The organism is Streptomyces sp. NPDC005393 (assembly GCF_040606675.1).
Classification (GTDB): domain Bacteria; phylum Actinomycetota; class Actinomycetes; order Streptomycetales; family Streptomycetaceae; genus Streptomyces.
The window spans coordinates 57,672-113,340 of record NZ_JBEXFG010000019.1 but is presented as its reverse complement, the minus strand read 5'-3'; the positions used below and the strand labels follow the sequence as shown (position 1 = coordinate 113,340).

At 72.0% G+C, this 55,669-nt stretch carries 55 protein-coding genes, 4 pseudogenes and 1 riboswitch (1 of these 60 running past the window's edge); of the genes and pseudogenes, 32 read left to right on the top strand and 27 right to left on the bottom strand.

What is annotated here, in order from left to right; all coding sequences use genetic code 11:
- The first annotated feature begins 484 nt into the window (after nt 1-484).
- A complete protein-coding gene (locus ABZS71_RS18270) occupies nt 485-2,029 on the top strand; it encodes a S8 family serine peptidase (RefSeq protein WP_355847390.1) in 1,545 nt (514 codons plus the stop codon).
- Here ABZS71_RS18270 and ABZS71_RS18265 read toward each other — a convergent pair.
- The gene (locus ABZS71_RS18265; protein WP_355847387.1) at nt 1,984-2,700 is read right to left on the bottom strand and encodes a lysoplasmalogenase; all 717 of its coding nucleotides are present in this window, start codon (nt 2,698-2,700) and stop codon (nt 1,984-1,986) included. The genes ABZS71_RS18270 and ABZS71_RS18265 overlap by 46 nt on opposite strands.
- Entirely contained in the window at nt 2,697-3,587 is an 891-nt protein-coding gene (locus tag ABZS71_RS18260; RefSeq protein WP_355847384.1) for a sterol desaturase family protein, read from the bottom strand. The genes ABZS71_RS18265 and ABZS71_RS18260 overlap by 4 nt, the downstream gene beginning before the upstream one ends.
- Nucleotides 3,588-3,770: 183 nt before the next feature.
- On the opposite strand from ABZS71_RS18260, the gene ABZS71_RS18255 reads away from it, so the two are divergent.
- From ABZS71_RS18255 to ABZS71_RS18235, 5 genes are all read left to right on the top strand, one after another.
- Complete coding sequence (locus ABZS71_RS18255) at nt 3,771-4,766, top strand: DEDDh family exonuclease (RefSeq protein WP_356211220.1); 996 nt, start codon at nt 3,771-3,773, stop codon at nt 4,764-4,766.
- 63 nt (nt 4,767-4,829) lie between these two features.
- A complete protein-coding gene (locus ABZS71_RS18250) occupies nt 4,830-5,063 on the top strand; it encodes a hypothetical protein (protein WP_355847378.1) in 234 nt (77 codons plus the stop codon).
- A gap of 70 nt (nt 5,064-5,133) precedes the next feature.
- A complete protein-coding gene (locus ABZS71_RS18245) occupies nt 5,134-5,940 on the top strand; it encodes an SURF1 family protein (RefSeq protein WP_355847375.1) in 807 nt (268 codons plus the stop codon).
- A 29-nt stretch (nt 5,941-5,969) separates the two neighbouring features.
- Nucleotides 5,970-7,754, top strand: a complete 1,785-nt coding sequence (locus ABZS71_RS18240) for a glycoside hydrolase family 15 protein (protein WP_356211218.1) — start codon at nt 5,970-5,972, stop codon at nt 7,752-7,754.
- Between the two features lie 4 nt (nt 7,755-7,758).
- The gene (locus ABZS71_RS18235; protein ID WP_355847369.1) at nt 7,759-8,514 is read left to right on the top strand and encodes an SDR family oxidoreductase; all 756 of its coding nucleotides are present in this window, start codon (nt 7,759-7,761) and stop codon (nt 8,512-8,514) included.
- Between the two features lie 765 nt (nt 8,515-9,279).
- Here ABZS71_RS18235 and amaP read toward each other — a convergent pair.
- The 5 genes from amaP to ABZS71_RS18210 all read right to left on the bottom strand — a co-directional run bounded on the left by amaP (nt 9,280) and on the right by ABZS71_RS18210 (nt 11,600).
- Complete coding sequence (gene amaP, locus ABZS71_RS18230) at nt 9,280-9,834, bottom strand: alkaline shock response membrane anchor protein AmaP (RefSeq protein ID WP_356211216.1); 555 nt, start codon at nt 9,832-9,834, stop codon at nt 9,280-9,282.
- A gap of 7 nt (nt 9,835-9,841) precedes the next feature.
- A complete protein-coding gene (locus tag ABZS71_RS18225) occupies nt 9,842-10,495 on the bottom strand; it encodes a DUF6286 domain-containing protein (RefSeq protein ID WP_356211213.1) in 654 nt (217 codons plus the stop codon).
- The gene (locus ABZS71_RS18220) at nt 10,492-10,824 is read right to left on the bottom strand and encodes a hypothetical protein (protein WP_355847360.1); all 333 of its coding nucleotides are present in this window, start codon (nt 10,822-10,824) and stop codon (nt 10,492-10,494) included. Before ABZS71_RS18220 ends, ABZS71_RS18225 begins: the two co-directional genes overlap by 4 nt.
- Nucleotides 10,825-10,830: 6 nt before the next feature.
- On the bottom strand, nt 10,831-11,022 hold the full coding sequence (locus ABZS71_RS18215; protein WP_355847357.1) for a hypothetical protein: 192 nt from the start codon (nt 11,020-11,022) through the stop codon (nt 10,831-10,833).
- A gap of 71 nt (nt 11,023-11,093) precedes the next feature.
- Nucleotides 11,094-11,600 carry an Asp23/Gls24 family envelope stress response protein gene (locus tag ABZS71_RS18210; protein WP_355847354.1) on the bottom strand — a complete coding sequence of 169 codons (507 nt, stop codon included), beginning with the start codon at nt 11,598-11,600 and terminating at the stop codon, nt 11,094-11,096.
- A gap of 160 nt (nt 11,601-11,760) precedes the next feature.
- Here ABZS71_RS18210 and ABZS71_RS18205 point away from each other — a divergent pair, with 160 nt between their 5' ends.
- Nucleotides 11,761-12,519 carry a hypothetical protein gene (locus ABZS71_RS18205; protein WP_355847351.1) on the top strand — a complete coding sequence of 253 codons (759 nt, stop codon included), beginning with the start codon at nt 11,761-11,763 and terminating at the stop codon, nt 12,517-12,519.
- 26 nt (nt 12,520-12,545) lie between these two features.
- Here ABZS71_RS18205 and ABZS71_RS18200 read toward each other — a convergent pair whose 3' ends face one another.
- Nucleotides 12,546-12,818, bottom strand: coding sequence for a hypothetical protein (locus ABZS71_RS18200; protein WP_355847438.1), 273 nt, complete (start codon nt 12,816-12,818; stop codon nt 12,546-12,548).
- Here ABZS71_RS18200 and ABZS71_RS18195 point away from each other — a divergent pair.
- Nucleotides 12,784-13,053, top strand: a pseudogene (locus tag ABZS71_RS18195) (SpoIIE family protein phosphatase); the annotation flags it as partial. The gene ABZS71_RS18200 and the pseudogene ABZS71_RS18195 overlap by 35 nt on opposite strands.
- Before the next feature lie 17 nt (nt 13,054-13,070).
- Here the strand turns inward: ABZS71_RS18195 and ABZS71_RS18190 are convergent.
- From ABZS71_RS18190 to ABZS71_RS18165, 6 genes are all read right to left on the bottom strand, one after another.
- The gene (locus ABZS71_RS18190; RefSeq protein WP_355847348.1) at nt 13,071-13,850 is read right to left on the bottom strand and encodes an enoyl-CoA hydratase/isomerase family protein; all 780 of its coding nucleotides are present in this window, start codon (nt 13,848-13,850) and stop codon (nt 13,071-13,073) included.
- A 119-nt stretch (nt 13,851-13,969) separates the two neighbouring features.
- The gene (locus ABZS71_RS18185; RefSeq protein WP_009718933.1) at nt 13,970-14,191 is read right to left on the bottom strand and encodes a helix-turn-helix domain-containing protein; all 222 of its coding nucleotides are present in this window, start codon (nt 14,189-14,191) and stop codon (nt 13,970-13,972) included.
- 395 nt (nt 14,192-14,586) lie between these two features.
- Nucleotides 14,587-16,185 carry an ABC-F family ATP-binding cassette domain-containing protein gene (locus tag ABZS71_RS18180; protein ID WP_355847343.1) on the bottom strand — a complete coding sequence of 533 codons (1,599 nt, stop codon included), beginning with the start codon at nt 16,183-16,185 and terminating at the stop codon, nt 14,587-14,589.
- A gap of 151 nt (nt 16,186-16,336) precedes the next feature.
- Nucleotides 16,337-17,773, bottom strand: coding sequence for a hypothetical protein (locus ABZS71_RS18175; protein ID WP_356211209.1), 1,437 nt, complete (start codon nt 17,771-17,773; stop codon nt 16,337-16,339).
- Nucleotides 17,774-17,884: 111 nt separating this feature from the next.
- On the bottom strand, nt 17,885-19,012 hold the full coding sequence (locus ABZS71_RS18170; protein ID WP_355847337.1) for an alpha/beta fold hydrolase: 1,128 nt from the start codon (nt 19,010-19,012) through the stop codon (nt 17,885-17,887).
- A 79-nt stretch (nt 19,013-19,091) separates the two neighbouring features.
- Complete coding sequence (locus ABZS71_RS18165; RefSeq protein ID WP_355847334.1) at nt 19,092-19,772, bottom strand: class II aldolase/adducin family protein; 681 nt, start codon at nt 19,770-19,772, stop codon at nt 19,092-19,094.
- A gap of 250 nt (nt 19,773-20,022) precedes the next feature.
- Between ABZS71_RS18165 and ABZS71_RS18160 the strand changes: the two genes are divergently transcribed.
- The 10 genes and pseudogenes from ABZS71_RS18160 (at nt 20,023) to cobC (ending at nt 31,544) form a co-directional block, all read left to right on the top strand.
- Nucleotides 20,023-21,318, top strand: a complete 1,296-nt coding sequence (locus ABZS71_RS18160; protein ID WP_355847331.1) for an inorganic phosphate transporter — start codon at nt 20,023-20,025, stop codon at nt 21,316-21,318.
- A 14-nt stretch (nt 21,319-21,332) separates the two neighbouring features.
- Entirely contained in the window at nt 21,333-21,584 is a 252-nt protein-coding gene (locus ABZS71_RS18155) for a hypothetical protein (protein WP_356211207.1), read from the top strand.
- Nucleotides 21,585-21,756: 172 nt separating this feature from the next.
- Nucleotides 21,757-21,909: riboswitch (cobalamin riboswitch) on the top strand.
- 129 nt (nt 21,910-22,038) lie between these two features.
- On the top strand, nt 22,039-23,082 hold the full coding sequence (locus ABZS71_RS18150) for a cobalamin biosynthesis protein (RefSeq protein ID WP_355847325.1): 1,044 nt from the start codon (nt 22,039-22,041) through the stop codon (nt 23,080-23,082).
- On the top strand, nt 23,079-24,770 hold the full coding sequence (locus tag ABZS71_RS18145) for a cobyric acid synthase (protein ID WP_356211205.1): 1,692 nt from the start codon (nt 23,079-23,081) through the stop codon (nt 24,768-24,770). The genes ABZS71_RS18150 and ABZS71_RS18145 overlap by 4 nt, the downstream gene beginning before the upstream one ends.
- On the top strand, nt 24,770-26,932 hold the full coding sequence (locus ABZS71_RS18140; protein ID WP_356211203.1) for a putative cobaltochelatase: 2,163 nt from the start codon (nt 24,770-24,772) through the stop codon (nt 26,930-26,932). The genes ABZS71_RS18145 and ABZS71_RS18140 overlap by 1 nt, the downstream gene beginning before the upstream one ends.
- Nucleotides 26,932-27,528, top strand: coding sequence for a cob(I)yrinic acid a,c-diamide adenosyltransferase (gene cobO / locus ABZS71_RS18135; protein WP_355847316.1), 597 nt, complete (start codon nt 26,932-26,934; stop codon nt 27,526-27,528). Before ABZS71_RS18140 ends, cobO begins: the two co-directional genes overlap by 1 nt.
- Nucleotides 27,522-28,952 carry a cobyrinate a,c-diamide synthase gene (locus ABZS71_RS18130; RefSeq protein ID WP_355847313.1) on the top strand — a complete coding sequence of 477 codons (1,431 nt, stop codon included), beginning with the start codon at nt 27,522-27,524 and terminating at the stop codon, nt 28,950-28,952. The genes cobO and ABZS71_RS18130 overlap by 7 nt, the downstream gene beginning before the upstream one ends.
- A gap of 82 nt (nt 28,953-29,034) precedes the next feature.
- Nucleotides 29,035-29,430: pseudogene (locus ABZS71_RS18125) on the top strand (cobalamin biosynthesis protein); the annotation flags it as partial.
- Between the two features lie 136 nt (nt 29,431-29,566).
- Nucleotides 29,567-30,403 carry a sirohydrochlorin chelatase gene (locus tag ABZS71_RS18120; RefSeq protein WP_355847310.1) on the top strand — a complete coding sequence of 279 codons (837 nt, stop codon included), beginning with the start codon at nt 29,567-29,569 and terminating at the stop codon, nt 30,401-30,403.
- Complete coding sequence (gene cobC / locus ABZS71_RS18115; RefSeq protein ID WP_356211200.1) at nt 30,393-31,544, top strand: Rv2231c family pyridoxal phosphate-dependent protein CobC; 1,152 nt, start codon at nt 30,393-30,395, stop codon at nt 31,542-31,544. Before ABZS71_RS18120 ends, cobC begins: the two co-directional genes overlap by 11 nt.
- A gap of 103 nt (nt 31,545-31,647) precedes the next feature.
- Here cobC and ABZS71_RS18110 read toward each other — a convergent pair whose 3' ends face one another.
- Together ABZS71_RS18110 and ABZS71_RS18105 are read right to left on the bottom strand one after the other, a co-directional pair.
- On the bottom strand, nt 31,648-32,541 hold the full coding sequence (locus ABZS71_RS18110; protein WP_355847304.1) for an SCO1860 family LAETG-anchored protein: 894 nt from the start codon (nt 32,539-32,541) through the stop codon (nt 31,648-31,650).
- A gap of 272 nt (nt 32,542-32,813) precedes the next feature.
- Nucleotides 32,814-33,923, bottom strand: a complete 1,110-nt coding sequence (locus ABZS71_RS18105) for an amidohydrolase family protein (RefSeq protein ID WP_356211197.1) — start codon at nt 33,921-33,923, stop codon at nt 32,814-32,816.
- Between the two features lie 386 nt (nt 33,924-34,309).
- On the opposite strand from ABZS71_RS18105, the gene ABZS71_RS18100 reads away from it, so the two are divergent.
- From ABZS71_RS18100 to thpD, 6 genes are all read left to right on the top strand, one after another.
- Nucleotides 34,310-34,963, top strand: a complete 654-nt coding sequence (locus ABZS71_RS18100) for a hypothetical protein (RefSeq protein ID WP_356211194.1) — start codon at nt 34,310-34,312, stop codon at nt 34,961-34,963.
- Complete coding sequence (locus ABZS71_RS18095; RefSeq protein ID WP_356211192.1) at nt 34,960-35,175, top strand: hypothetical protein; 216 nt, start codon at nt 34,960-34,962, stop codon at nt 35,173-35,175. The genes ABZS71_RS18100 and ABZS71_RS18095 overlap by 4 nt, the downstream gene beginning before the upstream one ends.
- Nucleotides 35,176-35,502: 327 nt before the next feature.
- Entirely contained in the window at nt 35,503-36,045 is a 543-nt protein-coding gene (gene ectA / locus ABZS71_RS18090) for a diaminobutyrate acetyltransferase (protein WP_356211190.1), read from the top strand.
- A 75-nt stretch (nt 36,046-36,120) separates the two neighbouring features.
- The gene (gene ectB / locus ABZS71_RS18085; protein WP_356211188.1) at nt 36,121-37,383 is read left to right on the top strand and encodes a diaminobutyrate--2-oxoglutarate transaminase; all 1,263 of its coding nucleotides are present in this window, start codon (nt 36,121-36,123) and stop codon (nt 37,381-37,383) included.
- A gap of 42 nt (nt 37,384-37,425) precedes the next feature.
- Nucleotides 37,426-37,830 (top strand): ectoine synthase, encoded by a 405-nt coding sequence (locus ABZS71_RS18080; RefSeq protein WP_355847286.1) that lies wholly within the window; start codon nt 37,426-37,428, stop codon nt 37,828-37,830.
- Nucleotides 37,831-37,834: 4 nt separating this feature from the next.
- Nucleotides 37,835-38,722, top strand: a complete 888-nt coding sequence (thpD, locus tag ABZS71_RS18075) for an ectoine hydroxylase (protein WP_356211186.1) — start codon at nt 37,835-37,837, stop codon at nt 38,720-38,722.
- 115 nt (nt 38,723-38,837) lie between these two features.
- Here the strand turns inward: thpD and ABZS71_RS18070 are convergent, their stop codons facing one another.
- Entirely contained in the window at nt 38,838-39,884 is a 1,047-nt protein-coding gene (locus ABZS71_RS18070) for an aminotransferase class V-fold PLP-dependent enzyme (RefSeq protein WP_356211183.1), read from the bottom strand.
- Nucleotides 39,885-40,090: 206 nt separating this feature from the next.
- Complete coding sequence (locus ABZS71_RS18065; RefSeq protein WP_356211181.1) at nt 40,091-41,626, bottom strand: aldehyde dehydrogenase (NADP(+)); 1,536 nt, start codon at nt 41,624-41,626, stop codon at nt 40,091-40,093.
- 134 nt (nt 41,627-41,760) lie between these two features.
- On the opposite strand from ABZS71_RS18065, the gene ABZS71_RS18060 reads away from it, so the two are divergent.
- The 3 genes and pseudogenes from ABZS71_RS18060 (at nt 41,761) to ABZS71_RS18050 (ending at nt 43,951) form a co-directional block, all read left to right on the top strand.
- Nucleotides 41,761-42,531: an IclR family transcriptional regulator gene (locus ABZS71_RS18060; protein WP_356211179.1), complete on the top strand. Its 771-nt coding sequence runs from the start codon at nt 41,761-41,763 to the stop codon at nt 42,529-42,531.
- A 56-nt stretch (nt 42,532-42,587) separates the two neighbouring features.
- Nucleotides 42,588-42,917: pseudogene (locus ABZS71_RS18055) on the top strand (response regulator transcription factor); the annotation flags it as partial.
- A gap of 53 nt (nt 42,918-42,970) precedes the next feature.
- Nucleotides 42,971-43,951, top strand: coding sequence for an aldo/keto reductase (locus ABZS71_RS18050; RefSeq protein ID WP_355847273.1), 981 nt, complete (start codon nt 42,971-42,973; stop codon nt 43,949-43,951).
- A gap of 78 nt (nt 43,952-44,029) precedes the next feature.
- Here ABZS71_RS18050 and ABZS71_RS18045 read toward each other — a convergent pair whose 3' ends face one another.
- From ABZS71_RS18045 to ABZS71_RS18030, 4 genes are all read right to left on the bottom strand, one after another.
- Nucleotides 44,030-45,475, bottom strand: a complete 1,446-nt coding sequence (locus ABZS71_RS18045; protein ID WP_356211176.1) for an NCS2 family permease — start codon at nt 45,473-45,475, stop codon at nt 44,030-44,032.
- Nucleotides 45,476-45,552: 77 nt separating this feature from the next.
- Nucleotides 45,553-45,834, bottom strand: coding sequence for a hypothetical protein (locus ABZS71_RS18040; protein ID WP_356211174.1), 282 nt, complete (start codon nt 45,832-45,834; stop codon nt 45,553-45,555).
- A 68-nt stretch (nt 45,835-45,902) separates the two neighbouring features.
- Nucleotides 45,903-47,123, bottom strand: coding sequence for a right-handed parallel beta-helix repeat-containing protein (locus ABZS71_RS18035; protein WP_356211171.1), 1,221 nt, complete (start codon nt 47,121-47,123; stop codon nt 45,903-45,905).
- Between the two features lie 207 nt (nt 47,124-47,330).
- Complete coding sequence (locus ABZS71_RS18030) at nt 47,331-47,906, bottom strand: dihydrofolate reductase family protein (RefSeq protein WP_356211169.1); 576 nt, start codon at nt 47,904-47,906, stop codon at nt 47,331-47,333.
- A gap of 110 nt (nt 47,907-48,016) precedes the next feature.
- Here ABZS71_RS18030 and ABZS71_RS18025 point away from each other — a divergent pair, with 110 nt between their 5' ends.
- Complete coding sequence (locus ABZS71_RS18025; RefSeq protein ID WP_356211166.1) at nt 48,017-48,592, top strand: TetR family transcriptional regulator; 576 nt, start codon at nt 48,017-48,019, stop codon at nt 48,590-48,592.
- 44 nt (nt 48,593-48,636) lie between these two features.
- Here ABZS71_RS18025 and ABZS71_RS18020 read toward each other — a convergent pair whose 3' ends face one another.
- The gene (locus ABZS71_RS18020) at nt 48,637-49,425 is read right to left on the bottom strand and encodes a polysaccharide deacetylase family protein (protein WP_356211163.1); all 789 of its coding nucleotides are present in this window, start codon (nt 49,423-49,425) and stop codon (nt 48,637-48,639) included.
- A 462-nt stretch (nt 49,426-49,887) separates the two neighbouring features.
- Between ABZS71_RS18020 and ABZS71_RS18015 the strand changes: the two genes are divergently transcribed.
- Together ABZS71_RS18015 and ABZS71_RS18010 are read left to right on the top strand one after the other, a co-directional pair.
- Complete coding sequence (locus ABZS71_RS18015) at nt 49,888-50,697, top strand: NAD(P)-dependent oxidoreductase (protein WP_356211160.1); 810 nt, start codon at nt 49,888-49,890, stop codon at nt 50,695-50,697.
- Nucleotides 50,698-51,182: 485 nt separating this feature from the next.
- Entirely contained in the window at nt 51,183-52,418 is a 1,236-nt protein-coding gene (locus ABZS71_RS18010) for a glycosyltransferase (RefSeq protein ID WP_356211157.1), read from the top strand.
- Between the two features lie 204 nt (nt 52,419-52,622).
- On the opposite strand, the gene ABZS71_RS18005 is transcribed toward ABZS71_RS18010, so the two are convergent.
- Nucleotides 52,623-52,874, bottom strand: coding sequence for a DUF397 domain-containing protein (locus tag ABZS71_RS18005; RefSeq protein ID WP_356211154.1), 252 nt, complete (start codon nt 52,872-52,874; stop codon nt 52,623-52,625).
- Nucleotides 52,871-53,071: pseudogene (locus ABZS71_RS18000) on the bottom strand (Scr1 family TA system antitoxin-like transcriptional regulator); the annotation flags it as partial. The gene ABZS71_RS18005 and the pseudogene ABZS71_RS18000, both read right to left, overlap by 4 nt.
- Before the next feature lie 2 nt (nt 53,072-53,073).
- Between ABZS71_RS18000 and ABZS71_RS17995 the strand changes: the two are divergent.
- Nucleotides 53,074-53,316, top strand: coding sequence for a hypothetical protein (locus ABZS71_RS17995; RefSeq protein ID WP_356211151.1), 243 nt, complete (start codon nt 53,074-53,076; stop codon nt 53,314-53,316).
- Here ABZS71_RS17995 and ABZS71_RS17990 read toward each other — a convergent pair.
- Entirely contained in the window at nt 53,291-53,878 is a 588-nt protein-coding gene (locus tag ABZS71_RS17990; RefSeq protein WP_356211148.1) for a TetR/AcrR family transcriptional regulator, read from the bottom strand. The genes ABZS71_RS17995 and ABZS71_RS17990 overlap by 26 nt on opposite strands.
- A gap of 107 nt (nt 53,879-53,985) precedes the next feature.
- Here ABZS71_RS17990 and ABZS71_RS17985 point away from each other — a divergent pair, with 107 nt between their 5' ends.
- Nucleotides 53,986-54,996 (top strand): DMT family transporter, encoded by a 1,011-nt coding sequence (locus ABZS71_RS17985; RefSeq protein WP_356211145.1) that lies wholly within the window; start codon nt 53,986-53,988, stop codon nt 54,994-54,996.
- Here the strand turns inward: ABZS71_RS17985 and ABZS71_RS17980 are convergent.
- Nucleotides 54,914-55,669: the 3' portion of an alpha/beta hydrolase gene (locus ABZS71_RS17980; protein ID WP_356211142.1), read on the bottom strand. 84 nt of this gene lie beyond the right edge of the window; only the last 756 of its 840 coding nucleotides appear in the window; its start codon lies beyond the right edge, outside the window — the gene reads right to left on this strand; its stop codon occupies nt 54,914-54,916. The two genes, ABZS71_RS17985 and ABZS71_RS17980, sit on opposite strands and share 83 nt — an antisense overlap.

Sequence of the window (55,669 nt, the reverse complement as noted above, 5' to 3'; positions counted from 1 at the left end):
TACGGCGGCGATAGTGATCCGGATCACGCATGGTAGGGCGCTGCCGGGGCTTCCGACAGGGGCCGGTGATTGAAAGACGGAGAAGAAGCCAAAGGAGCGTTTGACTCCGGGTACTGTGGCGGGATTTCTTCCGGAATGCATTGATGCCCGCCCTTGATCAGCGATAGCTTCCTTCGTCATGTACCCGCCCACGTGCAAGCGCAGGCGGTCCGTACGGATGAAGTGGAGACCCCATGGCTCATCTGAGATCGGCTCCTTCAAGACCCGGACAGCGGGCCGCTGACGGCCCGTCCCCGTCGTACGACGGCATCACCGTCCCCTGCGGCCTCGTCCCCCGGCCCCGCGGCGTCCCGGGACGGCGAGCGGACGTCCCCCGGATGACGCGCTGAGCGCGCGCCCCTACCCCGGGACCGGAACGCTGTCGAACCAGCCCCGGTCCGCCCGCCCCGACCGTCCGCACCCCCTCAAGAGAACCGGAGTACCCATGACGCCGCGCCGCACCTCCCTGCCGCTGCGCACCGCCGCGATACCCGCCGCCATGGCGCTCACCACCGCGCTGGCCTTCCTGCCCACCACCGCCACCGCCCTGGGGCAGGACGGCCACGCCACCGCCGCCGCGACCACCGCCGCGGCCGACGGCCCGTCGCTGAGCTATGTCGTCAACACCCGCCCGGGGCACCAGGACTCGTCCCGTATCCGGAAGGCCATCGCCCAGGCCGGCGGCACGGTCGTGGTCGCGTACGACCGGATCGGCGTCATCGTCGTCCACTCCGCCAACCCCGACTTCGCCAAGACCCTCCGTACGGTCCGCGGCGTCGCCTCCGCCGGTGCCACCCGCACCGCACCGCTGCCCGCCCAGTCCACCGACGACGTCGGCACGCCGCAGCTGCTGACCGACCGGGAGCAGAAGGCCGCAGCGGCCAAGGCCGAGGCCGGTCAGGACCCGCTGGAGCCGCTCCAGTGGGACCTGCCCGCCATCAAGGCGGACAAGGCGCACGAGAAGAGCCTGGGCAGCCGTGATGTCACCGTCGGGGTCATCGACACCGGTGTGGACGACACCCACCCCGACCTCGCCCCGAACTTCGACCGCAAGGCGTCCGTCAACTGCGTGTCGGGCAAGCCGGACACGGCCGACGGCGCATGGCGGCCGACCGCCGCGGAGAGCCCGCACGGCACGCATGTCGCGGGCGAGATCGCCGCCGCGAAGAACGGCGTCGGCGTCACCGGTGTGGCCCCGGGCGTCAAGGTCTCCGGCATCAAGGTGGGCACGACCGCCGGGTTCTTCTACACCGAGGCCGTGGTCTGCGGCTTCGTCTGGGCGGCCGAGCACGGGGTGGACGTCACCAACAACAGCTATTACACCGACCCGTGGTACTTCAACTGCACCACCGACCCGGACCAGAAGGCCCTGGTCGACGCGGTGCGCCGGGCCTCGTCGTACGCGGAGCACAAGGGCGTGGTGAACGTCGCCGCGGCGGGCAACGAGAACTACGACCTCACGTCGGACACCATCACCGACCCCTCCAGCCCCAACGACACCACCCCCGGTGACCGGGACGTGGACCCGAGCGTCTGCCTGGACATCCCGACCCAGCTGCCGGGCGTCGTCACCGTCGCCGCGACCGGCGCCAAGGGGCTCAAGTCGTCGTTCTCCAACTACGGCCTCGGGGTCATCGACATCGCGGCCCCCGGCGGCGACAGCACCGCCTACCAGAAGCCGGAGCCCCCGGCCACCAGCGGTCTCATCTACAACACGCTGCCCGGCGGCAAGTACGGCTATATGGCGGGCACCTCGATGGCCTCCCCGCATGTCGCGGGCGTCGCGGCGCTCATCAAGAGCACCCATCCGCACGCCTCGCCCGGGCAGGTGAAGGCGCTACTCAAGGCCGAGGCCGATGACACCGCCTGCCCGACCGACTACGACATCGACGGGGACGGCACGGTCGACGCGGTGTGCGAGGGCGGCAAGCGGTACAACGGCTTCTACGGCGCCGGGCTCACGGACGCCCTGGACGCCGTCGAGAAGTGATCGACTGATCCCGTGCGCGGGCCGTCGGGCGGGGATGACCCGCCCGGCGACCCGTCGCGGAGCACCCCGGCGGTCAGCAGATACTGGGCCGCCACATAGGTGACCATGACCCAGAACTGCGGTACGGGCGGTCGTGGCCAGTGCGCGAGACCGGCGGCGATCAGGGTGTCGGAGAGCAGGAACAGCGCCCCGCCGAGCCCGGTCCACGGGCCCGCCCGCAGCGCGCCGAGCGCCATGGCCGTCAGCAGCAGGCTGTAGCCCGCGACGGGGACCCGCAGATCCGCGTCGAGGCCGGGCCACAGGAGGACGACGGTGCCGAGCCACGCGGCCCCGTATCCGGCGGCGACCCAGGGCACCGTACGGCGTCGCGCGCGGACGAACAGCGCCATATAGCAGACATGTCCGGCGGCGAAGCACCCCATTCCGGCCAGGAACCTGGTGTCGCCGCCGATCTGCAGCAGCACATCGCCGCCGCAGCCGCACAGCAGCGCGGCGGCGAGCCACCGGGACCCGCCGCGCACGAGGGCGTACCCGGCGAGGACGGGCATCAGGGCGGGCTTGGTGGCATGGACGACCGGGGTGGCGTCCGCGAGCAGCGCGCCCAGATGGACGGCGGCCAGCAGCGCGAAGAGCCCCAGCGGGGCGCGCGCCCCGCGCCCCGCGGCGGTCATGCCACGCTCTCGGTGACGGGCTTTCCGGCGGCCTCGGGCTGTCCGTCCTCGGGTGCGGGCGCCGGCTGCCAGCCCGGCCCCCGGAAGACCCGGCCCGCCCGCTCGCGCCAGCCGCGCGCCGCCGCGAGGTCGCGGGCGATGGCCGCGTACTCATGGGTGGCCACGCGCAGCGGGTTATAGGTGTCGATGTTCTTCGTGAGCCCGTAGACCGGCCGCTGTGTCTCCGGAACGAAGGACCGGAAAAGCCGGTCCCACACGATGAGGATGCCGCCGAAGTTACGGTCCAGATAGCCCCCCTGGGAGGCGTGGTGGACGCGATGGTGCGACGGCGTGTTGAAGAGGAACTCGATGGGGCGCGGCAGGGTGCCGATCCGCTCGGTATGGATCCAGAACTGGTAGACCAGGCTCACCGATGAGCAGAACGCGACCGCGGCGGGATGCACCCCGAGCGCGATCATCGGTACGTAGAACGGCCAGACGGTCCAGGTGGTCCACGGCTGCCGCAGTGCGGTGGTGAGGTTGAACTTGCGGCTGGAGTGGTGCACCACATGGCATGCCCACAGGATGCGGATGACATGGTGCCCGCGGTGCGACCAGTAGTAGAAGAAGTCCTGCGCGAGCAGCATCAGCGGCAGCGTCCACCACTCCACGGGGACACGCAGCGGAGTGAGTTCATAGACGGCGGCATAGACCGCCACAATCGGGATCTTCCATGCCAGATCGAAGACGAGGCTCCCGAGCCCCATGGCAACGCTGGTCGCGGCGTCCTTGGCCGCGTACCCGTCGGCGTCGTCGTCGGGGTGGAGCCGGTAGCTCACCATCTCCACGACGGCGAGCAGGACAAAGGCCGGGATGGACCACAGCACGGCATTGGGCAGGTGCGGCATGTCCCGCAACATAGAACCGGCCACAGGGCCTTCGCTAGAGGTAGTTACCAACAAGTATGGTAGATGATCTGTCAGCAATGGTGCCCGCCGTGTCCCCCTGACGCCGGCGGGCGACGATGACTTCCCCTCACACACCGAACCGGCGGTCCGAGTTGTCGGCGGCGGCCCGTATCCTCGTGAACCATGCTCGAAGACCCCACGGCAGCCGCACCGCAGCTCGCATCGCCGTCCTCGTGGCCGACCGCCTATCCCCAGGGGTACGCGGTCGTCGACGTGGAGACCACCGGCCTCGCCCGCGACGACCGGATCGTGTCGGCGGCGGTCTATCAGCTCGACGCCCGGGGCACGGTGCAGGACCACTGGTACACCCTGGTCAATCCGCAGCGCGATCCGGGCCCGGTGTGGATCCACGGGCTCACCCGGGAGATGCTCGCCGACGCCCCGCTCTTCCCGGAGATCGCCGGTGAGCTCGCCGAGCGCCTCGCCGACCGCGTCCTGGTCGCGCACAACGCCGTCTTCGACTGGTCGATGCTCGCCCGCGAGTACGCCCGCGCCAAGAGCGCCGCGCCCGTACGGCAGCGGCTGTGCACCATCGCCCTCTCCAAGGAGCTGGGCCTGCCGCTGCCCAACCACAAGCTGGAGACGCTCGCCGCGCACTACGGGGTGGTCCAGCGTCGCGCCCACCACGCGCTGGACGACGCGCGGGTGCTCGCCGAGACGTTCCGGCCGAGCCTCCATCTGGCCGCCGAGGCCGGGGTAAGCCTCCCGCTGCTGGCCTGTCAGCCGCTCACCGAGTGGTCCGACGGCCCGGCGCGCGCAATCGGTCAGCAGCGGTCGTACCGGCAGCCGAGCTGGCGCCCCAGCCGTAAGCGCCCCGCCTGCCCCTACCCCAACCCGGGGCGCTACGAGCCGGGCAGGCAGCTCGTCCAGGGCATGCGGGTGGCGTTCTCCGGGGACACCTCGGTCGACCGCGAGCTGCTGGAGGACCGGGCGGTCGAGGCCGGGCTCCATGTGGCCACCAGCGTCTCCCGGCTCACCAGCGTGCTGGTCACCAACGATCCCGTGTCGCCCACGTCCAAGACCACCAAGGCCCGCTCCTTCGGCACACCGGTCATCGACGAGGCCGCTTTTATGCAGCTCCTCCAGGACGTCACCCCCGCACCGCCGACAAACAGGTGAAGTCGGCGCGACGCGCCCGCCCGCCGCTCGCCCACCACCACGCGGGCCCGCACGCTGTGGCCTATGGCACGTTGTGAGGTCTGTGGAAACGACTACGGGATGACATTCGAGGTGCACGCGCAGGACAGCGTGCATGTCTTCGACTGTTTCCAGTGCGCCATCCATCGCATGGCGCCCATCTGCGAGCACTGCCGGTGCCAGATCATCGGCCAGGGCGTGGAGGCGGACGGCCACTTCTACTGCGGCGCGCACTGCGCCCGCGCGGAAGGGAAGGTGGGCATCGTCGATCACGTCTGATCCGGCCGTGGATTGTCCCCCGGTGGCCCCACCGGCCGGGGGACAATCCACGCCGAGTAGGGTCAAGGGCGTGTACCGCTTCCTGTTGACCCGGCAGTGGGTGATCCTCACACTCGTAGGCCTCGCCCTGATCCCCACCATGATCAGGCTGGGTTTCTGGCAGCTCCACCGCCATGAGCACCGGGTCGCACAGAACCAGCTGATCGGGGACAACCTCGACGCCCGGCCCCTGGCCGTCGACAAGCTCACCTCCCCCGGCCGTACCGTCCCCCGCGACGACACCTGGCGCACCGTGACCGCCACCGGCACCTACGACACGGCCCACGAGGTCGTCGTCCGCCAGCGCACCGGCTCCGACGAGCAGTCCATCGGCTACTTCGTCCTCACTCCGCTGCTGCTCCCGGACGGCCGGGCGGCCCTCGTCAACCGCGGCTGGATCCCGGCCGGCCCGGATCTCACCAAGTTCCCGAAGGTCCCCGCCGCCCCCGCCGGCAAGGTCACCGTCACCGGCCGGCTCAAGGCCGACGAGACCACTGGCAACAGCGGCATCAAGGACAAGAAGGGGCTGCCGCCGCGCCAGGTCACGCTCATCAACAGCGAGCAGCAGGCGAAGGCCCTGTCCCGGCCCGTTCTCGGCGGCTATATCGAGCTCACCGCCTCCTCCCCCAAGGGCACCAAGCAGCCCCAGCCGGTCCCGGCACCCAACCACAGCGACATCGGCCCCCATATGGCGTACGCGGTCCAGTGGTGGCTGTTCTCCGCCGGTGTGCCCGTGGGCTGGGTCGTCCTGGTCCGCCGCGAGCGCCGGGACCGCGCCGCCGAGGCCGCCGCCCCCGCCACCCCCGGGAAAGTCCCCGCCACCGCGGCTGCCGACTAGGTTCCCACTTCCCGGGAAGATTCCTCGGTGTGGCTCAGCGCATCGACGACTACGCACTCATCGGGGACCATCAGACAGCTGCTCTGATCAGCCGTGAAGGCTCCATCGACTGGTTGTGCCTGCCCCGCTTCGACTCGGCGGCGTGCTTCGCCGCGCTCCTCGGCGACTCCGACAACGGCCACTGGCGGCTCGCCCCCAAGGGCGCGGGCGCCTGCACCCGCCGCGACTATCTCGACGACTCCCTCGTCCTGGAGTCCGTCTGGGAGACCGAGTCGGGCACCGTCAAGGTCATCGACTTCATGCCGCAGCGCGACCGCGCCCCCGACCTCATCCGCATCGTGGAAGGCGTCTCCGGCAGCGTCGAGATGCAGGGCGTCCTGCGGCTGCGCTTCGACTACGGCAACGTCATCCCCTGGGTGCGCCGCGACGACGGCCACCGGATCGCGGTCGCCGGGCCCGACTCCGTATGGCTGCGCTCCGAGCCCGAGGTGCACACCTACGGCAAGGACTTCAGCACCCGCTCCGAGTTCACCGTCTCGGCCGGGGAGCAGGTGGCCTTCGTCCTCACCTGGCACCCCTCCCACGAGCCCCGGCCGCGCCTCGTCGACCCCTACACCTCCCTCCGCTCCAGCCTCGCCGACTGGCGCGCCTGGGCCGCCCGCTGCCGCTACGAGGGCCCGTACCGGGACGCCGTCGTACGCTCCCTGATCACCCTCAAGGCGCTCACCTACGCCCCGACCGGCGGCATTGTCGCGGCCCCCACCACCTCACTGCCCGAGCTGCTCGGCGGCGTCCGCAACTGGGACTACCGCTACTGCTGGCTGCGCGACTCCACCCTCACCCTGAACGCACTGCTCTGCGCCGGCTACCGCGAGGAGGCGAGCGCCTGGCGCGACTGGCTGCTGCGCGCGATCGCCGGCGACCCCGCCGAGCTGCAGATCATGTACGGCCTCGGGGGCGAGCGCCGGCTCCCTGAGCAGGAGCTCTCCTGGCTCGAAGGCTACGAGCACTCGGCGCCCGTCCGGATCGGCAACGGCGCGGTCAGCCAGCACCAGCTCGACGTCTACGGCGAGGTCCTCGACTCCTTCCACCTCGCCCGCGCCTCCGGCCTCGCCTGCCCGCCGCACGCCTGGAGGCTCCAGAGCGCGCTCATGGACTTCCTGGAGTCCGCCTGGCGCGACCCCGACGAGGGCCTGTGGGAGGTCCGCGGGCCCCGCCGCCACTTCGTCCACTCCAAGGTCATGGCCTGGGTCGCCGCCGACCGCGCCGTCCGCACCATCGAGGCCCACCCCGAGCTGAGCGGGGACGTGGACCGCTGGCGCGCCATGCGGGACGCGGTCCACCGCGAGGTCTGCGAGAAGGGCTACGACCCCGCGCGCTCCACCTTCACCCAGTCCTACGGCTCCACCGAACTGGACGCCGCCACCCTCCTCATCCCCCGCGTCGGCTTCCTCCCCGCCACCGACCCCCGCGTCATCGGCACCATCGACGCGGTCCGCCGCGAACTCAGCGAGGACGGCCTCATCCGCCGCTACACCACCGACAGCAGCAACGTGGACGGCCTCCCCGGCTCCGAAGGCGCCTTCCTCGCCTGCTCCTTCTGGCTCGCCGACGCGCTCCAGCTCACCGGCCGCCACAAGGACGCCCGAGCCCTCTTCGAACGCCTCCTGTCCCTCCGCAACGACGTCGGCCTCCTCGCCGAGGAGTACGACCCGGCGAGCGGCCGCCAGCTCGGCAACTTCCCCCAGGCCTTCAGCCATATCGGGCTGGTCGGGACCGCCCTTACCCTCGCTGAGGGGGCCACGGCAGACTGACCCCATGGATCTTGGACTCAAAGACCGGGTGTACATCGTCACCGGAGCCACCCGCGGGCTCGGGCTCGCCGCCGCCCGTGAGCTCGTCGCCGACGGCGCCAAGGTGATCATCACCGGCCGCGGCGCCGACGCCGCGGCCGCCACCGCCGCCTCCCTCGGACCGGGCGCCGTCGGTGTCGCCGCCGACAACGCCGACCCCGCCGTCGCCGACCGCCTCATCACCACCGCCCGCGACCACTTCGGCGGCTTCGACGGCATCCTCATCAGCGTCGGCGGCCCGCCGGCCGGGCCGACCGCCGACATCACCGACGCCCAGTGGCAGACGGCCTTCGAATCCGTCTTCCTCGGCGCCGTCCGGCTGGCCCGCACGGCCGCCTCGGAACTCTCCCCCGGCGGCGTGATCGGCTTCGTCCTCTCCGGCTCCGTCCACGAACCCATACCCGGCCTCACCATCTCCAACGGCCTCCGCCCCGGCCTCGCCGGCTTCGCCAAGTCCCTCTCCGTCGAGCTCGGCCCCCGCGGCGTCCGCGTCGTCGGCCTGCTCCCGTCCCGCATCGACACGGATCGCGTGCGCGAGCTGGACGGGCTCTCCGGTGACGCGGATGCGGCGCGCGAGCGGAACTGCGCGACGATCCCGCTGCGGCGATACGGCACCCCCGAGGAATTCGGCAAGGCCGCCGCCTTCTTGCTCTCCCCGGCGGCCTCGTATCTCACGGGCCTGATGCTGCCGGTGGACGGCGGGGCGCTGCACGGCTTCTAACGACGCCGCGGGGGCTCCACCCCCGCACCCCCGGCTCCTCAAACGCCCTGGGTGTTGGAGTTCCGCCCGGAATCCGGGCACACCCTCCGGGCGTGTCCTCAAACGCCGGACAGGCTGGATCACGGGCCGACCGCCAACCGCACAGGCAACCGGTCCCCCGAGGCCTGGAGCGAGGGGGCTGGATGGCCGGACGAGGCTGGGCCTCGGGCGAACCCCCGACCGGACAGGACCCCGGGCCACGGACGCCAGCGCACGGCAGCGGCGAGGCGGGCCACCGGGCCTGGGGTCGGCGACGAGCGGGGCGCTCCCACCCCCACCGAGCCGACTACCGACCGGGCAGGGGCCAGGCCACCAGGCCGGAGGCCGGGCCACCAGCCCAGAGGCCGACAACGAGACGGAAGGGGACGGGGGCACCCCCACCACCAGGCGGACCGCCGACCGGGCCGGAGGCCGGGCCACCAGGCCAGAGGTCAGCAACGAGACGGAAGGGGACGGGGGTGCAGGGGTGGGGGTCCTGGACGCTGACGTGTATTTGTGGCGCCAATCTCCGGCCAACCCAACGCCTCCGAGCACCGGCGCCGTAAATATACGGTCCAGGGCCCCCGTCCCGGAGGCCCCGCACCCGGCACCCACCACCCACGCAACCCGCACCCGCACCCGCACCCACCCCGGAACCCGCACCCACCACCCACGCAACCCGCACCCGCACCCACCACCCCGCGCACCCGCCCCGGAACCCGCACCCGCCCCGGAACCCGCACCCGGCTACCGCGCCCGCTCCGCCCGATGCCGCTCCGTCCTCAGCCGTACCTCCGCCGGCAGCCGCTCCAGCCCCGCCGAGCCCCGCGCATGCTCCAGCGCCTCCGCCCGCAGCCCCTCCAGCGTCCGCACCGGCTCCGCCCGCGCCTCCAGCACCAGCCCTACCTGCGCCTCCGGCGCGGTCCGTCGGCCCCGCAGCCGTACGTGCGCCTGCTCCACTCCGCCCAGCGACTCCGCCTCCGCCGTCAGCGCCGCCTCCAGCGCATGCCCCCGCAGCAGCGCCCCTTCCCCATCCCCGGTCTCCACCAGCACCTCCGCCAGTCGGCCCCGCCGCAACTGGGCGAGCGCCCACCACACCGCGAGCAACACCACCAGCCCCAGCGCCGCGATGACCCCGGGCCACCACCACCCGGCATCGCGCCACCGCATCCGGTCGGCACGGCTCAGCAGGACGTCATCGCGCCCGTCGAACGGCGGCCAGCCGGCCAGGACCACCGCGCCGAAACCCAACAGCAGCAGACCCACCACACCCAGCAGCACCCGGTTGACGATCCGCAGCATCGTCCGCTCACCTCTTCGATGGTCGCCGTACGTGCACGGAAAGAGCGGGCGGCCGGGCCAGGCCCAACTGTCGGATGCCCTCGTCGAGGGCGGCGTCCAGATCCGCCCGTACCGCGTCCAGGTCGCGGAAGTGGGCCTGCGCCCGGGCCCTCACGCGCCGACGGCCGACGTCGACGCGTACCGACCGCACCCCGGGCACCTCCATCGCCCGGTCGCGCAGCACCAGCCTCGCGGCGGCCCGGTCGATCCCGGCCCGGACGTCACCCGCCGCGCGCATCGGCAGCAGGCCCCGCAGCCCCGGGGTGAGCGCCAGCACGATCATCCAGATCCCCAGGACCACCAGCAGGGCGGCCCCGCCCACGACCCATCCGTCGTCGAGCGGCCGCGAGGAGAGCTGTTCGGCGAGCCAGACCCGCCACCGCATCGCGGACCGGCCGGCCCGCACGGCGGCCACGTCGTACAGCAGGAGTCCGGCGCCGGCGACGAGGGCCAGTGCGACGAGCCCGGCGGGGATCCGTCGCTCGGACCAGAAGCGGCCGACGTACGGGGACGGATCGCCGGACCCCGACCCGGCGTCGTACGCCGCCGAGGACGCGGACTGCCGCAACTTCTCGCCCGCATTCACCGCACCGCCCCCATCCACCGCACCGCCCGCGTTCATCGCACCCTCCCCCGATCCGCCCGCTCCAGCAGCGGTGAGTGCAGTCGCTCGACCGTCACCGCCACCTCGGGCACCTCAATACCCGCCAACTCACCTACCCGTTCGACGACATGACGACGCACCGCCCCGCACTGCGCCCCGATGTCGGACGGATAGCCGAGCTCGACGCCGACCCGCACCCGCGCGACGCGCTCGCGCACCACCACGGCCGCGTGCGGCAGCGCGAAGGCGCCGTCGGCCGGCAGCGCCTCCCACGCCGCCTGCGAGGCGATCTTCGCGATGACGCGGTCCGCGATCCGCGTCGCACCCCGCTCACCCGGTTCGACCACGGCGCGTCACCGTCGCCGCTCGTCACGGCCACGGGAGCGGAAGAATTCGCCCGGTTCCAGATCACCGTCCAGGAACCGGCCCGCGATGAATCCGACGGCGCCCAACGCCGCCACCAGCAGAAAGGCGCCGAAACCACCGAAGTAACCGGCGAAAGCGAGCGCCATCCCCGCGATCATGCCGACCACGGCCATGCTCATCGTGTGCTCCCCTACTGGAGCCAACCGAAGCCGCTACCGGGCCACGGAAGCCCGAGCTACTGGAACCCGGGCTACTGGAGCCGCGGCTCCGGCGATTCCTCTTCTTCATCCGGCAACTTCACATCGCTGACCGCGATATTGACCTCGACCGTCTCAAGGCCGGTCATCCGCTCGACCGCCGCGATCACGTTCTCCCGCACGGCCCGGGCGACATCGGCGATGGAGACGCCGTAGTCCACCACGATCTCCAGGTCGAGGGCCGTCTGCACCTCGCCCACCTCGGCCTTCACCCCGCGGGTGACCGACCTGCCCCCGGGCACCCGGTCCCGTACGACCCCGAAGGTGCGCGCGAAACCACTGCCCATCGCATGCACCCCGAGCACATCGCGGGCCGCCATACCGGCGATCTTCTCGACGACGCCGTCGGCGATGGTGGTACGCCCTCGGGAGGCGGGGTCGCCCCCGCCGCGCCGGGTCGGAGCGGCCGTAGCGGCGTCGCCCCCGAGGGTCTTCGGCGTATCGGCCGCGGGCTCCGTGGCGGGGTTCTCGGGCCGGTTCCGTGGTGCTGTCTCGGACATCACCGATCGTCCCTTCCAAGGCGAGAGCTTTCCAGAGCCTTCCGCTCGCTCTACTAGCCACACTAAAGCCGCTTTCCCCGAACCGCTTCGCAGATGCGGCACTCGCACGATGGATACGGCAGGCTGAACCCAGCACATACAGCGCAAAGGGGTGACGGCGGTGGTCACGGATTGGCTCGCGGAGGCGGTACGGCAGCAGCTACGGCTCGGCCGGCTGCTGCCCCTGGGCGGCGCGGCGGACGGCTCGTGGCTGACCGAGCTCGCGGCGGACACCGTGCTCGAAGGAGCGGCCGACAAGGTACCCGGCGTACGCCTCGGCACGCTCCGTATCGGGCTGGCCGACCCCGACACCGCGGGGACGCCCGCGGTTCCGCCCCCGCCGAGCGCGCTGCCGCCGGGTCCGCTGCGGATCGAGGCGGAGTGCGCGGCGACGGTGGATCAGCCGCTGCCGGTGGCGGCGGACCGGCTGCGCGACGCCCTGTTCCAGGCGGCGGTGGACCGGCTGGGCCTGGAGGTCGAGGCGGTGGATCTACGGGTGACGGAGGTACTGGAGGCGCCGGAGACACGGGCCGCACCCACGCCCCCGCGACGGCGGCCCCCACGGCAGAAAGCGCAACACCCACCGGCGACCGACGACTCCGACCCGGCCCTCACGGCCGCGGCCACCGCCGCCGTCTCCGTCCCCGGCGTGACCCGGCTCGCGCCCGTACTGGGCTCCTCCCGCGCCGTGCATATCGAGGATGCGCACATCCGGATCGAACTGGCCGTCGCGGCGGACCACCGCGCCCTGGATGTGGCACGGGCGGTACGGACGGCGGTGGCGGCCGCCGCCCCGGAGCCCGTGACGGTGGCGGTCCTGGTCACCGCCGTAGAACCTGCCGAGGAACCTGCCGTAGAACCTGCCGAGGAACCGCCGTAGAAACCGCCGTGGAACCAGACCGCGGCTCAGCCGCCGCCCTCGCGCAGCCCCTCAACGGTGCGCTCCAGCTCGGCGATGCGGTCGGCCAGCTCCTCGGCCTCGGCGTCTTCGGCGGCGCGCAGCAGTACCCCGGTGCGCGCCAGCTGCTCGGCGACCTTCCCCAGCCGGTCCTCCGAGGGGGGCCGGTCGCCGGCCAGCCGCTGCCGTAGCTGCTCGGCCTGGGCCTCGAGCTGGCGGTTCTTACGGTGCAGCTCCAGGAAGACCGTCACCGACGGGGTCACCGAGCGGCGGAACGGCACCCATCAGCTGGACGACGACGACGGCCTCTCCGACATCCTCCGCGGCTGCGTCGGGCTCGGCGCCAAGGCCGTCGCGGAGCGGGTGCGGCGCGCCGCGCACGACTTCAGCACCGAGCCGATCGACGACGACCTCGCGGTGCTGGTGCTGGAGGCGGTGCCGACGGTGGCGACGGCGCTGCGAGCGCCTGACCTTCGGGGCCAGGGGGCTGAGCCCCTGCGGGGGCCAGGGGGCTGAGCCCCCCGGAACAACGTCTAGTCGGCCAGGCCCGCGAGGTCGCGCAGGCGGCGGGCCTGGGCGGCGCGCTCGGCGGCACGCTGCTCCTCGTACGTACGGTCCACGGCCCCCCGCAGCAGCGCCTTGGTCTCGATGACCGCGTCCCGGGGCGCGGCGAGGAGGGCCGCGGCCAGGTCCTGGGCCGCGGCGTCCAGCTCGGCGGCGGGGACTACGAGATTGGCCAGGCCCGTCCGCTCGGCCTCATCGGCGTGGACGATGCGCCCGGTCGCGCAGATCTCCAGCGCTCGGGCGTACCCCACGAGCCCGACCAGCGGATGCGTGCCGGTGAGGTCGGGCACCAGACCAAGGCTGGTCTCGCGCATCGCGAACTGGGCGTCGTTCGCGCACACCCGCAGATCGCAGGCGAGCGCGAGCTGGAAGCCGGCGCCGATGGCATGGCCCTGGACCGCGGCGATCGACACGATGTCGTTCCGCCGCCACCAGGTGAACGCCTCCTGGTACTCGGCGATGGCGGCGTCCAGCTCACTGTCGGAGCCGCGCGCCAGATCGATGAAGGACGGCTCGCCGTCGAACCCCTCGGGCGTGAACGCCTGCCGGTCAAGGCCTGCCGAAAAGGACTTGCCCTCGGCGCGCAGCACCACGACGCGCACGCCACCGGTCACCAGCCGCCCGGCCTCGGCCAGCGCCCGCCACAGCGCGGGCGACTGGGCGTTGCGCTTCGCCGGGTTGGCCAGGGTCACCGTGGCGACCGCGTCATCCACGGTGAGCTGAACGCCGTCCTTGTCGAGCAGGGTCACAGGAGCCTCCGCTAGGCTGCAGTCAGTACAAGTGACTGCACAGTAACCACCCGGCCGAGTCGACGATCAGCCGGGTGGCACCGTCCCTGCCTGCCGATGACGACGGAGCGAGCGGGCGATCAGGCCGATGCGGCCTTCTTGCCTCGCGTCGCGCCACCGCGACCACGTAGGGAAACTCCCGATTCGCTGAGCATCCGGTGAACGAATCCATAGGAACGGCCGGTCTCCTCGGCCAGCGCCCGGATGCTCGCACCGGAGTCGTACTTCTTCTTCAGGTCTGCCGCGAGCTTTTCGCGCGCGGCGCCGGTCACCCGGCTGCCCTTCTTCAGAGTCTCGGCCACCCGTGCCTCCTCATGGGAAGTGCGCTCTGGACTCTCATGATCACCCCTACACGCCGTCCTGGCCACCCATTCGGCAAGGTCTGTGGATGAAGGATTCCCTGAAATTGCGGCGCGACGACCTTCGGAAGCCAGGATTCCGGTGCTGTTCGCCCTGAAACTCTTTCGTGTTTACCGACGAAGAGGCAGGTCAGGGCATACGTGACCAGGCCCGGCCCACCCCGGACCGGCGCACGGCACGCTCCGTGCGCCGGTCGCCCGCGACGCGCCGCGATACCAGCCGTTCTCACTCAGATGATGGATCACGCCTAGGCCGAATGATCTACAGGAAGTGGATCAGACGGGAAGAATCGGACGTCAGGCGCTCCGAGGGGGCGGACCGAAGCCCGCCCCGGACGTCAGGCGAGCGCGACGAGATCCGCGTAGTCCTGGCCCCACAGATCCTCGACCCCGTCCGGCAGCAGGATGATGCGCTCCGGCTGCAGGGCGTCGACCGCGCCCTCGTCGTGGGTCACCAGCACCACCGCCCCGGTGAAGGTGCGCAGCGCGCCGAGGATCTCCTCGCGGCTGGCCGGGTCGAGGTTGTTGGTGGGCTCGTCGAGAAGCAGCACATTGGCCGAGGAGACGACCAGGGTGGCCAGCGCGAGCCGGGTCTTCTCGCCGCCGGAGAGCACTCCGGCCGGCTTGTCCACGTCGTCGCCGGAGAACAGGAAGGACCCGAGCGTCTTACGGATGGCGACGAGGTCGAGGTCCGGGGCGGCGGAGCGCATGTTCTCCAGGACGGTGCGGTCCGGGTCGAGCGTCTCGTGCTCCTGCGCGTAGTAGCCGAGCTTCAGCCCGTGGCCGGGGGTCACCTGGCCGGTGTCCGGCTTCTCGACCCCGGCCAGCAGCCGCAGCAGCGTCGTCTTGCCGGCGCCGTTCAGGCCGAGGATGACGACGCGCGAACCCTTGTCGACGGCCAGACTGACATCGGTGAAGATCTCCAGCGAGCCGTACGACTTCGACAGGCCCTCGGCGGTCAGCGGGGTCTTGCCGCACGGGGCCGGGTCCGGGAAGCGGAGCTTGGCGACCTTGTCGGACTGCCGTACGCCCTCGAGGCCGGACAGCAGCTTCTCGGCGCGGCGGGCCATGTTCTGCGCGGCCACGGTCTTGGTGGCCTTGGCGCGCATCTTGTCGGCCTGGGAGTTGAGGGCGGCGGCCTTCTTCTCGGCGTTGGCGCGCTCGCGCTTGCGGCGCTTCTCATCGGCCTCGCGCTGGGCCTGGTAGAGCTTCCAGCCCATGTTGTAGATGTCGATGACCGAGCGGTTGGCGTCCAGGTAGAAGACCTTGTTGACGACCGTCTCGACGAGGTCGACATCGTGGGAGATGACGATGAAGCCGCCGCTGTAGGTCTTCAGGTAGTCGCGCAGCCAGGTGATCGAGTCGGCGTCGAGGTGGTTCGTCGGCTCGTCAAGCAGCAGGATGTCGGAGTCCGAGAAGAGGATCCGGGCCAGCTCGACCCGGCGCCGCTGACCGCCGGAGAGCGTATGGAGCGCCTGGCCCAGCACCCGGTCGGGCAGGCCGAGGCTGGCGGCGATGGTCGCGGCCTCCGCCTCGGCGGCGTATCCGCCCTTGGTGAGGAACTCGGTCTCCAGGCGCTCGTACTTCTTCATCGCGCGCTCGCGGGTGGCGCCCTTGCCGTTGGCCATACGGTCCTCGTTCTCACGCATCTTGCGGAGCACGGAGTCGAGGTCGCGGGCGGACAGGATGCGGTCGCGGGCGAGGACGTCGAGATCGCCGGTGCGCGGGTCCTGCGGAAGGTAGCCGACCTGGCCGGAGCGGGTGATGCTGCCGCCGGCCGGGATGCCCTCGCCGGCCAGGCACTTGGTGAGCGTGGTCTTGCCCGCGCCATTACGGCCGACGAGGCCGATGCGGTCGCCCTTGGCGATGCGGAAGGAAGCGGACTCGATGAGGACACGGGCGCCGGCACGCAACTCGACGCCGGAGGCGGTGATCAAGGAAATTACTCCTGGGCAGGGTGGGACGGCGGACGGGACGGGCGAGGTTGGGCCGACGCCGTCTAATGCACGAGGAGAATTGCCATGCGGATAGTTTAGCGGGGCGGGGCAAGTCGTTTTCCCCCGGTCTCGGACCCCCCTTCTCCCGCTGTCAGACCCCGCCGGTGTGCACCTGGAAGGCCGCGCGGCGGACCGCCTTGGCGAGGGCCGGATCGGGGTGGGCGGCGGCCAGCGCCACCAGGACCTGCACGGTGCGGGGGTGGCCCACGGCCCGTACCTCCCGCAGCAGCGCGGGCACGGTGCCCTGGACGGCGGACTCCAGATGGCGGACGAGCAGCGGGCTCTCGCCGTGGTCGGAGATGGCCGCGGCGGTGTCCACCCACAGCCAGGTGGCCTCCTCGCGGGTGAGCGCGTCCAGCGCCTCCTCCGGGTCGGCGCCCTCGTGCTCCGCGAGCCAGATGAGGGCGTACGGGCGCAGGCACGATTCCTCGACGACGGCCCGTACGGAGGGCTCGGCCGGCGCCCCGACGACGCGCAGCGCCTCGAAGGCGAGCCCGCGCAGCAGCGCGTCGTCGCCGCGCGCCGCGCCGATGAGCTCGGTGACGGCGCTGCCGACGGGGCGGGCGGCCAGCCAGGCCCGGTACTCGGCGCGGGCGGGGCCCGGCGTCAGGCCCGCGCAGCCGCGCAGCATGTCGGCGGCGGGGTGCTCGATGTTCCCGGCGGGGCTCTGGGCGGCGACACAGATCTGCTCCAGCTTGACCCACACCGCCCAGTTGCCGAGCGCGGTGAGCACGGCCTCGCGCTGACCGCTCGCCACGCCCTCGGGCCCGTCCTCGGTGCTGTCCCGTACGGTGAGCGCCCCCACGGAGGCGAGCGCGTCCAGGCCCCAGCCCAGGAGCCCCTCCAGGGCCTCGTCCGCGTCCTCGGCGGCCTGGGGGGCGGCCAGGGCGCCCTCGTCGGGCTCCAGGACCTCCGCGACCCCCTGGGGGATCTCACAGCGCTCGGTGCGCAGCTCCGCCACGCGCTGCCGCAACATGTCCAGCAGCACGGGGATCTGGACCGGGCCCGCCGACAGTTGAAGCAGCGAGAGCAGCTGTGGTACGGCCTCCACGACCTCGGCGACCGCCGAGGGCTCGGCCGTTTCCGGGGCGGGGCAGGCCAGGGACCACGCGTCGAGCAGCGCGACCCAGCCGCGCAGCACCGCGCTGTCGTCGCGGTCCCACGCCTGGAGCCGCCAGCCGGCGCGGGAGGTGCCGGCGTGGTGTTCCACGAGGCCGACGAGGCGGGCCCGGTCCCAGTCGGCCCGCACCTCCTCCGGGCTCAGCCCCAGCGCGGCGGCGGCCCGCGCGGCGGCCTCGTCGGAGAGCGCGCCGGGCGCGCCGTGCTCGGCCGCGGCCCAGTGGGCGATCTCCACGGCACCGGCGAGTCCCGATCGGGCCTGCCGGGCCAGCTCCGCGGGGGGTGGGGTGCCCTCGGGCGGACGGGGCGCCGGTCTGGAGCCGCGGTTCGCCGCGGGCCGGCGGGCGGTGGCCAGCGGCCGGTTGCTGACGAGTCGGAGCCGGGAGTCGCGCGGAGTACGGGACGTCACGGGAGCAGTCTCGCCGCTGACGGCCCGAAAGCCCAATCGGCACCCGTCCGGCGGTCGCCGCCGGCGGATCCCGGTCGCTACACGAGCGCCGCGCGGGCGCTGCCGGTGGCGCTACAGGAGCGGCGTCAGAAAGCGCCGCAGAACCTCTTCGTAGCCCTGCGGATCCGCGTTCCACATGGCGGCGTGCGGGGCCTGCCGGACCGTGTGAAGGCTGACCATTTCGGACCGGCGTGCGACGAGTTCGCGCGAGAGGTCCCACGGGGCGAGGGTGTCGTCGGGGCCGTGGACGAGGAGCGTCGGCACGGCCAGCCGCTCGGGGTCGGACGCCTCCGCGAGCGCGCTCTCGCCGAGTCCGGCGCGCCCCTCGGCGGCGCGTATCACGAGCGGCAGCAGCGCGGCGGGCGTGCCGCGGGCCATGGCGAGGGCGCGCAGGGTGGCCTGCCAGTCGAGCACCGGGGAGTCCAGCACGATGCCGTTGACGCGGTGCCGCAGCGCGGAGTTGGCGGCGGCGTGCAGGGCCATCGTGGCGCCGGTGGACCAGCCGTACAGGACGATGTCCTGGGCCCCGTACCGCACCGCGTAGCGGATGGCCGCGTCCAGGTCGCGCCACTCGATGTCGCCGAGGTGGCCTATGCCGTCCTCGGGGCGGGGGGCGCCGGGGTCGCCGCGGTACGCGATGTCGAGCACCGGGACCCGCAGCCGCCTCAGGAAGGGCATGACGACCATAGGGTGTTCACGGGTCGTGCCGAGGCCATGGGTGGTGATCACCCAGGTGGTGCGTTCGCCGGGGAGGAACCACGCGGGCAGCGGCCCGAGTTCGCCGGGCACGTCGACGTCGGCGTGCTCGATGCCGAGGGCGTCCCGCGGATTGCCGATGTGCACCTGCGGGGTGAGCCGGACCCGGGTCCCGGGGTCGAGGGTGCCGTGGGTGATCCGCTCCAGGCGGCGCACGACGCAGTCGGCGGGGTGCGGGGCGTCCTCGATGACGGGGCCGACGACGGCGTGGCAGGCGCGGCCCGCGAGGCCGTAGGTGCCGGGGCGCAGCGAGGCGAGCGAGCGGGTGAGGGTGATCTGGCCGTCCGTGGTCCCGTGCACGGTGAGCGGGGGTTCGTTCGGCAGCGGACGGTCGGGGGCCGGTTTGAGCGCAGCGTCGGTGGCGTACCGTCCGCCCGCCACCGCGGTCGCGCCGACACTGAGGATAGTGGTGGCGGCCGCAACCGCCGTTGTCCGCAGACGCATCCCTCCCAGTGTGAGCGGGAAGCCGCCTGCCGGCCAGACGGGCGCGTCCGGTCGTGCGGTCCGGCCCCGGCGGGGCGGCTCAGCGGGGCCGGCCGTAGCCGCGCAGCTTCTCGGCGGCGCGGGCCAGCTCGTCCGGCGGGATCAGGGCGGGGGTGCGGCCCGGGACGGCGGCGGCGGTGAGCCAGACCCGGCACATCCATTCGAGCTGGGCGGTGCGGTCGTACGCCTGGTCCAGGGTCGCGCCGTGGACGACGGTGCCGTGGTTGCGCAGCAGAGCGCCGCTGCGGTCGCGCAGCGCCTCGAGCATGGCGTCGGCCAGCTCGTCGGTGCCGTAGAGCGCGTATCCCGCGACCCGGACCGGCCCGCCGAGCGAGCCGGTCATGTAGTGGATCGCGGGGACCTCGTCGACCAGGGTGGAGACGGCCGTGGCGTGGACGGCGTGGGTGTGGACGACGGCCGCGGCGTCCGTGTTCCGGTAGACGGCCAGGTGCATCGGAAGCTCACTGGTGGGCGTGAGCGTCCCGAGGACCTGCCGGCCGTCGAGATCCACGCCGACCGCGTCGCGCGGGCCGAGCCGGTCGTAGGGGAGGCCGCTCGGGGTCACCAGGACGGTGTCGCCGACCCGCGCCGAGACATTGCCCGAAGTGCCGACGACGAGGCCGTCGGCCGTGGTTCTGCGGGCCGTCCGGACCACCTGGGCCCACGCCTGCCGCAGGGGCCGGGTCAGCCGCGGCCGCTGTGGGGATCGCGACTCCGTCACGCCCTCACCTCCGGGGTCCGATCCTGCCAGGCGGCCGGGGCCGAGGACATGGCGGGGCGGGGTCCTTATCGGCCCTTCGGGTACGCCCCTCAAACCCCGTATGACGTACGGAAGTACGGCGAGAGTCGGACCGGCGCCGCACTCTCGCCCGCGCGTCACCATGACGCCCGCCTCAGTTCACCTTCCGTTCATCCAGTTTCCTTACGTTCACCGTGCTGATACCGAACCTTCGAACTGATTGACCGGGTGTATGGAACACATCACGCTTCTCATCGGGATCGTGATCATCACGGCCTTGGTGTTCGACTTTACGAACGGCTTCCACGACACCGCCAACGCCATGGCCACCACCATCTCCACGGGAGCACTCGGTCCCCGGGTGGCGGTGGCGATGTCGGCGGTCCTCAATCTCGTCGGCGCGTTCCTGTCCGTGGAGGTCGCCAAGACCATCTCCGGAGGGATCGTCGACGAGAATTCCGGCATCCGACCCGAAGTGATCTTCGCGGGTCTGGTCGGCGCGATCCTCTGGAATCTGGTGACCTGGCTCGCCGGGCTCCCCTCCAGCTCCTCGCACGCTCTCTTCGGCGGCCTCATCGGCGCCACGGTGGCCTCCGTCGGCCTGCAGGGGGTCAACGGCGACGCGATCGTCATGAAGGTCCTGATCCCCGCCGTCGCCGCGCCGATCGTGGCCGGAATCGCCACGTTGGCCGCCACCCGGCTCACCTACCGGCTGGGCCGCGACCGCTCCCCCGAGGACACCGCGAAGGGCTACCGCGCCGGCCAGATCGCCTCGGCCGCCCTGGTCTCCCTCGCCCACGGCACCAACGACGCCCAGAAGACGATGGGTGTGATCACCCTGGCGCTGGTCACCGGCGGCGTCGTCGCGCCCGACTCCGACCCGCCGCTGTGGGTCATCGTCTCCGCGGGCCTGGCCATCGCGCTCGGCACCTACCTGGGCGGCTGGCGCATCATCCGCACCATGGGCAAGGGCATCACCGACATCCAGCCGCCGCAGGGCTTCGCCGCCCAGACCGGTGCCGCGACCGTCATCCTCGCCTCCTCCCACATCGGCTTCGCGCTGTCCACCACCCAGGTCTGCTCCGGCGCCGTGATGGGCGCGGGGGTCGGCCGCAAGGGCGCGGTGATGCACTGGTCGACCGCGGGCCGCATGGTCATCGCATGGGTGCTGACCCTGCCGGCCGCGGGTCTCGTCGCGGGCGGCGCGGCGCTGCTGGCCGACCAGGGGAGCTGGGGAGTCACGGCGGTCGCCGTGCTGGCCGTCCTGGCCTGCGGGGCGATCTGGGCGCTGTCGCGCCGCAAGCCCGTGGACCACACCAACGTCAACGAGGTCGGAGTGCCGTCCGCCGAGCCGGTGGGCGCCGTCACCGCCGCCCTGCGGTCCGTCGCCCCGCCGCCCGCGGGTGCCGCGACCACTACCGAGACCACCGCGGACACCACCGCGGAGAGCGTCCCGGAGCCCACCGCGGCGCCCGCCACGGAGACCACCCCCACCCCCGCCGCCGCGGCGACCAGCACCACCAGCTAAAGGGAGCTACGTAGATGAGCATCGACTGGGCGGCACTCGGCCAGGTCTTCGGCATCAGCCTCGCGGTGACGGTCGGCATGGTGGGCGTCTTCACCCTGGGGATCGTCGGAACGTCCCGGAGTGACCAGCCGCAGCCGCACGACGGCGCGGTCGGCACGGCGGTGGTGGCGGGCGGCGCCTCCGCGGCCGCCCGCACCGCCGCGTACGCCTGCTTCGGGCTGTGCGCCGCGGTCGTGGCGTACGGCATCTATCTGATCGTCGCCTGAGGACCGCACGTCCTCATCGACCCCACCGACCGCCGGGCGGCGGCGCTGACCAGCGTCGACCGACCGGCGGTCGGTCCATGTGGGCCTCGGCACACTCACGCATCGCGGGTCATATGCGAGTTGACGGCCATTCGCGGCCCATGGTGGACTTCCGGAGCCAAACGGCGGCAGGAGAGGAAGCCGGTGAGAATCCGGCGCGGTCCCGCCACTGTCACCGGGGAGCGCTCTCCCATCGCCTGTATGGGGTCACGGCTCATCCATATGGTTCGTCCGTATGCGGAGCTGGAAGGCCGGGAGAACCGCGGATCCGGGAGCCAGGAGACTCTCACCGCCGGTCACGTCGAGCCAGGGCGCGGACCCTGAGTGAGGACATACCGCCATGCCCGGCCCCGAAACGCCGCCAGCCCCACCTGTCCGCACGCCGCCGCGCCGAGGCGCGACGGCGGGCTGACGGATGCGTGCCGACCACGCCTCGTACGCGTGCGGCGCCGCCCTCGGCTTCCTCGGCGACCTCGCCATGGGCGATCCGCGCCGCGGTCATCCGGTGGCCGCGTTCGGGCGCGCCGCCGCGGCCGCCGAGCGGCGGCTGTGGCGCGACCACCGCGGCCACGGGGCCCTGCACACCGCGCTGTGCGCGGGCGGCGCGGCCGCCGGTGCCGCGCTGCTGACGCGTACCGTACGGGCCCTTGCCGGGCCCCGTACGACGGACATCGCGCTGACCGCCGCCGCCACCTGGGCCGTGCTGGGCGGTACGACGCTCCGGCGTGAGGCGCGGGCCGTCGGCGACGCGCTGGCCGCCGGGGACCTCGCCACCGCCAGGGAGCGGCTGCCGCATCTGTGCGGACGCGATCCGCAGGCGCTGGACGGACAGCAGATGGCCCGCGCGGTCGTCGAATCGGTCGCCGAGAACACCTCCGATGCCGTGGTGGGCGCGCTGGTGTGGGGCGCCGTGGGCGGAGTGCCGGGGCTCATCGGCTTCCGCGCCGTCAACACCCTGGACGCCATGGTGGGCCACAAGTCGCCGCGCTACCGGCGGTTCGGCTGGGCGGCGGCCCGTCTGGACGACGCCGCCGGCTGGCCCGGTGCGCGCCTTACGGCGGCCCTGGCCACCCTCGCGGGCGCCGACCCGCGCGGCGCGTGGCGCGCCTGGCGGCGGGACGGACGGCGCCATCCGAGCCCCAACGCGGGCCCGGTGGAGGCGTCCTTCGCGGGCGCGCTCGGCGTACGGCTGGGCGGCACCCTCGCGTACGGCGGCCGGGTCGAGCACCGGCCGGTGCTCAACTCCGGCGGGCGCGCCGTGGAGATCACGGACATCGACCGCGCGGTGCGGCTGTCGCGCCGCGTCGGCGCCCTGGCGCTGCTGACGTCGATCGCGGCGAGAGCCGTTGTGGGCCGCCGTTCCTCCCCCGGCTACCGCTGGGAGGTTCCCTCTGGGCGGGACGGGTGGGCACAACCCACCCACCGGCCCGCACCCGACAACGAAAGGGCACGCCGATGACCGGGCCTGGCCACGGCCTGCTGGTCGCGGGGACGACCTCGGACGCGGGCAAGAGCGTGGTCACGGCGGGTATCTGCCGGTGGCTGGCGCGCAAGGGCGTCCGCGTGGCGCCCTTCAAGGCGCAGAACATGTCGCTCAACTCCTTCGTCACCCGGGACGGGGCGGAGATCGGGCGCGCCCAGGCCATGCAGGCCGCCGCCGCGCGCGTCGAGCCCAGCGCCCTGATGAACCCCGTACTGCTGAAGCCGGGAAGCGACAGCAGCAGCCAAGTGGTGCTGCTGGGCAAGCCGGTGGGCGAGCTGAGCGCCCGCGGCTACCACAGCGAGCGGCGCGAGGCGCTGCTCGGAACTGTCACGGAGTGCCTGGCGGAGCTGCGCCGCACCCATGACGCGGTGATCTGTGAGGGCGCGGGCAGCCCGGCCGAGATCAATCTGCGCCGTACCGACATCGTCAACATGGGGCTCGCACGGGCCGCCGGGCTGCCGGTCGTGGTGGTCGGCGATATCGACCGCGGGGGCGTCTTCGCGTCCTTCTTCGGCACGACCGCGCTGCTGTCGGCACAGGACCAGCGGCATATCGCCGCCTATATGGTCAACAAGTTCCGCGGCGATGTGACGCTCCTGGAGCCCGGTCTGGAGATGCTGCGCGGCCTGACCGGGCGGCCGACCGTCGGCGTGCTCCCGTTCGCCCATGGGCTGGGCATCGACGAGGAGGACGGGCTGCGGGTATCGCTGCGCGGCGCGGTGCGCGAGAGCGTCGTCGCGCCCCCGTACGGTGCGAATGTGCTGCGGGTCGCGGTCGCCGCCGTTCCGCTGATGTCCAACTTCACGGATGTGGACGCGCTGGCCGCCGAGCCGGGTGTGATCGTGCGGTTCGTGGACCGGCCGGAGGAGCTGGCCGACGCCGATCTGGTGGTGCTGCCGGGCACCCGCGGGACGGTACGGGCGCTGGAGTGGCTGCGCGAGCGCGGGCTCGCCGACGCGATCGCGCGCCGGGCCGCCGAGGGGCGGCCGGTGCTGGGCATCTGCGGCGGCTTCCAGGTGCTCGGCGAGCGCATCGAGGACAAGGTCGAGTCGAAGGCCGGGACGGTCGCGGGACTCGGGCTGCTGCCGGTGCGGGTGCGGTTCGCGGCGGAGAAGACCCTGGCCCGGCCGGTGGGCGAGGCGCTCGGCGAGCGGGTGGAGGGCTACGAGATCCACCACGGGGTCGCCGAACGGCTGGACGGGGCCGACGAACCCTTCCTGGACGGCTGCCGGGTGGGCTCGGTGTGGGGCACGCACTGGCACGGCTCGCTGGAGAGCGACGGCTTCCGGCGCGCCTTTCTGCGGCGGGTGGCCGACGCGGCGGGCCGGGCGTTCGTACCGGCGCCGGACACCCGCTTCGGGGAGCTGCGCGAGGAGCAACTCGACCGGCTGGGCGATCTGATCGAGGAGCACGCGGACACGGACGCGCTGCTGCGGCTCATCGAGGACGGTGTGCCGGACGGACTGCCCTTTGTGCCGCCGGGGGCGCCCCCGACCCCCGGGAAGACCTCCGCTGACGCGGAGACGGCAGAGCACGAACCGCCGTGCTGTTCGCAGTGCCCGGGACACCCCTGGGACAGCGGGGACAACGCTGACACCGCCGCACGAAACGCTGACGACGGCATCCCACGCCGAAGCGACTCACTCGAAAGGGGCACAAGCTGATGGCTTCAGCCATTTACCCGTTCACCGCGGTGGTCGGAATGGACGACATGCGGCTCGGCTTGCTGCTCAACGCGGTGTCACCGTCGATCGGCGGGGTGCTGGTACGTGGCGAGAAGGGGACAGCCAAGAGCACGGCCGTCAGGGGGATCGCCTCACTCCTGCCGGAGATCGAGGCCGTCGCCGGGTGCCGGTTCTCCTGCGACCCGGCCGCGCCCGACCCGTCCTGCCCGGACGGGCCGCATGAGCCGGACACGGGGGCCGTGCGCCCCGCGCGGATGGTCGAACTGCCCGTCGGCGCCTCCGAGGACCGGCTGGTCGGGGCGCTCGACATCGAGCGGGCGCTGTCGGACGGGGTCAAGGCGTTCGAGCCGGGGCTGCTGGCGGACGCGCACCGGGGCGTGCTGTACGTCGACGAGGTCAATCTGCTGCACGACCATCTGATCGACCTGCTGCTCGACGCGGCCGCCATGGGCGCCTCCTATGTGGAGCGCGAGGGCGTCTCGGTGCGCCACGCGGCGCGCTTTCTGCTCGTGGGCACCATGAACCCCGAAGAGGGCGAGCTGCGCCCGCAGTTGCTGGACCGCTTCGGGCTGACCGTTGAGGTCTCCGCCTCTCGGGACACCGATGAGCGGGTCGAGGTGGTGCGGCGGCGGCTGGCGTACGACGAGGACCCGGCCGGATTCGCGGGGCGCTGGGCGGCGGACGAGGGCGCGCTGCGGGAGCGCATCGCGGCGGCGCGCGCCCTGCTGCCCGAGGTGCGGCTGGGCGACCGCGCGCTGCGGCAGATCGCGGCGGTGTGCGCGGGGTTCGAGGTGGACGGGATGCGCGCGGACATCGTGACGGCCCGTACGACGACGGCGCTGGCCGCGTGGGCAGGGCGTCGCGAGGTGCGGACCGAGGACGTACGGGCGGCGGCGCTGCTGTCGCTCCCCCACCGGCGGCGACGGTCTCCGTTCGACGCGCCGGGGCTGGACGAGGACAAGCTGGACGAGATCCTGCGGCAGTTCGAGGAGGACGAGCCCGACCCCGAGCCGGGCCCGGACTCCGGCTCCGGCTCCGGCGACCCTGACGACGATCCGGACGGGCCGGGCGGACCCGGGGGCCCCGACGGACCGGGCGGACCGGGCGGGGGCCGGCCGCGGGAGGGCGGACAGGACCAGGCGCCTCCCCCGGCGCCCGAGCCGTCCGTCCCCGAGCAGCGCTCCGGCGAGGAGACGCGCGGCGAGCCCGAGACCGCGGAGGCCCCCCAGGAGTCCGAGGTGACCCAGGAAGCGGGCGCCGGGACGGGCGGAGGCGGCGGCGAGCGGGCGGCCGTGGGCGCCGCCGAGCCGTTCCGTGCGCGCCGGCTCGACGTTCCGGGGCTGGGCGAGGGGGCGGCCGGACGCCGCTCGCGCGCCCGCACCGCGCACGGCCGTACCACGGGCGCGCGCCGCCCTCGGGGGACGCTCTCCTCACTGCATCTGACGGCGACCGTACGGGCCGCGGCCCCGCATCAGCACGCGCGCGGACGGCGCGGCCCCGGCCTGCTGGTGCGCCGCGACGATCTGCGCGAGGCGGTGCGCGAGGGCCGGGAGGGCAATCTCGTGCTGTTCGTCGTGGACGCGTCGGGGTCGATGGCCGCCCGGCAGCGGATGAGCGCGGTCAAGGGAGCGGTGCTCTCCCTGCTGCTGGACGCCTACCAGCGGCGCGACAAGGTCGGTCTGATCACCTTCCGGGGCTCGGGCGCGGAACTGGCGCTGCCGCCCACGTCGTCGGTGGACGCGGCCGCCACGCGGCTGGAGAAGCTGCCGACCGGCGGGCGTACGCCGCTGGCGGCCGGACTGCTGAAGGCCCGTGAGGTGCTGCGGGTGGAGCGGCTGCGGGACCCGTCGCGCCGCCCGCTGCTGGTCGTGGTGACCGACGGGCGGGCCACGGAGGCGAAGAAGACCGGCGGATCCACACCGGTCGCACGGGCCGGACTCGCGGCACGGATGCTCGCGGGCGACGGGATCGCCTCGGTGGTCGTCGACTGCGAGTCGGGGCCGGTGCGGCTGGGGCTGGCGGGCGCGCTCGCCCGCGAGCTGCGGGGCACCCCGGTGACGCTCGACGAGCTGCGGGCGGACAGCGTGACCGCGCTCGTCCGCGAAGTACGGACCGTATCGAACACACGGAGGGCCGCCTGATGCCGCAAGGACAACCGACCGTCGTCCCCGACGACGGGCTGACCACCCGCCAGCGCCGCAACCGTCCGCTGGTGCTCGTCCACACCGGGGTGGGGAAGGGCAAGTCGACGGCCGCGTTCGGGCTGGCGCTGCGGGCGTGGAACCAGAACTGGCCCGTCGGTGTATTTCAGTTTGTAAAGTCCGCGAAATGGCGGGTCGGCGAGGAGCGTGCGCTGCGCGTCCTCGGCGACTCGGGCGAAGGGGGGACCGTCGCATGGCACAAGATGGGCGAGGGCTGGTCGTGGGTCCAGCGCGACATCGCTTCCAGCGAGGAGGCGGCGCGCGAGGGATGGGAGCAGGTCAAGCGCGATCTCGCGGCGGAGACATACCGGCTGTATGTGCTGGACGAGTTCGCGTATCCGATGCACTGGGGATGGGTGGACCCGGACGAGGTGGTGTCGGTGCTGCGGGACCGGCCGGGGACGCAGCACGTCGTCATCACGGGGCGTAACGCGCCCGCGCAACTGCTGGACTTCGCCGATCTGGTCACCGACATGTCCAAGGTCAAGCACCCGATGGACGCCGGTCAGAAGGGCCAGCGAGGCATCGAGTGGTGAATGTCCCGCGCCTGGTCGTCGCCGCGCCCGCCTCCGGCAGCGGCAAGACGACCGTCGCCGCGGGGCTGATGGCCGCCTTCGCGGAGCGCGGTCTGGAGGTGTCCCCGCACAAGGTGGGGCCGGACTACATCGATCCTGGCTATCACGCGCTCGCCGTCGCGTCCTCGCGTGGTGGCCGGGGCGGGCGCGCCCGTCCCGGCCGCAATCTGGACGCCTATCTCTGCGGTCCGGACCGGATCGCCCCGCTGTTCCTGCATGGGGCGGCCGGCTGCGATCTGGCCCTGGTCGAGGGCGTGATGGGGCTGTTCGACGGGGCGGCCGGGCAGGGCGAGCTGGCGTCGACGGCGCATGTGGCCAAGCTGCTGCGCGCCCCGGTGGTGCTCGTCGTGGACGCGTCGTCGCAGTCGCGGTCGGTGGCGGCGCTGGTGCACGGCTTCGCGTCCTGGGACCCCCAGGTGCGGGTCGCGGGGGTGATCCTCAACAAGGTCGGCTCGGACCGCCACGAGACGATGCTGCGCGAGGCGCTGGAGGGGGCGGGGGTGCCGGTGTTCGGCGTGCTGCGCCGGACCGGGGCCGTGCGGGCCCCGAGCCGTCATCTGGGTCTGGTGCCGGTGGCCGAGCGCCATGCGGAGGCGGTCGATTCGGTGGCCACGCTGGCGGCTCGGGTGCGCGAGGGATGCGATCTCGACGGTCTGCTGGCGCTGGCCCGCAGCGCGCCGCCGCTGCCGGATGCGGCCTGGGATCCGGAGGAGGAGGTGCGCCGGGCGGCGGGCCCGGCGCCGACCACCGGCTCACACCGGGGCGGGGACGGGGCCCGGCCGGTGGTCGCCCTGGCGGGCGGGGCCGCGTTCACCTTCTCGTACGCGGAGCACACCGAGCTGCTGACCGCCGCCGGTGCGCGGGTCGTCCCCTTCGATCCGCTGCGGGACGAGCGCCTCCCGGAGGGCACCGGCGGTCTGGTGATCGGCGGCGGTTTCCCGGAGGTGTACGCGCCCGAGCTGTCCGCGAACGAGCCGCTGCGCGCGGCGGTCGCCCGGCTCGCGGCGGCGGGCACGCCCATCGCCGCCGAATGCGCCGGCCTGCTGTATCTGGCGCGCTCGCTCGACGGGCAGCCGATGTGCGGGGTGTTGGACGCCACGGCACATATGTCGGAGCGTCTGACGCTCGGCTACCGTGAGGCCGTGGCCGTCTCCGACACCTCCCTCGCCGCCGCGGGGACGCGGGTGCGCGGCCATGAGTTCCACCGCACCACCATCGAGCCGGGCGCGGGGCCGGAGCCCGCCTGGGGGCTCGTCCACCCGGAGCGTCGCGTCGAAGGGTTCGCACAGGGAGATCTGCATGCCTCGTATCTGCATGTGCACTGGGCCGCGGTCCCGGAGGCGGCGGTCCGGTTCGTCGGCAGATGCGCGCTCCCTACCGGGTGAACCGAGGCGGCGACCTGACGTGGATGTCATCGACCAGGCCGCGGCGGGCCCACCACCGGTGCCGCCCGAGCCGCCCGAGCCGCCGCCGTCGCTCGTCGTCGGGGTCGGCGCGAGCCGGGGTGTGGCCGTCGGCGAGGTGACCGCGCTCATCGAGGCGGCCCTGGTCTCGGCGGGCCTTGTTCGGGGCCGGATCGCCGAGTTGGCGACGGTCGAGGCCAGGGCCGCTGAGCCCGGACTGCTCGCGGCGGCCGGGCTGCTCGGGGTGCCGCTGCGCGGATACCCGGCCGGGGCGCTCGCCGCCGTCGAGGTGCCGAGCCCGTCCGCGGCGGCGCTGGCCGCCGTGGGGACGGCCGGTGTCGCCGAGGCCGCCGCGCTGCTGGCCGCCGGGCCGGGCGGCGAACTGCTCGTCCCCAAGCGGAAGTCCTCGCCGCGCGGCCACCCGGCGAGGGCCACCTGCGCCGTCGCGCGCCGCCCGGCGGGGGTCAAAACCGGGCAGGGCGGGCAGCGAAGACCTGCCGTCATCCGCCCCGACGCAGGTCAGTAACGTCTCGGGGCGAGAGAGCCCCCGCCGCCCCCCACGTGACATCCCGCACCACCTGCACCAAGGAGACCTCGTGACGACCCCGCCCGCGCTGCTCATCGCAGGCATCGGCACTCGAGACGAGAGGCGCGCCGCCGCCTTTCACGACTTCGTACGGGAGTTGGGAGCACGCCACCCGGACCTGCCCGTGGCGGGCGGCCTCACCGGGCCCGGCCCCCACTCGCTGTCCGATGCGGTGTCCCGGCTCGTCGGGGAGGGGGTGACCCGCTTCGGCGTCGTACCGCTGACCCTGATCCCGGTCGAACACCCCAGAGACGGCATCGCCGCCGCGCTGGCCCAGGAGGCGGAGCGGCATGCCGACGCCTCGTTCACCTGCGGCCGCCCGCTGGGCCCGCACCCCGCGCTGCTGAGCGTGCTGGAGCGGCGTCTTGACGAGGCGCTGGGCGACGGTCCGCGGCTGCCCTCGGACCGGGCGGAGACGACCGTGCTCCTGGTGGGCGGCGGTTCGCCGCTCCCCGAGGCCAACGCCGAGGTGCACCGGGCCGCCCGGCTGCTGTGGGAGGGCCGTGGCTTCGCGGGCGTGGAGGTGGCCTTCGCCTCGCTCGCCGCGCCGGATGTGGCGTCCGGTCTCGACCGCTGTGTGCGGCTCGGGGCGCGGCGGGTCATGGTGCTGCCGTACTTCCTGTTCGCGGGCGGCGTGCTGGAGCGGGTGCGGCAGCAGGCGGAGGGCTGGGCGCTCGCCTATCCGGAGGTCGAGGTGGTGTCCGCCGATGCCATAGGCCCGGCCCGGGAGTTGGCGGACCTCGTCATGGAGCGCTACGCGGCGGTGGCCGACGCCGTCGAGCGGGCGGGCCTCCCCGCCGGGGCCCATGCGCTCGCCCATCCCGACGCCCACGCCGATGTCCGCTGACGCGCCCGCCGACGTGCCACGTGACGTGCCCGGTGACGTGCCACGTGACGTGCCCGGTGACGTGCCACGTGACGTGCCCGGTGACGGCGCGGCCGTGGGGTTCGATCTGCGGCACCACGGGGACGCGGAGGTGCGCGGCGCCGACGCCGGGCTGACGGACCTCGCGGTCAATGTCCGGGCCGGTACGCCGCCGGGCTGGCTCAAGGCCCGTATCGCCGCGTCCCTGGACGGGCTCGCCGCCTATCCGGACGGGCGGGCGGCGCGCGAAGCGGTCGCCGCGCGGCATGGGCTCCCGGCCGGCCGGGTGCTGCTGACGGCGGGGGCCGCGGAGGCGTTCGTCCTGATCGCACGCGCCCTTCCGGCCCGCCGCCCGGTGGTGGTGCATCCCCAGTTCACCGAGCCGGAGGCCGCGTTGCGGGACGCGGGGCACGCCGTGGAGCGGGTGGTGCTGGATGAGCGGGACGGCTTCCGGCTGGCCCCGGAGGCGGTGCCGGACGACGCCGACCTGGTGGTGATCGGCAACCCCACCAACCCCACGTCCGTGCTGCACCCCGCCGACGCGCTGGCCGGTCTTGCCCGGCCGGGGCGGACGCTGGTCGTGGACGAGGCGTTCATGGACGCCGTCCCGGGCGAGCACGAGTCGCTGGCCGCCCGCACCGATGTGCCGGGGCTCGTGGTGCTGCGCAGCCTCACCAAGACGTGGGGCCTGGCGGGGCTGCGCATCGGCTATGTGCTGGCCGGGCCGGACACGATCGCGGAGCTGGAGCGGGTCCAGCCCCTGTGGCCGGTCTCCACACCGGCCCTGGCGGCGGCGGAGGCGTGCTGCACGCCCCCGGCCCTCGCCGAGGCCGCCCGCGCCGCCGACCGCACGGCCGCCGACCGGGCCTATCTGGCCGGCCGGCTGGCCGAGTTCGCGCATCTGCGGGTCTGCGGCCCGGCGGCCGGCCCCTTCCTGCTGATCCGCCTCCCGAAGGCGGCCGCGCTCCGCACCCGGCTGCGTGAGCTGGGCTTCGCCGTCCGCCGCGGCGACACCTTCCCGGGCCTGGGCCCGGACTGGCTCCGCCTCGCCGTCCGCGACCGCCTCACGACGGACCGCTTCGTCATAGCCCTGTCCAAGGCCCTCTCGGAGACCGAGGACTGACACGGCGCCGCCCCCGCCGGGCGCGGTGAATCTTCCGCGACCCGAGGCCCCTCCCCCGCGCCGGGAGGGCACGGGGTCGGGGCCGCTGCCGGCCGCGGACGGATCAGGCGTCGCCGCCGGTGGCGCGGCGGCGGCGGGCCAGGATGACCGCGCCGCCACCCATGGCGAGCAGCAGGGCACCGCCGCCGACCAGGTACGGCGTGGCCGAGCTGCCACCGGTTTCGGCGAGGTGCTCCGGCTTGGGCTCGGGCGTCGTCCGGGAGCCCACGCCCGGGCTGGGCTTGGCCGCGGCGGTCGGGGACTCGCAGGTCGCCTGGGCGAGGGTGATCTGCCCCTCGACCTCGGAGACGTTCAGCTTGAGCGGGTTCACGGAGACCTTGAGGTGCAGGGCCGTGGCCGCGGCGGTGCGCGAGGTGGTCGACGTCCGGGACAGATCGAGCCGTACCTGGCCGAGCGAGGGCACGTCGACCTTGGTGGTGCCGCTCGTGCTCAGGGTGACCTGCTTGCCGAGCACGCTCACGGTGCCGAGCAGGTTGGAGTGGGCGGTCGGCCGCTTTCCGGCCGCGCACACCGCCTTGGAGGTCACCTGCTGGACCTTGATGAGGGGCACGGAGGCCAGCCCCGGCACATTGACCTGGGCGTTGACGAGGTTGGAGTACCCCTCGGCCCGCTGCTTGTCCACGGCGGCGCGGGCGGTGGCCACATCGGCGCGCAGCACGTTGAACGGCCGGCCGCCGTCGACACCGTCCAGGCTCGCGGTGAGCGCGGTCTTGCTGGCGGTCGCGGGCGCCTTCACATCGTTGAGGGCGACCGCGAGCGGCGCCGTGACCGTCTTGTTGAGCAGGGAGACATCGAGATCGGCGCGGAGCACGACCGCACCCGCCTTACCGGTGGTCGTGCCGGTCTTGGCCTGCGCGGTCCCTACGGGCAGCACGCCCAGGACGGAGACGGCGGCAGCGGCGGTGGCGGTGGCGGCCACCAGGCGGCGGGTGGGCATGCCGAAGAAGGTGTTACGGGAACAGGACACGTGAGTTGACCCCCACAGGAGACATGGAGCCGCCGGCGCCTGCCGCGGGGGACTCCACGGGCGCCGACGGCCTCGACTCCGCCATATTTGCGCACCGGGGGTAATCAGGCAGACACATGATGTCCGTTCATCCCAACGGGTGTGGTTCGCCGCTGAGTTCGAACCCCCGGTCCTCCCAGCACCCCTCGCCCCACATACCCCACCCGCGTCAGCCGAACACCCGCATCGGCCGACCACCGGCGTCAGCCGACCACCCGCCCCCGCAGCACCACCCGCCGTGGCGCCGTCAGCACCCGCACGTCGGCTCGCGGATCCGCCTCGTACACGACGAGGTCGGCGGACGCCCCCTCGGTGAGCCCCGGCCGCCCGAGCCAGGCCCGCGCACCCCAGGTCGCCGCCGACAGCGCGTCCCGTGCCGGGATGCCCGCCTTCACCAGCTCGGCGACCTCCTGGCCGACCAGCCCATGGGCGAGCGAGCCGCCCGCGTCGGTGCCGGTGAAGACCGGGATGCCCGCCTCGTAGGCCGCGCGCACCGTGTCGTACCGGCGGGCGTGCAGCCGCCGCATATGGTCCGCCCAGCGCGGGAACCTCTCCTCGCCGCCCTGTGCCAGCCGGGGGAAGGTGGCGATGTTGACCAGGGTCGGGACGATCGCGACGCCCCGCTCCGCGAACAGCGGGATGGTCTCCTCGGTCAGCCCGGTCGCGTGCTCGACGCAGTCGATGCCCGCCTCGACCAGCGGGGCGAGCGTCTCCTCGGCGAAGCAGTGCGCCGTGACGCGCGCGCCGAGCCGGTGCGCCTCGGCGATTGCCGCCTCGACCGCGCCGCGCGGCCAGCAGGCGGCCAGGTCGCCGCGGTCGCGGTCGATCCAGTCGCCGACGAGCTTGACCCAGCCGTCGCCGCGCCGTGCCTCCGCCGCGACGTAGGCGACCAGGTCCTCCGGCTCGATCTCATGCGCGAAGTTGCGGATATAGCGCTTGGTGCGGGCGATATGGCGGCCCGCCCGGATGATGCGGGGCAGATCCTCGCGGTCGTCGATCCAGCGGGTGTCGGCGGGCGATCCGGCGTCCCGCAGCAGCAGCGCCCCGGCGTCGCGGTCGGTCAGCGCCTGCTTCTCGCTCGTCGACTCGTCGACGGCGCCATGGTGGTCGAGGCCGACATGGCAGTGGGCGTCGACGAGTCCGGGCAGCACCCACCCCTCGATGAGCCGGATGTCCCGGGCCCCGGCGGGCCGGGCGAATGTGATCTTTCCGTCGACCACCCACAGCTCGTCCCGGACGCCCTCGGCAGCGTCCCCGGCGTCCTGTCCGACCAGGATCCGGCCCTTGATGTGCAGCACCGCGCTATCCCTCATGGAACGCACTGTACGAGACCGGGCAAGGGCATTGACCGGCCCATTCGGGCGGGTACGGACGGCTCCACTCGAACAACACGCGGTGCGCCGCTACGCTCGCGCAACCCACCGGACGAGTGCCGGCGAGGAGGCCCGCGTGAGCGCCCCTACCGATGATCCGGCCGCCGCCCAGGCTGGGCCCGCGGAGGCGCCGTCGGACGTACCGGCCCACGACTTTCAGGCGGAGTTCCGGGAGTTCCTCGAGCGGCACCACGCCGAACTGGCCGCCCGCCGGACGGCGAGGGCGAGCGCCCCGCGGCGGAGGCGCGAGGACAGGTCCAGGAGACCGTACGGAAGCTGCGCCCCGGACCGATCGGTCACGCCGGGCACCCAGCGGGGGGCGGCTGATGATCGACCATCGCGAGGACCGCGACGGCCGCGATATCGCCGCCGAGCCGCGCGCGGCCGCCGCCTCCCATGAGCCGGACCGGGCCGCGGTGCCGGCCCGGGTCACGGCGGGCATGGAGGCCGGTGACCGGCGCCGCACCGGGCGTACGGGCCGCGGCGAGCGGGCCGGGGACGGGCCCAGGCAGTGGACGCGGGTGGCGGGCCCGGTGGCCGGGCGGGCCGCGGCGGTCGCCGTCGCGGGCATCGCGGTGGTGGCCACGGACACCGCCGGGCCGCCCCAGACCGTACGGACGTCGAGCCGGCCCGCCGTGGGTCCGGCCGGTGCGGGCGAGCACCTGGACCGGACCGCGAAGGGGCCGGGCACAGGCTCGGGCACGGCGTCGGGCGACGGCTCGGACAGGGGGTCGCAGGGCGGGGCTGAGCGGCACACTCCGACCGCTTATCCCACCGCGGTAGGCCCAAACCATCTCGCCGATCCGACCGTGCGCGCGAAGGGCGCGATCAACAGCCACTGGCATCGGCACTGGGCGCAGAGTGAGTCCATCCTCACCACGGGTGAGCCCCTGACCTCGCTGACGGTGGAGCCGCGGGTCGCGCGCCCCGGGGCGTACGGACCACCGGGTCCTGGAGCACGCTGCCCGCCGGCGCCGTGAGCGTCCGGGCGCGCGCCGAGGACGGCGCGCTGGTCTACCGCCGGACACTGAAGAGGGGCGCGAGCGTGCCCGCGGGCGGGCATGTCTTCGCAGGTCACTACCGTCACGCCGAGAGGCACACCGGACGGGACGGCTACGCCGCCACCGGCCATGGGGCATCCGGCGCATTCGCCGTCCGCGGCGACTTCCCCGAGTTCCCTCCGCGCGATTGAATTAAGCCCCTTCGGAGCGCCCTGAAGAGAAATTCAGGGCGTTTTTCCGATACTACTTCCTGACTCTTCTTCCCGCTTCTCCGATTCCTAAACGCAAAATTTTTCGAGGCCTTGAGGGGCTCAATTCCTCCCCATCACCGGCCAGTTACGCACATGTGACAGACCCCACACGCGGACCGGTTCGCCCCGTTAACTCCCCCTCAAATCAGCGCTTTTCGGCGATCGGCCGGACTCGCGCGCGCTCCCGCGTGATACCATACCTACCCCATCCCACGTAACCCCTCCCCACGATGCATTTTCCGATTCTGCTGGGTAAATTGAATTCGCATGACCGCCGCACAAGCAGACCTAGCCCGTAGAGAATTGGATTTGCCGGAGGGGCTCAGCCTCGACACACCACGCGTCGAGGACGGAGCCGCGATCTGGCGAATCGCCCGCGACTCCAAAGCCCTGGACCTCAACTCCTCCTACAGCTACCTCCTGTGGTGCCGTGACTTCGCTGCCACCTCCGTGGTGGCGCGCGATGCCGCGGGCGAGCCGGTCGGCTTCATCACCGGCTACATCCGCCCCGAGCGCCCCGAGACCCTCGTCGTCTGGCAAGTCGCCGTCGACCACGCATGGCGCGGCCGCGGACTGGCCGCCACCCTGCTGGACGGGCTGACCCAGCGCGTCGTCGGGATGGGCGTGAGCGGCATCGAGACCACGATCACACCGGACAACACCGCGTCGAACCGGCTGTTCACCTCGTTCGCCGAACGGCACGGAGCGCCCGTCGAGCGTGAGGTGCTCTTCCACGGCGGTCTGTTCCCCGACAGCGGACACGAGCCCGAGGTGCTCTACCGCATCGGGCCCCTCGCGGACCTCCCCTGATCCCCTCCCTGACGCACACCCCCTCATCACCCCCTCACCCTCACCCCCCTCGCACTCATCTCCCTGGAGAATGCTGTGACCATCACCCCGCCCGCCCTGAGCGTCTTCGAGGCCCTGGAGTCTGAGGTACGCAGCTACTGCCGCGGCTGGCCCGCTGTCTTCGACCGCGCGCAGGGCAGCCACATGTACGACGAGGACGGCCATACGTACCTCGACTTCTTCGCCGGTGCCGGGTCGCTGAACTACGGCCACAACAACCCGGTCCTGAAACGCGCGCTGATCGACTACATCGAGCGTGACGGCGTCACGCACGGCCTGGACATGTCCACCACGGCCAAGCGCGCGTTCCTGGAGTCGTTCCAGAACAACATCCTGCGCCCGCGCGACCTGCCCTACAAGGTCATGTTCCCGGGCCCGACGGGCACCAACGCCGTCGAGTCCGCGCTGAAACTGGCCCGTAAGGTCAAGGGCCGCGAGTCCATCGTCTCCTTCACCAACGCCTTCCACGGCATGTCGCTGGGCTCGCTGGCCGTCACCGGCAACGCCTTCAAGCGCGCCGGCGCGGGCATCCCGCTGGTCCACGGCACCCCGATGCCGTTCGACAACTACTTCGACGGCACGGTCCCGGACTTCCTGTGGTTCGAGCGGCTGCTGGAGGACCAGGGCTCGGGCCTCAACAAGCCCGCCGCCGTGATCGTCGAGACGATCCAGGGCGAGGGCGGCATCAATGTCGCGCGCCCCGAGTGGCTGCGCGCGCTGGCCGACCTGTGCGAGCGCCAGGACATGCTGCTGATCGTCGACGACATCCAGATGGGCTGTGGCCGCACCGGCGCCTTCTTCTCCTTCGAGGAGGCGGGCATCACCCCGGACATCGTGACCGTCTCGAAGTCCATCAGCGGCTACGGCATGCCCATGTCGCTGTGCCTGTTCAAGCCCGAGCTGGACATCTGGGAGCCGGGCGAGCACAACGGCACCTTCCGCGGCAACAACCCCGCCTTCGTCACCGCCGCCGCGACCCTGGACACCTACTGGGCCGACGGCCAGATGGAGAAGCAGACCCTGGCCCGTGGCGAGCAGGTCGAGCAGGCGCTGAAGGCCATCTGCGAGGAGCAGTCCGGCGCCGAGTACCGGGGCCGCGGCCTGGTCTGGGGCCTGCAGTTCGACGACGCCGATCGCGCCACGGCCGTGTGCCGCCGCGCCTTCGAGCTCGGTCTGCTCGTGGAGACCTCCGGCCCGGAGAGCGAGGTCGTCAAGCTGCTGCCCGCGCTGACCATCTCCCCCGAAGACCTGGACGAGGGTCTGCGGACCCTCGCCCGCGCGGTCCGCGAGACCGCTTGACCACCTCCTGTACAGCACAGAAGAGAAAGGCAGCAACTCACCGTGATCGTCCGATCCTTCAAGGACATCGAGGGCACCGAACGGCATATCAAGGCCAAGACCGGGACGTGGGAGAGCAAGCGCATCGTCCTCGCCCGGGAAAAGGTGGGCTTCTCGCTGCACGAGACCATCCTCTACGCGGGCACCGAGACGTCGATGTGGTACGCCAACCACATCGAGGCGGTGCTGTGCGTCGAGGGTGAGGCCGAGCTCACCAACGACGAGACCGGTGAGAAGCACTGGATCACGCCCGGCACCATGTATCTGCTGAACGGGCACGAGAAGCACACGATGCGCCCCAAGACGGACTTCCGGTGCGTCTGTGTTTTCAACCCGCCGATCACCGGACGGGAGGACCATGATGAGAACGGGGTATACCCGCTGATCACCGAGACCGAGGAGGCCTGATCCGATGACCACGGTCACTGACCTGTACCCGACCCGTGGCGCTGTTGAGGTGGCCACACCGCGCATGGACCCCGTCGTGTGGTCCGAGCCGGGCGCCCCGGGGCCGATGCAACCGTCCGAGCTGAGCGATTTCGATCGCGACGGCTTCCTGGCGGTCGATCACCTGATCGCTCCGGACGAGGTCGCGGTCTACCGCGCCGAGCTGGACCGGCTGGTCACCGACCCGGACGTGCGCGCCGACGAGCGCTCGATCATCGAGCCGCAGTCGAAGGACGTACGGTCGGTGTTCGAGGTGCACCGGATCAGCGAGGTCTTCGCGAAGCTGGTGAGCGACCCGCGTGTGGTGGGCCGCGCGCGGCAGATCCTCGGCTCGGACGTCTATGTCCACCAGAGCCGGATCAACGTCAAGCCGGGCTTCGGCGCCTCGGGGTTCTACTGGCACTCGGACTTCGAGACCTGGCACGCCGAGGACGGTCTGCCGAACATGCGGACCGTGTCGGTCTCGATCGCCCTGACCGAGAACTTCGACACCAACGGCGGCCTGATGATCATGCCGGGCTCGCACCGCACCTTCCTCGGCTGTGCGGGCTCGACGCCGAAGGACAACTACAAGAAGTCGCTGCAGATGCAGGACGCCGGCATTCCGTCGGACGAGGCGCTCACCGCGTTCTCCGACAAGCACGGCATCAAGCTGTTCACCGGCAAGGCCGGGTCGGCCACCTGGTTCGACTGCAACTGCATGCACGGGTCCGGCGACAACATCACGCCCTACCCGCGCAGCAATGTCTTCATCGTGTTCAACAGCGTGGAGAACACGGCGGTGGAGCCCTTCGCGGCGCCGATCCGCCGGCCGGAGTACATCGGAGCGCGGGACTTCACGCCCGTGCGGTGACATCCGTACGGATGTGACGTCCGTGACCTGAGGGAAGCCGGGGTGCCCCGGCTTCCCTCAGGTTTTTCCGCGTCCCCCAGGTTTTTGCGGGTCCCCCAGGTTCTTTCCGGGTCCCTCAGCCGGCCAGCGCCTCCAGCAGCCGGTCCACCTCGGCCGCGGTGTTGTAGAGGTGGAAGGAAGCACGGAGGTTTCCGGCGCGCGCCGAGACATGGACATCCGCCTCCGCCAGCCGGGGCGCGGCCTCGCCCAGGCCCGGTACGGAGACGATCGCCGAGCCCGGGGCGGCGATGGCCTGGTGCCCCAGCTCCGTGACCCCGGCCCGGAAGCGGTCGGCGAGCGCGCGGTCATGGGCGGCGATGGCCTCGGTGCCCAGCTCCTCGATCAGCGCGAGGGAGTGCCTGGCCGCGACGTACGAATACAGGCTGGGGCTCTCGTCGAAGCGGCGGGCGGAGTGGGCGAGTTCGGCCACCGGTCCGTAGCAGCTGTCCCAGGGCTTCTCGCCCGCGACCCAGCCCGCGAACACGGGGGTGAGCCCGCCGAGGTCCTCGGGCACGGTCAGGAAGGCGACGCCGCGGGGGCACAGCAGCCACTTGAAGCCGACGCAGACGGTGTAGTCGGCCTCGGCCGCGCTCACCGGCAGCCAGCCGACGGCCTGGCTGTAGTCCACGAGGGTCCGGGCGCCGTGTGCACGGGCGGCGGCCCGGAGGGCGTCGAGATCGGCGATCCGGCCGTCGGCCGACTGGGCCGCGCTCACGGCGACCAGCGCCGTACCGGGCCGTACCGCCTCGGCGATCTCCTCCAGCGGCACGGTGCGCAGCTTGAGGTCGCGGCGGACGGCGAAGGGGTTGACCAGGGAGCTGAAGTCGCCCTCGGCCGCGAGCACTTCGGCCCCCGGCGGCAGGGAGGCCGCGATCATCCCGGCGTATACGGCGACGGAGGCGCCCGCCGCGACCTGCCGCGCCGGTACGCCGACGAGCCGGGCGTAGGCGGCCCGGGCCTCCTCGACCGCCTCGAAGGCCTGGTCGATGAAGCGCCCTCCGGCGGCGGCGTCATCGAGGGCCGCCTTCATGGCGGCCACGGAGCGTGCAGGGATCAGACCGCTGGACGCGGTGTTGAGATAGGTCGTCTGTGGCGCGAAGTCGGCGCCCGCGAGGCTCTCCATGTCCCATCACTATGGGACGCGGTCACCACCGCGTCCATTGCATTTATCTGGCGCATACCCCCAAGACAACCTTATGCATCCCCGCTGACCTGCGCCGATTCCCATGTCTGGCGCGGCGCGCGGCTGAAGACCTCAGCCGGTTGGCCCCCGGAGACGGGTGCGACGGCCGTGCCGTCTCCGGGTCCCGGCCTGGGCTTCCGCGGGCCTCAGCGGCGCTCCTCCCGGATGCCGTTGACCCGGCGGGGCAGGCCGAGGGAGTTCTCCTCGCGCAGCTCCGGCGGGAGGAGGGCGGCCGGGGTGTCCTGGTAGCTGACGGGCCGCAGCCAGCGCTCGATGGCGGTGCCGCCGACCGAGGTGGAGGTGGAGGTGGTGGCCGGGTACGGGCCGCCGTGGTGCTGGGCCGGGGCGACCGCGACGCCGGTCGGCCAGCCGTTGACCAGGACCCGGCCCGCGAGCGGGGTGAGCTCGGCGACGAGGTCGGCGGCCCGGCCCTCGGTGCCCTCGCCCTCGGCGGCGGAGATCTGGACAGTGGCGGTGAGGTTGCCCTGGAGCCGGGCGAGGACGGCGGTGATGTCGGCGTCGCTCTCGTAGCGCGCGACGACGGTCACCGGGCCGAAGCACTCCTCCAGCAGCACATCGTGCGGGCCCTCCTCGGCGAGCCGGCGGGCCGGTACGGTCAGGAAGCCCGCGCTGACCGTGTGCTCACCGCCGGCGCCGGGGGTGACCGGGGCGTCCACGTCGGGCAGTTCGGCACGCTCCTTGACCCCGGCGACGAAGGTGTCGCGCATCCGGTGGTCGAGCAGGACGCCGGGGTCGGTGTTGCTGACCGCGTCGGTGAGGGACTTCACCAGCGCGTCGCCGGCCGCTCCGGCGGGTGCCAGGACGAAGCCGGGCTTGGTGCAGAACTGGCCGACGCCCAGCGTCATGGAGCCCGCGAGCCCCGCGCCGATCTGCTCGGCGCGCTCGGCGGCGGCGGCCTCGGTGACCACGACCGGGTTGAGGCTGCCGAGCTCGCCGTGGAAGGGGATCGGCACGGGCCGGGCGGCCGCGGCGTCGAACAGGGCGCGCCCGCCGCGGATTGAGCCGGTGAAGCCGGCGGCGGCGATCAGCGGGTGCCTGACGAGCTCGATGCCCGCATCGAAGCCGTGCACCACCGAGATCACCTCGGCGGGCAGCCCGACCCGCTCGGCGGCGCGGCGGAGCGCGGCGGCGGCCACCTCGGAGGTGGCGGGGTGGTCGGGGTGGGTCTTGACGACGACGGGGCAGCCCGCGGCGAGCGCGCTCGCGGTGTCGCCGCCGGGCACGGAGAAGGCGAGGGGGAAGTTGCTGGCGGCGTAGACGGCGACGACGCCGAGGGGCACCTTGTAGCGGCGCAGATCGGGCCAGGGCGGGGTCTGCGTGGAGTCGGCGTGGTCGATCCGTACGTCGAGGAAGGCGCCCTCGTCCACGATGGTCGCGAAGGACCGCAGTTGGTAGCTGGTGCGGGCCAGTTCGCCGGTGAGGCGGGCGGGGCCGAGCGCGGTCTCGGCGTCGGCGGCCTCGATCAGCTGGTCACGGGACTCGTCGAGCAGATCGGCGGCGGTGCGCAGCAGGGCGGCGCGCACCGTACGGTCGGCCAGGGAGCCGCGCGCGGCGTGGGCCGCCCGCACCACGCCGTCGACCTCCTCCGCCGTGGCTTCGACCGCTACCTGTTCACGCTGCTTTCCGGTTCGGGGATCGACGCTCCACACTGGTGCTGACACCGCGGATTCCTCCTGCTGTGGTGTTACCGCTGCTTGCGTCTCGCACATCGACGGGTGTTCGATATACTGAACGCTGTCCCGGGTGGTGAATACTTTCGGGACTCTATGGCTGGTCGAACAGAGGGGTCAAGGCGATGTCAGTTGCCGTGACAGGCGGGGCCCAGGTCAAGTCGGCGGTCCGCACAGTCGAGTTGCTGGAGTTCTTCGCCGGACGGCCCGGGATGCACAGCCTCGCCGGCGTGCAGGAGGCCGTGGGCTACCCCAAGTCGAGCCTTTACATGCTGCTGCGCACGCTGGTGGAGCTCGGCTGGGTGGAGACGGACGCGACCGGCACCCGCTACGGCATCGGCGTACGGGCGCTGCTCGTCGGCACCTCGTACATCGACGGCGACGAGGTCGTGGCGGCCGCCCGGCCCACCCTGGACCGGCTCTCGGACGACACCACCGAGACCATCCACCTCGCCCGCCTCGACGGTACGAACGTGGTCTACCTCGCCACCCGCCAGTCGCAGCACTATCTGCGCCCCTTCACCCGCGTCGGCCGCCGGCTGCCCGCCCACTCCACCTCCCTGGGCAAGGCGCTGCTGGCCACGTACTCCGACGAGCAGGTGCGCAAGCTGCTGCCGGAGACGCTCAGCCCGCTGACCGAGCACACGATCACCGACCGCGAGAAGCTGATCGAGGAGCTGCACCTCATCCGCGAGCAGGGGTACGCGGTGGACCGCGAGGAGAACACGCTGGGGCTGCGCTGCTTCGGCATCGCGATCCCCTACCGCACCCCGGCGCGGGACGCCATCAGCTGCTCGGTGCCGGTGGCCCGGCTCACGCCCGCCCATGAGCAGATGATCAAGGACGCCCTGTACGACGCCCGCGACCGGCTCGCCCTCGCGACGCGACGTCTGTGACCCGCGGGAGGAGGGCCGCCTCCGCCGCGCGGCGGAGGCGGATCGTCGGGCCGGGCGCGGTGCGGCTGGTCGCGTGCGGCGATTCGCTGCTGTTCCCGGCCGCGGTCCGGGCGATGGCCGCCACGCACTCCGAAAACGCTGCCGCCCGCGCGGCGCACCGCGGCGGGGCGGCGCGTGCGCTGCGCGACCGGCTCTCCGAACGGGAGGCGGAGGTGCTGCGGCTGATGACCGCCGGGCTGTCCAACGCCGAGATCGCGCACCGGCTGGTGGTGGGCCCGGCCACGGTCAAGACGCATGTGGCTGCGGTGCTCGCCAAGCTCGGCGTCCGGGACCGCACCCAGGCGGTGATCGCGGCGTACGAATGCGGTTTCATCACCCCGGGCTGACATCCCGCCACCGGGGTATCCACTGTGACGGATCGAGCGAAAGGGGCAGGCACATGGAGTACGCGCGGTTGGGCGGATCGGGCATCAAGGTGTCGCGGATCTGTCTGGGGATGATGAGCTACGGCAGCCCCGAGCACCGCAAGTGGCAGTTGGACATCGACGCGGCACGGCCGATCGTGCGGCGGGCGGTCGAGAGCGGGGTGACGTTCTTCGACACGGCCGACATGTACTCGGTGGGGCGGAGCGAGGAGATCACGGGAGAGCTGCTGCGGGAGCTCTTCCCGAGCCGCGACGACTATGTCCTCGCCACGAAGGTCTACCACCCCATGGGGGCGGGCCCCAATGACCGGGGGCTGTCCCGTAAGCACATCATGGCGGGCATCGACGCCTCGCTGCGGCGGCTGGGCACCGACCATGTGGATCTGTACCAGATCCATCGCTTCGACCCCGAGACGCCGGTCGAGGAGACCATGGAGGCGCTGCACGATGTGGTGCGGGCGGGGAAGGCGCGGTACATCGGCGCGTCCTCCATGTTCGCCTGGCAGTTCGCCAAGGCCCAGCACACGGCCGAGGCGCGGGGCTGGACCCGGTTCGTATCGATGCAGAACCACTACAACCTGCTGTACCGGGAGGAGGAGCGGGAGATGAACCCGCTCTGCCTCGACCAGGGCGTCGGGGTCATCCCCTGGAGCCCGCTGGCGCGCGGGCTGCTCGCGGGCACCCGCGACCGGGACCGCACCGGGCCGACGACCCGCGCGAGCAACGACCCGCTGGTCGAGAAGTGGTACGCCGACGCCGAGTTCGGGATCGTGGACGAAACCCGGGCGGTCGCCGAGCGGCGCGGGGTGTCCCCGGCGCGGATCGCGCTCGCGTGGCTGCTCAGCAGGCCCGCGGTGACCGCGCCGATCGTGGGGGCGACGAGGATCGGCCATCTGGACGACGCGGTCGCCGCGGTGGGGGTGACCCTCGACCACGAGGAGGTGGCCCGGCTGGAGGCCCCGTACCGCCCGCGCCCCATCATGGGTCACGGCTGACAAAGTCCAGCCCGTCCGGCGGATTGAGGACACGCCCGAAGGGCGTCCGGACAGGACGGGGGCGGCACAGCGAGCGGCTCAGGTCAGCAGCTGCTCGACCGGGTCGATCGCGAAGTACACGGCGAACAGCGCCGCCGTCCCCCACAGCAGCCAGTGCACCTCGCGCGCCTTGCCCAGGACGGTCTTGATGACCACGTACGAGAGGAACCCGGCGCCGATCCCATTGGTGATGGAGTAGCTGAACGGCATCACGGCGATGGTGAGAAACGCGGGGATGGCGACCTCAAAGCGTTCCCAGTCGATATGCCGCACCTGGCTCATCAGCAGAAAGCCGACGGCGATCAGCGCCGGGGCGGCGGCCTGGGCGGGCACCACGGTCGCCAGCGGGGTCAGAAAGAGCGCGAACCCGAAGAGCGCTCCGGTGACCACGCTGGCGAATCCGGTGCGCGCGCCCTCGCCGACGCCCGCCGCGGACTCGATATAGCTGGTGTTGGACGAGGCGGACGCGGCGCCGCCCAGGGCCGCCGCGGCCCCGTCGATGAGCAGCACCCGCCCCAGATTCGGAACCCTGCCCTCCGCATCGAGCAGCCCGGCCTCATTGCTCACCCCGACGACCGTGCCCATGGTGTCGAAGAAGTCGGACAGGATGAGGGTGAAGATCAGCAGAACGATGGTGACGACGCCGACCTGCTGGAACGCCCCGAAGAGGCTGAAGGAGCCGACCAGTCCGAAGTCCGGGGTGTCCACGAGGCTGTCCGGGAGGGTCGGGACGGTCAGCCCCCACGCCTGCGGCTTGATGTCCGCGATCTCGTTGATGACGATCGCGAAGACGGTCGAGACGACGATGCTGATCAGAATGGCGCCCTTGACCTTGCGCGCCATCAGCGCGACGGTCAGCAGCACCCCCACGCAGAAGACGAGCACCGGCCAGCCGGTGAGCCGGCCGTCCGTACCGAGCTGGACGGGCGTGGAGCCGGTGAGCCCCGGAATGCGGGAGACGAAGCCCGCGTCGACAAAGCCGATGAACGCGATGAACAGGCCGATGCCCACACTGATCGCCTGCTTCAGCGGCTGCGGAATGGCATGCATCACCGCCTCGCGCAGTCCGGTCGCCACCAGCGCACAGATGATCAGGCCCTCCAGGACCACCAGGCCCATGGCGTCGGGCCAGCTCATCCGCGGGGCGATCTGGAAGGCGACGACGGCGTTCAGCCCGAGTCCCGCGGCGAGCGCGAGCGGAAGATTGCCGCCGACGCCCATGAGGACCGTCATCACGGCGGCCACCAGCGCGGTGACGGTGGCCAGTTGGGTGCCGGAGAGCTGCTCGCCGAACTTGTCCTTGGCCCCACCCAGGATGATCGGGTTCAGGACCAGGATGTACGCCATCGTGAAGAAGGTGGCGAACCCGCCCCGGATCTCCCGGCCGAGGGTGGAGCCGCGCTCGGATATCCGGAAGAACCGGTCGACCGGAGGGAGTCCGGGCGCCGGTGGGGCGGGGGCCTTGTCCGTGATCTGTCGTGCCATGGTCGCGCTCCTCGGTCGGCGGCGTGCGGGGTGAGGGGATTGTGCCCACCGGGAGCGCGGTTCAGGTTTTCGCCGTGTTACGAGATCACATGCGCACCCTCGACCTCGACCGCGCAGTGCGCCGCTCCCGGTCGGGGGCCGCCCCACAGATCCGCCACCGGCTGCCCGTCCGCATACACGGCGAGCTGTGCGGCATGGCCGGGTTCGGCGGCGAGCGCCGTCTCGAACGCCTCGCGGATAGGCTCGAAGCCGGCGGCGACGGTGCCGGTGGCCGTGCCGGTAGCCGTGCCGGTAGCCGTGCCGCTCGTGTCCGCCGTCGGAGGGGCATCCGCTTCCGGCTGGGAGTTCTCCGTCGGCATGGTTCTCCTTCGAGGTCGGCCACTTCCCAAGGGGTTAACGGCCGTTCGCCTCCGGATGTTCCGCCGGGTCAGTCCATGGTCGAGCCGAGGGCGGTGCCGTCCATGACCACGAGGAAGCTGGTGACCGGCAGCGAGCCGTCCTGCCGCCGGGAGCCGAGGGCGGTCGTGGGGTCGGTGGTGACCAGGGGTGGGGTGGCCGGGCCGCCGGGGGTCCAGTTGTCTCCCCGGGAGACGGCGAAGCGCCCCTGATCGGCGCCGCGACGGCCGTTGGAGACGGCGAGGTTGTCCTGGAGCAGGGCGTGGGAGCCGGAGAAGGAGTAGCCCTCGTGGCGGTTGGCGAAGGCGGTGGTGCGCTGGAGCCGGATGGTTCCGGTGTTGCCGCCGGAGTCGAAGCCGCTCTTGCTGTTGTTCCAGGCGGCGGAGGACCGTACGAGATGGGCGGGCGAGGGGGCGGCGGGCCGGTCGGAGCCGAGCTGGAAGCCGCTGCCGTCGCCCTTGAAGTCGCGGATGCGCCAGCGGTTGGCGCCGTTTCCGTAGGCCCAGGAGTGCTCGATGGTGACGGGGCTCGCCCACATCCACAGATCGAGGCCGTCGTCGCTGTTGTCGAAGAGTCTGGAGCCGGTGATCACATTGCCGGTGCCGGAGCCATGGGTGACGGCTATGCCGTCGGCTCTCTGGCCGCCGGTGGCGTCGTCGTGATTGCCGTAGGAGTCGAGATTCCGGATGACGTTGTCGTGGGTGTTGTCACCGCGCAGGGTGAAGCCGGTGTCCCCGTTGCCGTGGGTGGTGAGGTTCTGGAAGACGCCTCTCGCACACGAGGTGCAGACCAGCCCGCCGCCGGGGGCGTTGCGCAGCTCGATGCCGGAGACCGTCCAGTAGTTGGCGCTGAGCGAGACCAGGGAGGAGCCGGTGCGGAGCCGGGAGCCGTCGATTCTGACCTTCTCCGCCTCGTACGGCCGCAGTTCGACGCGCTCGCGCGGGGTGCCGCTGACGGAGCTGCGCAGCGTTCTGGACGGGTAGTACGTACCGCCGCGCACCTCGATGGTGGTGCCCGCCTTGGCGACCGAGAAGGCCTTCTCGACGGTGCGGTACGGAGACCTCAGGGTGCCCATATGGCTGTCATCGCCATGGGCGGCCACATAGACGGTGGTGGGCACGGCGCTCGCCCCCTGTGGGGACGCCGTCAGATACACCCCGGCCACGGCCGACGCCACAATGACCGCACTGCCGAGCGGCAGCGTGCGGTCCTTGCGCCGGCGGTGGCGGCCCCGCTTACGCCTCACCCTCATGGCAACTCCTGTTCTGCGTCGGGAGAACGGGCCGGGGGATCCAGGACCGGCCCGCTCCTTGCCGTAGTTGCCGCCAGTCCAGAGTAGGGTGCCGCGCTCCCGAGGATTCTTAGATTACGAAATTGGGATCGCCTTGCGATAGCTTCTGCCAACTCTTGATCATTTTGTGGCCGTTGAGGTTTGGGTGCGGCCGGTACGGGCACCTCGCTACGAGGCCCGCGCATAGGTCATGATCGAGACGCTCTCACCGATGAGGGTGTCGGTGAGCCTGAAGCGACGGGCCCCGAACTCGCCGCCGAACAACGGTATTCCGGAGCCGATAGCCACCGGGTTGACCTTCAGCACCAGTTCGTCGATCTCCGCTTCGAGGGTCCGCGCGAGCCGCGCCCCGCCGCAGAGGTAGATGTCCTTCCCCTCCTCCCGCTTGAGCTCGCGGACCCGGCCGACCGGATCCTCGCTGATGAGCGTGACCGCCGGATCGGGGCTGCCGCTCATGGTGCGCGAGACCACGTACTGCCGCAGCCGGGGGTACTGGTCGGTCAGCCCGACCCGGGCGCCGATCTCATAGGTGGACCGGCCCGACATCACGGTGTCGAACCGTGCGTTCGCCACCTCGGGGCCGACGCCGAACGCCTGGAGGCCGGGCGCCGGAAGGGTTTCCGGGAAGTGCTTGACGATGAGGTCCCGGTAGTCGTCGCCCAGCTGGAAGAAGTCGAACGAGCCGTCGGGTCCGGCGATGAAGCCGTCCAGGGTGACCGCCACGAAGTACACGAGCTTGCGCAAGCGATGCTCCTTCGTTCTCGTGTGTTCTCGAGTAATCACTCCGATTGGAGTACTTGGAACGTAGTACTCTGACCGTAGTGGTTGCAAGCGGCTTTTCTTCTGGAGGACGGATGACCCGCAATCCGGACCGGCGCGCGACCCTGATCGACGCCGCCATCGAGGTACTGGCCCGGGAGGGCGCACGAGGGCTGACCTACCGCGCGGTGGACACCGAGGCAGGGGTGCCCGCTGGCACGACATCGAACTACTTCGCCAACCGGGACGACCTGCTCACCCAGGTCGCCCCTCGAGTCACGGAGCGGCTGACTCCCGACCCCGACGCACTCGCCGGAACCATGAAGGCGCCCCGGACGCGGGCGCTGGAGGCCGAGCTGCTCCGGGGCACGATGGACCGCATCTCACAGGACCGCAGCGGCTATCTGGCCCTGCTGGAGCTGCGCTTGGAGGCGACACGGCGGCCGGGCGTACGGACAGAGCTCACCAAGACCATGAGCGCGACGCTGGCGGACAACATCCGTTTCCATCTGGACGCGGGGCTTCCGGGCGACGAGACGACGGTCGTACTGCTCTATCTCGCGATGACCGGGCTGGTCATCGAACAGCTCACGCTGCCGGAGGCGTTGGCGCCGTTCACGGCGGACGGGTTGATCGAGGCGTTGGTGGCCCGAGCGCTTCCCGACGACTGAACGGGGCCCGGCCGGGGGCGCGCACGGCCCCCGACCCAGCCCTCTCAGGGCCGGTAGACCTTGCCCGGCTCCGCCGTGGCCGGGGCCAGCAGCCGCGACACCGTCACCACCGTGTAGCCCCGCTTCTTCAGCTCGGCCAGAATCCCCGGCACCGCCGGCACCGTCCCGCGATAGATGTCGTGCAGCAGGATGATCCCGTCACGGTCCGTCTGCTCCAGCACTCGCTTCTTGATCAGCGCCGAGTCCGTCGTCCGGTAGTCCTTCGCCGTCACACTCCACAGCACCTGGGCGAGCCCCAGCTCTTTGCTGATCTTCGAGACCCGCTCATCCGTACGCCCCTGCGGCGGTCGCATCAGCAGCGGTTTGCGGCCGGTGAGCTTCTCGACGGCGTCCTGGACGCGGGAGAGCTGGGAGCGGACCTCGTCGGAGTCGGTCTTGGTGAGGATCTTGTGCGACCAGGTGTGATTGGCGAGCTCATGGCCCTCGTCCGCGATGCGGCGCACCAGATCCGGATGTTTCTCGATGTGGTTCTTGCCGAGCATGAAGAAGCTCGCGTGGACGTGCTCGCGTTTCAGGATGTCCAGCAGCCGGGGCGTGTTCTCGCTGGGGCCCGCGTCGAAGGTGAGGGCGACGCACTTGGCCTTGGCACAGTCAACCGCCCCGGCGCCCGCCCCGCCCTCCGATGTGTCCAGCGACACGTGCTTCGCGTCCGCCGTCGCGTGCTCTCTGGCGCTGCGGGGCGAGGTGGTGTCGTACTGGGCGCCGCAGCCGCTGAGGCCGAGCGTCAGAGATATGGCCGCCAGCAGCCCGGATATTCGTCCTATTCGCCCCATGAAAACCCCCGTTGACACTTTGTCCCCCATGTCCACCCCGGTGCCATGAACAAGTAAAACAGCGTGCAAATAGCAGCACATGCACACTGTACTGGTCTCTGTACTGTCAACAGAGGTACAAATCCGTAAAGTTGACGGCATCGCGAGCACTATACATGGCACGTATACATCCGATGCATAGTCAGGTGACGGCGAACGGACGCGACCCGGGGGCCATGGAGCCGTGAGCTGGGTGCCTGGGTGCGGGTGCCGGGGGCGGGGCCGGTGGGACGGAGTCCGGGGCGGCAACTCGGTGGGGTCTGCACCGAGTCCCGCATAGCCGACGCTGCGGCTCTCGCAGAAGCTGAGCGGCGGATCCCTCGACGAAGAGGCACCCTTGACGCTCCGTCTCGTCAGTCCTTTACCGTGATCAGGAATGTGATTCGCATACATGAATAAAACCCGTATGGAGGAGATCCGCCCATGCCCGCTCCCCGCACCGTCCTCCTCACCGGCGCCGCCGGCGGCATGGGCACGATGATGCGTGAGCTTCTTCCCGGGTACGGCTACGCGTTGCGTCTGCTCGACATGGATCCCATCGAGGGCGAGCCGGACGCGATCACGGCGGACCTGGCCGACAAGGACGCGCTGCGCGAGGCCGTAAGGGGCGTCGACGCGATCATCCATCTCGCGGGCATCTCACTGGAGGCCCCGTTCGAGAAGATCCTGCGGGCCAATGTCGAGGGCACGTACAACCTGTACGAGGCGGCGCGCGAGGCGGGGGTCGGGCGTATCGTCTTCGCCTCCAGCAACCACGCCGTGGGCTTCACGCCGCGCCCCGTCGGCGACGATCCGCTGATCCCGATTGACGTTCCGCGTTGCCCCGATACGTTCTATGGGTTGTCGAAGTCGTTCGGCGAGGACCTGGGCTCGTACTACTGGGACAAGCACGGCATCGAGACGGTGGCCATCCGTATCGGCTCCTGCTTCCCCGAGCCGAGGTCGGTGCGGATGCTGTCCATCTGGTTGAGCCCTGCCGATGGCGCCCGGCTGCTGCACGCCGCCCTTACGGCAGCGGGTGTGGGGTACCGCGTCGTGTACGGCAGCTCGGCCAACACCCGCCTGTGGTGGGACCTTTCATCCGCTCGCGCGCTGGGGTACGAGCCGCAGGATGACTCCGAGCCGTACGCGGCGAAGCTGATCTCCGAAGAGGGCGAGTTGGAGCCGGGGAGCGCCGACTACGAGTACCTGGGTGGCGGTTTCTGTACCGATCCGCCGATGTGGCGGCGCTGACGCCTCAGGGGCCGGCTGATGACCGTATGGGCACCGTTGACGGGGGCGAGGTGGCTTTGAGCATTGGGCCGGGGGGTGGGGGGCGCGGCGCCGCCACCAGCGGCCGGGTCGGCGGAGGTTGATTTTGCGGTGGGTTTGGGCCACTGATCGCCATGGCGTGGGCGTTAGGGCGACCAAACCCGCCGCTCCCGAGGAAGGTCACCTGCTGGAGGCGGCTCGCGTCACTGCTCGCGTCACTGCGTCAGGAGTTCCAGGACGGCGCGCGGCCAGGGGAGATCCTCCTGCCCGACGTACCGCCGTACGCGGCGGGCGCCGCTTCGCGAGAAGGCTGTCCGTCCACAGCGGACGACCAAAAGGCAAAGGCAAGGAGATCCCACTCCTTGCCACTCTTAACTTATAGCGCACCGGGGGGCTTGCGGCAAGGCCCGGGTTGTACCGCAGAATCGGCGGCCGAAAGCCAGAACCTGCGGAACTGGGAGCCCGAAGTGCGAGTGTTGTTGACGACGTGGGGATCGCGCGGAGATGTCGAACCGCTGGCGGGACTGGCGGTGGGGTTGCGGGAACTCGGCGCGCAGGTGCGGGTGTGCGCGCCGCCGGACGAGGAGTTCGCGGCGCTGCTGGCGCGTGTCGGCGTGCCGCTGGTGCCGCTCGGCCCGACGGTGCGCTCGGTGGTCGCCGGAACGAAGCCGCCGACGGCGGAAGACGCGTTCCGGCTCGCTCCCGAGCTGGTCGCCGCGCGGTTCGACACGCTCACCGCGGCGGCCGAGGGATGTGACGCGCTGCTGGCAACCGGCCTGATGCCGGCCGGCGCACGGGACGTGGCCGAGAAACTGGGCATCCGCTACGTGTTCGCGTGCTTCCAAATCTTCGGACTGCCGTCGCGGCACTTCTCTCCTGGGGTGCGGCCGGGCAAGCAATCCCCGCAGGACGAGACCGACAACCGGGTGCTGTGGGAGCAGGACGCCCAGAGGGTGAACGCGCTGTACGGCGAGGCGCTCAACAGCCATCGGGCGCCGATCGGCCTGCCACCGGTGGACAACGTCCGCGACTACGTCTTCACCGACCAGCCGTGGCTGGCGGCAGACGCGACGCTGTGTCCGTCGCAGGGCATGACGGACCTCGACATCGTGCAGACCGGGGCGTGGGTCCTGCCCGACGACCGTCCGCTCCCGGAAGGGCTGGAGGCGTTCCTGGACGCGAGCGCACCACCGGTGTACGTGGGCTTCGGAAGCATGGCCGCGCACGCCCCGAAGGACATCGCCCGGGTGGCCATTGAAGCGAGCCGCGCGCATGGCCGCCGTGTACTCCTTGCCCGCGGCTGGGCCGACCTGGCCCCGATCGACGACGTCGATGACTGCTTCGTCGTCGGCGAGGTCAACCAGCAGGCACTGTTCCGCCGCGTCGCCGCCGTCGTGCACCACGGCGGCGCGGGCACCACGACGACAGCGGCCCGGGCAGGCGCGCCTCAGGTGGTGGTCCCCCAGATCGCGGACCAGCCGTACTGGGCCGCCCGAGTGGCCGAGCTGGGCATCGGCTCGGCTCACGACGGCCGGACGCCGACCTTCGACTCCCTGTCCGCCGCGCTGACAACGGCCCTGACGCCCGAGACCCGCGCACGAGCGAGGGCCGTGGCCGGCACAATCCGCACCGACGGGGCGAGCGTGGCCGCGAAACTGCTACTCGACGCAGTCAGCCAGGAAAGGCCGCCCGTGTCCGCGTGAACCACGCGGAATCGTCGAGTCAGGCACCGACGGGACAGCACCGGCTTCCGGGATGGCAGCCGGCGTCCTGAACGTGGCCCACGGTGAACCGCTGCACGTCCATCACGAGCAGGGCGGTGTTGTTCACGTGCCGAGCCTTTCGCGTCGCAGTCCAGCCTGGCGGGGTTGGGCGGGTCAGGCTGGACTGTTGGGTGAGGCGTGCGCTCAGTCGTTCGTGGCGAACCCTACGAACGCGGCCCACTCGTCCGACGTGAAGGTGAGGATCGGGCCGGTGGTGTCCTTGCTGTCCCGTACGTGGACGGTGTCGGGGCAGGCGGCGATTTCGACGCAATCGCCGCCCTGGGCGCCGCTGTAGCTGCTCTTACGCCAGTCCAAGGCGACCTCGACGCAATCGCCGCCCTCGCCGCCGCTGTAGCTGCTCGTGAACCACACCAACTGGCCTATGCCCTTGCTCATAGCTCCCCCAGCAACTTCTCAATGAAGATGGACGACTTCCGTGGAGTGAGAGCCTGGGCCCGGATGATGCCATACCGCGCGGCGACGGCGTGGACCTCATCCCGGTCAGTGAGCAGAGTGCTGCGCCCCGGACCTTCCACGTATGCGACCTGCTCTCCTCCCTTCGGGGCCATGAGGCTGAACGGACCGTCGACTCCGCGTGGCGCGCGGCGCCGAGATCGCCGCCGACGGCCAGCGGATCGGGCAGGGCCGTCTGAGGTGGCTGCGGAAGTACGAGGTCCCCACCCGAATGCCGCTCAACGGCTTCCCGGACACGATCACGGTCAGGGCGTGGTGGGACGGGGGCACCGGCTCCTGTCCGTCCTTCACTCTGGAGTGGGACGACCCGGGGTTGGACCGGAAACCCGACTTCGACTTCATGGGCCCGGATTTCCACCCCTGACCTCGGCGGCCCGCTCCAGAGCACTGTGAGCCAGCCTGCGGGAGACGGCGATCGGGTCGGGGGCGGCCGACAGGCCGTAGAGCACGGTGGCGCCCTCGTGCAGCAGGAGCAGCTCGTCGGCCAGCTCATCCGGCTCCGCGACGCCCGCCTCCTCGCACAGTTTCCGCAGGTAGCCGCGCAGCCAGCGCTTCTGGTCGGCGATCACCTGCCGGGCCGGATGCCCGGCATCCGGCAGCTCGGCGGCGGCGTTGACGAAGCCGCAGCCGCGCGGGTTCTCGCGGCGCATCCACCCGGCGAGCGCGTCGAAGGTGGCCAGGACGCGGTCCGCCGGGGGCGACTTGTCGACTTCGGCGGTCAGCCACGCCCGCCACCGCTGGTCGCGCTCGCGCAGATACGCGGCGATCAGGGCTTCCTTCGAGCCGAAGCGCTCGTAGAGCGTCTTCTTGGTGACCCCGGCGCGCTTGGCGATCAGGTCCACGCCGACCGCGTTGATCCCCTGCCCGTAGAACAGCTCGGCGGCGGCGTCGAGGACGCGGCGTGCCGCGGGCGTGAGGGTTTCCATGGCCCGATCGCCTCCCGGGCTTGACGGGTAAACCGATCTGTTTAGTCTAGTACCCAGGAGAGTAAACAGACCGGTATACCCATCGCCCACCGGAACGAGGACATCCCATGCCTGTCAGTGCGGTCACCTCCATCGGGCTCGTCGTGATGTGGAGCTCCGGCTTCATCGGGGCCGAGCTCGGCACCCGGCAGGCCCCCGCGGACACCCTGCTGATGTGGCGCTTCCTCGTGGCCGCCGTCCTCCTGTACGGCGCCTGGCTGCTGCTGCGACGGCGCAGGCTGTCCCCGCGCGCCATGGCCGAGCAGGCGGCGATCGGCGCGCTCTCGCAGGGCGGCTACCTGGGCGGGATCGTGTGGGCCGTCGGGCTCGGCGTACCGTCCGGCACCGCCGCGCTGATCGCCGCGTTGCAGCCGCTCGCGGCGGGCGCGCTGGCCGGGCGGCTGCTCGGGGAGACGGTCAGCCCGCGCCAGTGGGCCGGGCTCGCGATCGGGCTGGGCGGGGTCGCGCTCGTCGTACGGGACGATCTGTCGGCAGGGCCGGACGCGGCACCGGGGTGGGCATACGGGCTGCCGTTCGCGGCCATGGCGGCGCTGCTGGGCGCGAGCTTCCTCGAACGGCGGGCGCGGGCGCCGCTCGCGCCCGTGGACGCCGTCCCCCTCCACTGCGTCACCAGCGCCCTGCTGTTCACCGCGATCGCCGTGGTGGGCGGCCATGCCGCGCCTCCGACGGGCGGTGCCTTCTGGGCGGCGGTGGCCTGGACCGTTCTGTTGTCCACGGTGGGGGGCTACGGCTTCTACTGGCTCAGCCTGCGGCGCAGCGGCGTCACCCGCACCAGCGCGCTGATCTATCTGACCCCGCCGACCACCGTGGTGTGGGCGTACGCGATGTTCGGCGACGCGCCGGGGGCGGTGGCCCTGGTCGGCATGGCGGTCTGTGTGCTCGGGGTGACGGCCGCCGCCCACCGATCCGACCGGCCTGTTCAGCCGGCCGATGGCTCCGCGAAGGAGCTGCCCCCGGACGGGCAGATCGACTGGCCTATCCCAGGAACGCCGCGGTCGTCGCCACGAACCGGTCGGCATCGTCAAGCCACGGGACGTGCCCGGCCCCGGGCTGAATGACCAGCTCGGCGTGGGGAAACAGCCCGGAGAACTCGGCCATCGCGGGAGGAGGAGAATTCAGATCGGCCTCCCCGGCGAGCAGGAGCACCGGCGAGGCGAACCGCGCGAGTGCCGCGCGGGTGGCGTCCGGGTCGAAGGCGCCGTCGGCGCCGAAGACAGCAGCGGCCTCGTCGTTCCTCTGCTCATCGCCGGCAGCCTGATGGGCCTGAGCCGCCTCGTCCCAGCGACCGTAGGAGAACGGGGCGATGGCCTGGCAGCTGTCGTCGGTCGCCTTGCCCTGCACAATCGCTTCCAGGGCCGCGAACGCCGCCGGGAACCACGGCTCGTCCCGGCGGAGCCGGGCCGTCTCGAGCCGGACGTCTGCGGTGACCGTGATACCGACGGCCCTGACGCTCGGCGTGATCAGCGCGAGCTTGCCGACGCGCTCCGGATGGCGGCCCGCGTACAGCACCGCCGGATTCGCGCCAGCGGAATGCGCGAGCAGGTCCATGCGATCGAGGCCCAGATGCTCGCGCAGGGCGTCCACGTCATCGACGAGCCGGTCGCAGCGGTAGGAGCCGACCTCCTCCGGTATCGCTGACTGACCGGTGCCCCGAAGATCCAGCATGATCAACTGCCGGTGCGCGGACAGCCCGCCGAGATCCCCGAGGTATGCCGAGTCCTGCATCGGCCC

Coding starts and splice junctions, on each gene's coding strand:
- ABZS71_RS18225 (WP_356211213.1), bottom strand. CDS start 10,495: ATGAACGCGGGCGGTGCGGTGGATGGGGGCGGTGCGGTGAATGCGGGC.
- ABZS71_RS17985 (WP_356211145.1), top strand. CDS start 53,986: ATGCCTGTCAGTGCGGTCACCTCCATCGGGCTCGTCGTGATGTGGAGC.
- ABZS71_RS18070 (WP_356211183.1), bottom strand. CDS start 39,884: ATGGAGAGCCTCGCGGGCGCCGACTTCGCGCCACAGACGACCTATCTC.
- ABZS71_RS18005 (WP_356211154.1), bottom strand. CDS start 52,874: ATGAGCAAGGGCATAGGCCAGTTGGTGTGGTTCACGAGCAGCTACAGC.
- ABZS71_RS18100 (WP_356211194.1), top strand. CDS start 34,310: ATGATCGACCATCGCGAGGACCGCGACGGCCGCGATATCGCCGCCGAG.
- cobO (WP_355847316.1), top strand. CDS start 26,932: ATGCCGCAAGGACAACCGACCGTCGTCCCCGACGACGGGCTGACCACC.
- ABZS71_RS18040 (WP_356211174.1), bottom strand. CDS start 45,834: ATGCCGACGGAGAACTCCCAGCCGGAAGCGGATGCCCCTCCGACGGCG.
- ABZS71_RS18045 (WP_356211176.1), bottom strand. CDS start 45,475: ATGGCACGACAGATCACGGACAAGGCCCCCGCCCCACCGGCGCCCGGA.
- ABZS71_RS18265 (WP_355847387.1), bottom strand. CDS start 2,700: ATGACCGCCGCGGGGCGCGGGGCGCGCGCCCCGCTGGGGCTCTTCGCG.
- ABZS71_RS18260 (WP_355847384.1), bottom strand. CDS start 3,587: ATGCCGCACCTGCCCAATGCCGTGCTGTGGTCCATCCCGGCCTTTGTC.
- amaP (WP_356211216.1), bottom strand. CDS start 9,834: ATGCTGCGGATCGTCAACCGGGTGCTGCTGGGTGTGGTGGGTCTGCTG.
- ABZS71_RS18210 (WP_355847354.1), bottom strand. CDS start 11,600: ATGTCCGAGACAGCACCACGGAACCGGCCCGAGAACCCCGCCACGGAG.
- ABZS71_RS18215 (WP_355847357.1), bottom strand. CDS start 11,022: ATGAGCATGGCCGTGGTCGGCATGATCGCGGGGATGGCGCTCGCTTTC.
- ABZS71_RS18235 (WP_355847369.1), top strand. CDS start 7,759: ATGGATCTTGGACTCAAAGACCGGGTGTACATCGTCACCGGAGCCACC.
- ectA (WP_356211190.1), top strand. CDS start 35,503: ATGACCGCCGCACAAGCAGACCTAGCCCGTAGAGAATTGGATTTGCCG.
- ABZS71_RS18145 (WP_356211205.1), top strand. CDS start 23,079: ATGACCGGGCCTGGCCACGGCCTGCTGGTCGCGGGGACGACCTCGGAC.
- thpD (WP_356211186.1), top strand. CDS start 37,835: ATGACCACGGTCACTGACCTGTACCCGACCCGTGGCGCTGTTGAGGTG.
- ABZS71_RS18025 (WP_356211166.1), top strand. CDS start 48,017: ATGACCCGCAATCCGGACCGGCGCGCGACCCTGATCGACGCCGCCATC.
- ABZS71_RS18150 (WP_355847325.1), top strand. CDS start 22,039: ATGCGTGCCGACCACGCCTCGTACGCGTGCGGCGCCGCCCTCGGCTTC.
- ABZS71_RS18020 (WP_356211163.1), bottom strand. CDS start 49,425: ATGGGGCGAATAGGACGAATATCCGGGCTGCTGGCGGCCATATCTCTG.
- ABZS71_RS18255 (WP_356211220.1), top strand. CDS start 3,771: ATGCTCGAAGACCCCACGGCAGCCGCACCGCAGCTCGCATCGCCGTCC.
- ABZS71_RS18050 (WP_355847273.1), top strand. CDS start 42,971: ATGGAGTACGCGCGGTTGGGCGGATCGGGCATCAAGGTGTCGCGGATC.
- ABZS71_RS18015 (WP_356211160.1), top strand. CDS start 49,888: ATGCCCGCTCCCCGCACCGTCCTCCTCACCGGCGCCGCCGGCGGCATG.
- cobC (WP_356211200.1), top strand. CDS start 30,393: ATGTCCGCTGACGCGCCCGCCGACGTGCCACGTGACGTGCCCGGTGAC.
- ABZS71_RS18140 (WP_356211203.1), top strand. CDS start 24,770: ATGGCTTCAGCCATTTACCCGTTCACCGCGGTGGTCGGAATGGACGAC.
- ABZS71_RS18160 (WP_355847331.1), top strand. CDS start 20,023: ATGGAACACATCACGCTTCTCATCGGGATCGTGATCATCACGGCCTTG.
- ABZS71_RS18105 (WP_356211197.1), bottom strand. CDS start 33,923: ATGAGGGATAGCGCGGTGCTGCACATCAAGGGCCGGATCCTGGTCGGA.
- ABZS71_RS18155 (WP_356211207.1), top strand. CDS start 21,333: ATGAGCATCGACTGGGCGGCACTCGGCCAGGTCTTCGGCATCAGCCTC.
- ABZS71_RS18270 (WP_355847390.1), top strand. CDS start 485: ATGACGCCGCGCCGCACCTCCCTGCCGCTGCGCACCGCCGCGATACCC.
- ABZS71_RS18035 (WP_356211171.1), bottom strand. CDS start 47,123: ATGAGGGTGAGGCGTAAGCGGGGCCGCCACCGCCGGCGCAAGGACCGC.
- ABZS71_RS17990 (WP_356211148.1), bottom strand. CDS start 53,878: ATGGAAACCCTCACGCCCGCGGCACGCCGCGTCCTCGACGCCGCCGCC.
- ABZS71_RS18060 (WP_356211179.1), top strand. CDS start 41,761: ATGTCAGTTGCCGTGACAGGCGGGGCCCAGGTCAAGTCGGCGGTCCGC.
- ABZS71_RS18250 (WP_355847378.1), top strand. CDS start 4,830: ATGGCACGTTGTGAGGTCTGTGGAAACGACTACGGGATGACATTCGAG.
- ABZS71_RS18110 (WP_355847304.1), bottom strand. CDS start 32,541: ATGCCCACCCGCCGCCTGGTGGCCGCCACCGCCACCGCCGCTGCCGCC.
- ABZS71_RS18170 (WP_355847337.1), bottom strand. CDS start 19,012: ATGCGTCTGCGGACAACGGCGGTTGCGGCCGCCACCACTATCCTCAGT.